The sequence below is a fragment of the Rhizobium sp. BG4 genome (genome assembly GCF_016864575.1).
GTDB lineage: Bacteria > Pseudomonadota > Alphaproteobacteria > Rhizobiales > Rhizobiaceae > Rhizobium.
In genome coordinates this window covers 171,255-226,658 of sequence record NZ_CP044127.1, presented here as the reverse complement: position 1 = coordinate 226,658, position 55,404 = coordinate 171,255, and the positions used below count along the sequence as shown (strand labels likewise).

Genomic DNA, 55,404 nt, shown 5'->3' with positions numbered 1-55,404 from the left:
GTTCCATCAGTTCCGTCATTCCGCTTACAAGATCAGCGACCTTGACCGGTTCAAGTTTGAGGTCCTGCTTGCGGGAGAATGCCAGCAGCCGCTTCGTGAGAGACGCGCCCCTTCGCGCGCCGACGATGGCGTTGTCAATCAAATCGAGGACGCCTTCCCCGGCCAGGGTTCGTTTGCGGGCGATCTCAAGGCTGCCAAGGATTGCCATCAGCAGATTGTTGAAGTCGTGCGCGACCCCGCCGGTCAGCTGACCGACCGCCTCCATCTTCTGCGCCTGAAATAGCTCCTGCTGTGCACGGACCAACGCTTCTTCGGCCTGCCGCTTCTCGGTAATATCGCGGGTGATCTTCGCAAAGCCGACAAGGCTGCCGTCATCGGCATGTATGGCATCTATTATGACATTTGCCCAGAAGCGGCTGCCGTCCTTTCTGATCCTCCAGCCTTCCTTCTCAAAACGGCCTTCGCGCGCGGCTGTTTCAAGGGCTATAGAAGGCAGACCCGCTGCCTTGTCCTCGTCGGTGTAAAAGCGTGAGAAATGCTGCCCGATGATTTCGTCGGGCAGAAAGCCCTTGATGCGCTGAGCGCCAGCGTTCCAGCTGGAAACCTGGCCATCGGGATCGAGCAGATATATCGCGTAATCCGTGACACCCTGAACGAGCATGCGGAACTGCTCTTCCTGACGCTTGAGAATCTGTTCGGCCTTCTTGCGCTCAGAAAGATCCCTGGTGATTTTGGCAAAGCCGAGGAGCAATCCGCGACTATCGCGGATCGCATCGATCACGACATGGGCTGGGAAACGCTCCCCGTTCTTTCTGAGCCTGAAGCCCTCTGCCTCGAAGCGGCCGGTTGTGGCTGCCGTCTCCAGTGCGGTTGCGGGAACGCCGGATGCCCGGTCTTCCGGCGTATAGAAGCGCGAAAAGTGTTCACCGAGGATTTCGTCCTCCTCGTATCCCTTAAGGCGCTTGGCGCCCATGCTCCAACTGTTTACCCGTCCTTGCGGGTCAAGCATATAGATGGCGTAGTCGGTGATAGCATCGACGAGCAGCCTATATCGGCCGTCCAGGTCGCTCCCCTCAAGATCTGTCATGCTGGCAGTCCCAAAATCACTTTGCGCTATGGAGGTTTGGATAACAGCTATGATTTAGTCCAACCCGTTCATCCGGCAAGGCTGTGTACGATTCCGGTCATAAGGACCATATCTACTAGTCGAAGCTGAAGTTGTCTGGAAGCGGCGTAGCAATGCTGCAACAGTTTTCGTCATCGGTACTTCGAGATTTGGGAATGTCCGGTCTGTGGGACGGTGCCTCGGCACCGACAGCGCCACGGCGCGCACTCTCGAAACTGAAGATCCATCAGCATGGGACTGGACGGGCTCGCCCGCTATCCGCACTTTGTAGACCACCCGGACCTGTCTCATCGTCGAGAGCTTAAAAGCCATCGAACTTTGCGAGAGAGAGGGCGTTCGATCTTATGCGAAGCGAAATCGGACCGATCTCCGCTTGAACAAAATCGGAAAATTATCGTTTGCTTTCTATCGCGCGGGAGCCAGCATGATTCTCCAAAAGGGAAGCTTCGCTGCAGACTATCTGACTGGCACGCACATACGGAAAAGCCAGCGAAGTGAAAGATAAGGCGATTTGTCGATGAACCAGCCTCGAACGGTAAGATTGACCCGCGCCGATGCCGAGAGCATTGGACAATTGATCCGGTTCTGCCGGGAGCTCGCCAGCATTGTCCGCGATGCAGATCTTGCCGAACTGGATCAAATTACGGCCGCCATTAATCAGGCGCAGGCGTTTCTTGAGCGCAATGAAGACATGATCGAGCCGGACAACGCCCCGGTTTAAGACTGCTGTTCAATTTCGGCCATCCCGTCGCCGCATGGCGCGCCGGATAAGACCCTTCTGCCGTCTTTGCTCGATAAGGTAGTCAGCATACCCAAGGGCAACGTACAATAATGTTCGTCCGGCAACAGCGGCAATCAGCAGCAGTGCTATCAAAATGATCCATGTCATTGGAACGCCTCGGTATCGGGATGATGCTTCAAACGTGGAAATACCAGCCTGGTTCCCAACATCCGGGCTGTCGTCCATGGAACTGCTGGCGGCCTCGGTAGTTCGACGAAGCGACATGGGATACAGCCACGCGATGGAACCCTTTCGATCGAAATATGAATGGCGCAGGACAGGCACCGGATCCCTGGATGGCTTCGACGGCAACGTCCGTTTTGGGCGGGTTATCTTTGAGGTGGGTGGCGGCCCGCGGCAATGGCGATGGGAAGGCGGGCTTGACCCACGGATCAAGATGATCATTAAACCGCACGTCGGGGCAGCTTAACGAGAATCGGATGCTGTTGCACTGGTCGAAGCCCACTACGAAAGCTGCCTCAGATTGAATGGGCTGACAAAAGGCCGGGCGATCCAGTTCTCGTGGAGCGACGTACAGGAAGGACAGTGACGCTGACGCGCGGAGGCGGTGCCTCGCTCGGCATGGAGGGTAATGTGGATCAGAAGCTTAGCCTGCTCACTGGGAAGAATATCCTGATCGTTGAAGACGAATATTTCGTCGCCGACGATGTGCGGCAGGCACTCGAGTGGGCGGGAGCGTGCGTGGTCGGCCCGGCGCCTTCTGTCGAAGCCGGCATGGTATTAATCGACACGCGTGCCATCGACGGCGCGATCCTGGACATCCGGCTTGACGGTGAGACGGTTTTTCCGATTGCCGAACGGCTTCAGACAATGGGAATACCGTTTGTGTTCGCGACCGCTTATATCCGCAGCCAGATTCCCGACCGCTACGTGGGATATCATCTTTGCGAAAAGCCGACGGAACTCGGCGCCATTGCTGTCGCGCTTTTCGGCACCGCGAGAGGTGACCATTAGGCACCGATCCCTAGGTACGGTTGCGTACCTTGCCCTTTTCACCCGGAACAAAGGTACCTTCTGAGCTTTGATGAGGCAGGGAGGTGCACAATGGCCCTTAAAATCAATCGACAGTCGAACATAGAGCACGAGCTGGTCCTTCTGTTGCCGGCTCTGCGCGCTTTTGCGAGGACTTTTCATCGCAATCCGACCGAGGCGGACGACCTCGTCCAGGAAACGGTGGTCAAGGCGCTATCACACATTGACCGCTTTCAAGAGGGCACAAGGCTGAAGTCGTGGCTCTTTACCATCATGCGAAACACTTTCTGCTCGAAGTTTCGTGTCGGGAAGCGGGAGATTCTTGGCGCCGAAGATTGCGCCTCCTCACGTGGCAGCGTCCCACCCGAGCAGGAGTGGCGCGTGCGAGGCCATGAACTCGAGCGTGCCTGCGGCCAACTGCCCGAACCCTATCGATCGGCATTCGAGTTCGTGTTCATCGAAGGCCACTCCTATGAAGCGGCCAGTGAGCACTTCGATTGTCCAACCGGAACGATCAAAAGCCGCGTCAACCGAGCAAGAGAGCGGATTGCGCAAGACCTTGGCGAGTTGAAGAGTGGGACGCCCTAGCTGGGAGCATTGGGGCGCAGCGTTGCGACAAGATCGCGATAGGCGCTTTCTGCCTGCCCGTAGCAGCCCTGGCAGAATTGTTCCAGTCCGCGGCGATCCCTCACCACGACGAGACTGCGTTCCGAATGGATCGATCGCCGGCCCTCAAGCACATGAAGCGCCGTCGTCACGCTTGGACGGCGAACAGCCAGCATGAGTGAGAGGAATTCGTGTGTGAGGGATACACGGTCGCCGTCGATGCGGTCGTGGCACATCAATATCCAGCGCGCCAGGCGCTCTTCGACGGAGCAGTTGGCGTTTGCCAAGGCCGTCGAAGCTGTCTGCACCAGGAAGCTCTGGGCATACCGGTACATGATCTCGCTTACTGCCGGGTGGACTAGCAGGACGGGCCGGAAATTCTTTGTGCGGGCCCGCAGGCCATATCCCTCGACTTGCATGACGGCATCGAACGGCGCGCTTTGCCCCGTGGGCAATCCAGCGATTGGCGCTGCCCCCTCCCGTCCGACAATGCCCACCTCGCAAGACCGGCCCTCCGACGTCGTCATGATGATCGAGGCTATACCACCCTCCAGAAAGTAACAGAATTCCGGAACCTTCCCACTGGTCGAGAGCATCGTATTCTTTGCAAGGACGACAGGTTCAAGAAGAGGCCGTAGCGCAGACATCGCGTCTTTTGCGATAACAGAAAGCAGGTCCGTTGCGTTCGACTGCCTCGGTGGATGTGTCCATTGGCCGATCTCCCTTTGCCTCCCGAACGTCGGCGCAAAGCGCGAGTTCCAGCGCGGCGAACTCACCAAGGCCGGAACTTTCTACCTTGGAAACTGTTCGGCAATTTTCCTGAAAGGAGTTCGGCAGATGAGCGAGACCGCGCTGACACCGGGTCTGGAAGTTGTGCCCTCGGATGATCCAAATGTCTTCAACCTCGCGCACGAGGGTACGTATATCGGGGTTCTGGCCTGCGACGGCAGCAACCTGACCAGCAAGGCTCCGTGGGGTTGGCGTCTGAGCGTTGGTCACGGCGTTGGCACCTTGCCGCCGACTGGGACCTCGGCCAGTATAGAGGAGGCGATCGCTCAGGCTGAACGCGCCCTTCGCCGGATTACGACACGGCGCTGACCCGACTGTCAGGAGGGCAATCGACCAGGACCGTTCGCCTTCCAGTGCCCGTCCGGCCGATCAATCGCAGCCTTTCGCGTGTTTGTCTTCTGGCAGACATTGACTCCTATAGCCTGCTATCAGAGAAATGAAATCTACCGTTCGGCGGGGATTGAATGCGAACCCAACGCGATTCCACGATAGTTGGAAAGGCAGCGGTCGGCGCGATTGCGGCGATGTTCTGCGGATTGGCGGTCGTCCTTTCCTTGTGGCTCCATTCGAGCTACTGGTCGGCCGTCACACGCGGTGAAGAACAGGTCACGGCGACAACCAAGATCGTCGCTGCAAACGCGATCTGGATCAATTCGCTCGCTCGCCAGACGCTCTATCGCATGGCCGATGCGGTGGGTGACGCTTCCCAGCCGCTCGACGCTACCGGCATCAAGCATCTCAACCAGGCGACAGCCGGATTGCCTGTCACCGCAACGGCATACGTCATTGCGCCCGACGGCCACGTGATTTACTCCAACGATCGCGAGAACAGCCCTTCCGACATCGCCGATCAGCTTTTCTTCAAGCGATTGTCGAATGGGGCGGAGGATTACACTTCCGCTTTGACAATGCTTCGAGGCACGAACCGTCATGTGTTCCTGTCGGCAACAAGGATCGAGCGTAACCGAATTTTCGCAGGAGTTGCCGTGCTTGCCTTCGATGCCGGGATGCTGAGGGCGATATGGGATGCCGCATCCCTCGGAAAAGGTTCAACGGTCAGTTTCATCCGACGTGACGGGAAGCTGATCGCCAGGCATCCCGAAGCAAAGGATCCGGTCGATCTCGGTAACTATGTGCTGTTTACAGACTATATGCGAAAGGCAACGGCGGGCACCTACATATCGGCATCGCCCGTCGACGGTGTCACCAGGCTCGTCGGCTACCGGATCGTCGAGCGCACGCCCTTCGTGGCAATCGCCTCGGCAGAAGTGTCAGCCATCATGTGGCCGTTCTGGCGTGACGTCCTGACAGCGGCGACCGTTCTTCTGCTTGCGCTTGCCGCAGCCACGACCGGCGCCTTGAAGATCCTCAGTCTCGCCAAGGCCGAAGCACAACGCACCACCGAGCTCGCACAGGCAGTGCGCACCAACAAGGTGCTGATGCGCGAGATTCACCACCGGGTGAAGAACAATCTCCAGACCGTGATGGCTTTGATCCGGCTTCAGGGCCTCAAGCAGGAGACAGTCCAACGGCTGCACGAGCGTATCATTGCCATGTCAGCTGTCCATGAGCAGATGTATGGCTTCGACCAGTTTCGAAGTGTCCAAGCACGCGATTTCATACCAAACCTCGTCAGAACCCTCGTTGACCTCCATGATCGCGACATAGCACTTAATTTCGAGATCGACGATATCGAGATCGATGCGGACAAGGCAACACCGTTCGCGCTTCTCCTTAACGAACTCCTGACCAATGCAATGAAGTATGCTTTCGACACGCGCCAAGATGGCCGCATCGAGGTTCGGCTTCAAAAACTGTCTACCGGGCGGGTCAGACTGGAGGTGAGCGATGACGGAATCGGCTATGTGCCGGCAGGCGCCAGGTCAGGGATGGGAACCCGGCTGATCAAGTCATTTGTTTCGCAGATGAGCGGGGAATATCGCTATGAGCAGGCCGGCGGAACGGTCTTTATCGCGGAAATCTCACTCGGATAGCGGCGACGCGCAGCGTCATCGTCAGGACTGTCGGTCGATCCCGAAATGGTCGAGGATGATGCGGGCGTTACGCCGGTGGGATTTGAAATAGACATCGAAGAAGTCGCCTGCAATCGGGATGGTGCCCGACGCCGCATCAAGCCCGAGATTGACAAGCATTTTGACGAGCTTTTCGCGCGGAAGGCCTAGCTGTCGCGCCTCGTTGATGATCACCAGCCCAACCAGCGATCCGGCAATATCGCCAATGCCCGGGATCAGACCGAGTATCGCATCGGCGCCGAACCTTATCCCAAGGCCAGGAATGCCAACAGCGGTGTCCATGAGGTTTGCGAGGCGCATTGCACGACGGATCCGCACTTCCTCTGCTGGCGTCGGCCCCGAGTTGCGCCTAAAACTCATCGGCTCAGGCTGCCATTGTGAGCCGCTGCGGTGCAGGAATGTCCTCACCTTGAGTTTTGGCACTGATATAGCGCAACACTGCGGCCACATCGTCGTTTCGAACGGGTTTGGCGAGTACACCAAGCGAGCCGCGAAATCCCTCAACAGCTTCGGGATTGCCGGTCAGAAACACGACATTCACGCCGAACTCGTCGATGAGGCGGCGGGCAATTTTGGGACCCTCTACCCCGTCACGCAGCCGAACATCGACGAAAGCGACATCCGCCTTTGGAGCGAGCGCGAGAGCATCATCATATGATGCAGCAAACCCGACGGAGCGATGTCCGGCATAGTGGACGTCGTCTTCGAGGTTCAAAGCAAGGATGATTTCGTCTTCGACGATCATAACGTTCATGAAAGTGCGCCCTTTTAAGATCGCACATTAACGTTAAGCCGGATACTTTAGTTCCAGCTCATGAGCGATTTCAGCGGTCGAAGGGGATGTCCGTTATATTGTTAATTGGTTGACGACGCCCGCAGATCCCGACCGTTAGCGGCACGAGGGCGGCAATGGCGCGCTTTTGGCCCCCACTCGGCATTCAACTGTGGGCTGGCGCTTGTCTGACGTAACCTTGAACTGTGATCTTCCAAGTCGCGGTTGGAACAAACAACGCTTTGCGAAGTTACGACCCCGTTAGTCATTCTTTCAGGAGGTTTTAAAATGGGTCGTGGACTATTGCTTTGGTTGCTTGGGATCCCCCTGCCAATCGTCATTCTTCTCGTACTGTTCATGCGATAGGAGCGGCTCATGGCTCTTGGCTCCGAAACCGGCACCGGGCTCGTTCCGGTCGAATCGGCAAAATCAGCGATCTCCTGGGGTCCAATTATCGGTGGGACGGTCGCGTCAATCGGCGTGACGCTGATGCTTCTTCTGCTCGGTACAGGGATGGGCCTGACCATGGTATCTCCGTGGTCGGGCGAGAGCAGCTCGGCCGCGACCGTTGGGATTTCCGCAGCGATCTGGCTGGTCGTCGTGCAGTGGCTCTCTTCGGCCCTTGGCGGATATCTAACGGGGCGCCTGCGTACGAAGTGGGCTGTGGTCCATACCGACGAGGTCTTCTTCCGCGATACAGCGCACGGCTTCCTCAGTTGGGCACTGGCGACGATCTTCGTTGCTGGATTCCTTGCTTCATCTCTCGCATCGCTTGCGGGCGCTGGCGCAAGCGCAGCCGGTTCTGTCGCGACCGGCGCCGGGATCGCGGCGGCCGCGCCTGCAGCATCCGCCGCATCCACCAGCGATCTGTCGACGGGTTATTTCACTGATGCCCTTCTTCGCCCGGCCGAGGCCGGTGCCAGGGCAAAAGAGGACAACGCGGCGGCGACAGCGGAAATCTCGCGCATCTTGATGCAGAGCGCCGCGAAGGGATCGGTTTCCGATAACGACAAGGCCTATATCGCAAGCCTCGTTGCCGCACGTACCGGCTTGTCCGAACAGGATGCGCGCAACCGGGTTGATACGGTGCTCAAAGAGATCGAAGATGCAAAGGTTGCCGCGCAGGCTGCCCTCGACAAAGCGCGAAAGAGCGCGGCAACAACCGCTCTTGTGGGAACGATTTCGCTGCTAGTCGGCGCCTTCATCGCATCGGCTGCCGCCGCACTTGGTGGCCGCCAGCGTGACGAAGAAGAGGATTTAGTGCGCACGACGCGCGGCCCTCTCGTCTGAGTGCGCATTGAAAAGCCGGCAGCGCTCACGCGCTGCCGGCTTTTTGTTATCAAACGTACAGACACCCTCCGTCGTCTCATCTTGGTGTAGCATAGGCGCATGCAAGGCGGAGTTGTCGTGCTATCATGCCACCGATAAAAAATGCCAGGCTTCTGATTCTATTGGAAGGATTGAACCAGACAGAGTACATCTCGCCGCCGAGTGGCGTTGGGCTGAAAACCGGCCTGCGAGCTGTCGAACTGGGCCTCGTCCAATGGAACGACGACGTTAAAGCTGCGCGGTTCAAGCTGACGAAAAAAGGGCTGGGCTACCGGTCGCGCTTTGCAAAAGCCATCTGATCATCATGTATCCCGTCTGGATGAAACTGCCTGCATCGTTGCGCGAAGTGCGGCATCCAAGACTGCGCGGCCAGGCAGCAATCGGGCCAAGCGGGGCTGTCGACATATTCGCGCCCCTGCCTCGCCGCCCTCGATCAAAGTCTGACGCAAGTCGTCGTCGCTCAATTGGTGCTCCCGCTTTCTGTAGAACCTGGATATAGGCCTTAGACCGCGAACGGTAAGCCCCAGACGCTCAGTCGTTGCGGAGAAGCTCTGTTGGAAACAGCGAGACCGAACTCATGATGCCGTTGCGCGTTATGACGTGACAGCATCTATAAGCCAGGAGCAAACAAAAATGAAAAATCACGTCCGGTTCGCGCTTCTGGCGAAAGCCGGCTATGCGGCACGGGGTCTCGTCTTCCTTCTCGTCGCGGGACTGGCGCTATTTTCGGGTCTCACCGGCGGCACTCCTGAGACGAAATCAGCACTCTCAACGCTGCTGCAGCAACCTTTTGGCCGCGTGTGGGTCGGCCTTATCGGGATTGGATTGCTGGGCTTTGTCGCATGGCGACTCGCACAATCCCTAGCCGATGCGGATCGGCATGGGCGCGACGCAAAGGCAATGATCATTCGCTCAGCCCTGTTTGGCAGTGCGATCACCTATATCGGTCTTGCTGCCTATGCACTCGGTCACGCCTTTGCGGTCGGCGGCACGAGTGGAGGTTCTGGAGAAAAGGGCTTAGCGGGATGGATCATGTCGCAGCCATTCGGCTCCTACCTAGCGATCGCCGTCGGCGTCGGTTTCATTGTTGGCGGGGGCATGACCGCGCTCAAGGGTGTCACCGGAAAGTTCAGACGTTACATCAGGCTGGACGAACGGTCTGCAGCTTCATGGATTTGTATCTATGGTCTGCTCGCACGTGGCGCAGTCTTTGCGGTCACAGGCATGCTGTTCGTTTTCGCTGGCATCCATGTTAATCCTGATGAAGCGGGGAGCATGGCCGACGCCCTTGAATGGGTCCGTCACCTCCCGTTCGGCGGCATCCTTTATGCGGCAGTCGCAATTGGTCTGGCCGCATTCGGCATCTACAATTTGATCGAGGCGCGCTACCGAATCGTGCGCAGCCCATCGCTTAAGGACGTGACGAAGTCGATCCCGAGCACTCGCTGAGCAAAAAAGGGTATGAGCTATAGCCCGTCATCTTCGATTAGACGCGCAAGCTCGGCCGGACTGCGAATGCCAAACTCATACCATCCGATGAGCTCTCGGGCCTTAAGGCTGCTCGCGTCATCGGTGATTGCCAAGCCACGGCGCGCGCACCAACCGCGCAGGACGCGATCGATACAGTCGACATCCTCCTCGACCAGAGGCGCCTTGGGCCAACAGGTGGTGTTCATGTTCCCCTCATCGGCGTCAGATCGCCAAGATCCACGATAGGCGAAAGTTCAAGGCGCACAAGCGGTTTGCGGCCAAAACTCACAGCTGGTTGAAATCGTACAAACCGTAGTCGACCGGCGGTCCGCAGTGCCTTCCCTCCGTACCTCCCTTCAAGACTGAAGCAGATCGGCCCTGCCCGGTCCTGCCGCATGGGGAAATGGAGTGTCTTTAAAATCCAGCGGGCGTGGGCTTGACGGTTTATCGCCGATTTTCCTGCCGGTTTGCAATGTCGAGCAACAACCGTGAGGGCAACAGCCTGAGCTTCGGCAACAACGTGAACCATCGAGTTGACTAAATTGGGTTGGATCTTCGCCTCGACGATAGGAGAAGACATCAAAGACAGGCTGAGAAAGTCGCTAAGAGCTTGAATGGAGCAGGATCAGGAAAACCTGACCGCATCTTTGAAGGGCACGACCCGCACGACAGCTCCCGTTTCGTCGGTGATCTCGAAGCTTTGTCCATCGACAAGCTTGCCGAGCCTTACAATTTCACTCAAGAGTTCGCGAGCGCCTGTTAAGGCTTCCTCGACCGCGGCGTCGAGATCTGCGAGCTCGGTGCCATCGGGATCGGCGATATAATCGTCACCGTTGCGGATGTTGAAGAAAAATCGGGGCATGTTCACCATTCTCGGGAGCTCGTTTCCATAACCGTCGGTGCGCGGGATTTGTTCCGGGAACGTCCCCTGGCGGCGCCAGTGACTTCAATTTGGCCCATCGAAGTGGGAACCCTCAGGAGATGGCGGAGTTAAGACAGGGGTCGAACGCGAGCTCGGTGATGAGGAACGTGTTTACTCAAGCCCCTAGCGGAGATACCCGCGATGATGAGCGGCCAGCGGCCAGTCAGCACGATAGGCAAAGGCCACCGGTTTGAGACAGCTCGCATCGCGGAGAACAACCATGTCCGGCCGCTGTACGTCTCAGTCCCGGATCGAGCGGTAGAAGGCTCCCGGGTTCCAAGGCAGATAAATTGAAAGGCGCTATCAATGACAGACCCAAAAAATCAAGGTTCGCTTGACGTCGACGGTGAGGGCGTCATCGACGGCAACACCGGAGGTCAGCCAGCCGACCGCGGCGATGACGGGTTCAAGTTCAAGGCCATGCGTGAGGCTGTGCGTCAGCGCTCCGACGGTCTCATCGTAACATCAGACCTCGAAGATCATGAGGAACGCGAGGCGGCGCCTGGAACGCGAGAGCAGGACTAGGGACTGTCATTAATCGGTTGTTGATCAGCGGCGCTGTATCAGGCGTTAGGAAAAGGCCGCTTGTCTGACCCGTCAGCATTTACGAGAGGCCAGATCATCACAAATGGGTCCTGTCCAGTCGTCTGGCGGGCCGGTGATGTCACCCTACACCTAGGTAGCTGATGGTCGCGGCGCTCCTTCACTGCGCCAACTCTGGACGGGTCCGACAACGCGGCGCTTGTGAATTTCAGATAATCTGGTCTGCGCCTCATATGCCCTTGCTGGGGCTGCGCCTTCCATTTTCATCGATGACAATGCCCGCCTGGTCCAGGTCACGCGGAACATGCTTTTGTTGCCAGCAGCCGCCTGAGTAACAGCCAGGACCACTCCCAGGATTAAGAACCGTCCGAGGTCAACGTCGCAGAAAACGCATTGCCCTGATGAGTGCCGAAAACCGCTTTCAGCCTGCCTCGATTTGCCATGGAACAAAGCCGACGCGATAAGGGTTCATTCAACGCAACTTAAGGAGATGCAACAATGGAGCATGCAAATCATGTCCGGCTGACCGCCGACGAGCTAACACCAGCTGTTCTTGAAGGCGCTACCGTTTATGGCGCCGACGATCACAAGATCGGCAAGGTTGATCATGTTCACGGAAGCGGCACGGCGACCAGCGTTGTCATCGATGTGGGTGGTTTCCTTGGAATAGGCGCCAAGCCGGTGTCGGTGCCGGTCGGTGATCTTGAATTCATGCGTGACGAGGACGGCGACGTGCACGCCCTCACCGCCTGGACGAAGGATCAGCTGAAAGAGATGCCTGAGCACCGAGATTGACGGGCGGACGCGCCGACATGCTGGCCGCAGGGTCGGCGCGGTAGCTGTGCAGCCGATGAGAGCCCTATGTGCTTGAAGGGAGTGCGACATGGCTTACAACGTGCTTATTGTCGAAGACCAGCCGCTGATTGCCCTCAATCTTCAGGATACGGTCGAAGAGCTTGGACACCGCACGATCGGCATCGCCAGCAACATGTACCAGGCACTGATGCTGTCTCATGATGCGGAGTTGGCGCTCGTCGATGTCAACCTGGAGGATGGCCCGACCGGACCAATTCTCGGAAAGACGCTCGTCGATGCGAACGTCACCGTCCTGTTCATGACAAGTGACCCCGGCGCGCTACGTGGCGGCGTGCCGGGCGCGATCGGTGTAATGCAAAAGCCGGTGCCCGACAGGGATCTCGGCGATGCGATCCGCTATGCTGCGGATCGTCGCAGCGGCAAGGTTAATACCTCCGTTCCCAGAGGCCTTGTTCGGTTCGACGCGTGATCCAAATCCAGTCATTTGCACCATCGCACCGCACCACAAATGGTTCATGACGCCTGCTAGGCCGCAACGGGACCGGAAACGGCGGCCTTTCTGAGGCTCGCAGAAATTCGCGCGTCGCTGAACGGCTTGGCAACGATATCGATACAGCCGGATAATCCGCTTCCCACTTCTTTAGGGCTGCCAGTCACGAAGATGACCTTGATATGAAAGCGGTCCATAAGCCGCCGCCCAAGAGCTGAGCCGCTGGCACCGTCCGCCAGGCCGAGATCGACAAGCGCCGCCTCGGCGCGCGGAGCGTGGGCGAGAGCCTGTTCCAGCGTGACAACCGACCCTATGACTTCGTGCCCGGCGTCGCGAACGATCCGCTCCAGCTCAAGAGCGATGATTGGCTCATCCTCGATAATCAAAACACGCATTGATCCCTCCTACGATTAGTCCAGCAACTAGGTCGGGTTTAGAAAATGACCACGAAACCACACGGTTTTTTGATTGAAAACAGGCGGTTGGTACGGTTTCGTACCGGATCGACGGTCTCGTCCGCATGGTCCGTCTGGAAGCGTGGAACCCAACTTGCACCATCTCGTTAGCTTTGAACTGTGATGGGTGGCGGCCATGCACGGTTGCGACAAGAAAGTGCCGAAAACGTCTTTGCACAGCTTGCACATCGAAAGCGAACAGCAACTGACATTCGCCGCGCTTGACCAGTACGCTGCGCGTGACATAGGCGCAACCAGCGCCCGGCTGACAGAAGGCGCCAGTCTATTCAATGGAGAAAAAAAATGTCCGAATCTTCGAAGCCCGCCGTGCGGGGAATGCTTCTTTATCTCGGCGCGCTTCTTTCACTGGGCCTGATAGCTGGCGTGATCTTTACCCTCTCTGGCAGGCCTTCGAATCCTTCCGTGCAGTCGGCGGGCGAAACCATTCCTGAAGCGACAGCACTACCACAGCAAGCGAAATAGGCAGTTTTCGTCTTCACCGAGTTCAGGCGATGAGCTTCAGCAACTCCAGTCCCGCCGTCGGCTTAGCGACAAAAGTCACGCCGGCCTCGACATCGTCGTGCGAAAGCTTCACGAGACCTGAGGTCACGATAACCCGGGTCGCTGGCCATTGCGACCGGACCCGCGCAACCAGGCCGAGGCCATCCATACTGCCGGGCATATCTATATCGGTGTAGAGGGTGTCGATCCGGTTGGTCTTGAGTAGCACCAGCGCCTCGTCGGCATTGGCAGCTTCAAGCGTCCGGTAACCGGCGCGGTCGAGGAAGTCGACAATATCGAAGCGCAGGCGGCTTTCGTCCTCGACAACCAGGATACTGCGCTCAGCCATGTCCTCGATCGCGGCAGGCGCGCGCACGCGATCAAGCACTTCGCGACCATCTGGCGATGCCTGGGTATGCTCAAGAAGCTCGCGTTCGAGCACCGCCTGGTGCCAATGGAGATCATCCTGCCCGAAAGGCCGGCCGGCCTGCTCCCATAGAGAATAGGCACGTGCGGCGATCCACTCACTTCGATTACCGGTCATTGATCGATCTCCCTCCGTCTGCGGCGGGCAACGAACGTATTGCGGGTGAACTTGGTTCCATAGCCGAGCATAAATTCTCCCGAACGGGCGCCTTCCGTACGGTTTCAGACCGGATCGATCGCTTCAACTGACAGGAAGCGACCATGCAAAAACGCTTTCGTCATTTCGTAAAGCCACCTTGCGCTTTCCTCGCGCCCAAGGTCGATGAGGCAATTGCGTTCGAAGGGCGCGGTGGCATGTGCCGCCCAGTTTCTGGCTTTGCTCGGATCGTCCCACTACTGGAACTCCCTTCTGATGCCAAGGGTTAATGCCACACTCGGCAAAGGCCGATCTATGAAGGAGACGATATCATGAAAAGCAAGGATCTCGGCGATACCAATCCCTGGAGCGAACGCAACTGGGTTGCTGTCGTCGCCGATGGCGACGAGGCTTTCCAGGCCATCACTCGCTTTGCGGAAGATAAGCGCATCGCAGGGGCGTCGTTGACCGCGATTGGAGCATTCAGTTCCGCCACCCTCGGTTTTTTCGATTTCACGACACGCAGGTACAAGGAGATTGTGGTCGACCGGCAGGCGGAAGTATTGAGCGCGATCGGCGACATCGCGATCGGAGACGACGGTCATGCAAGCCTGCATTTGCACGTCGTTCTTGGTTTCGAGGACGGGTCGACCAAAGGCGGTCATTTCATAAGCGGTATCGTTCATCCGACATTCGAAATCGTCATCCGCGAGAGCGCAACCGGTTTCCGCCGCCGCAAACACGACGACCTCGGGATCGCCTTGATCGACCTTTGAGTGACAAGTCCGCGGAGCGTGGCGGCGGGGTTTTTGATCCTGTCCTGCGTTGTCTACGACAAGGGTCACGCAGCCCATCTGAACAAACTGGCCGCTTCCGGCGCGTCGCGGATACTTCGATCCGAAGCGCTTAACCTATGCTCGAGCGGAGGAACATTGCTGCGCCGATGACGGCACGGCCGCTCCGGCATCGAAAGTTGCCGGCCGGCAAGCCTGAACTCTTACCGGTCGACGCCGTCACTCAAGATTGAAAGGCCGGACCGACAGGATAGTCTGGATGAAGCGCATGGAATGTCGTCATAAGGGCGAGAGCGCGTGTGACCACGTCTTTCGCGAGTTCAGGATCATTGACGGCAAGATCACTCGCGACTGAGGACAGTGCTTTGCCGACCGATGCCATAACCGTCTCGAGCCCATCGTCCCCCTCATCGGCTGCCCAGCGTGCATTTCGCTCCAATGTGATCGCCAGCCGCTCCAACAACGCCTGCTTTTCCGCCACCCCCAATGTCGCGAATGTCTCTTCCGTCACCAGCAAATTCGTAGTTCCTCTTATGGACGCGGGCGGTAAACGCACATCAGGAAAAAAAGATGCACTCAAGTGCGCGTCGGCAGAAGGGTTGCGGAACATCGCAGCCGCTTGCTTGTTAGTGCTGCGACACTTCTGTCACAACTCACAAAAGACGGAACTCAAACCATGACCCTTGCCGGGAAGAAAATCGCCATTCTCATTGCGCCGCGCGGGACGGAAGAGCCGGAATTTGTCAAGCCGAAGGGGGCCGTGGAGGCGGCAGGTGCGTCCGTAACGGTCATCGGCATCGAAACGGGAAAGGGCCAGACGAACAACAGCGATCGGGTCCCCGATGGCAGCTATCAGATCGACAGCGTCGTTGCGAAGATCGTCGAAGAATTTGCAGAGGGCCGCCATTCCGAACAGGCCCGCGGCGCCTGATAGGCGTTTAATTGCGCTGCCGGGAGCGACGGACGAGCGAGTTCGCCGCCTCGCGGCTGCGCGGTGGAAAGGAAGTTTTGAGATGACGGAAGACAGCAACAAGCGAGCAGAGCTGCCGGAAACAAGCCCTGGCTTGGAGCCACCGATCAGGGAATCAAGCGAGCAGCGCGGCATGGCGCCCCGGCCGGATGAGAAAGAAAAGCTCGTGCCAATCGGCAAGTCTGGCTTGAGTGCTGGCAAGCCCGGCCGATAAGGCCGACGGGAGCAAAAACCCGGTCCCAGTGGTACCTCCTGAGGCGGATACCCGCCCTGTCAAGATCGAACGGCGGGCTTCTTGACCCGGTTCCGATTGCTGACGAGTACTATGCAGCATCCCATCTTTCAGCATGGGGTCGGCGGTTGGCGCCTAAGTGTCCTCCTCGAACTCCGGGTGCGGATTCCCGCTGCGAGAATGAAGTCGCTCGATCTTGCGACAGGAAAAATTGTACTACGCGCGAGATCCAGGACATCCGACCAATACATCTACTGACCGTCATTGCTTGCTGCCGGACGGACGACTTCCACGTGCCGGAACGGGAACTGGACGGGCTCAATCGCCGGGCCCGTAAGATTATCTTTCATGACCGGATCCGAAAGTGGTCGAGGACATGCTTGACCGCTCCATTCTAAAGGAATGACGCGAGGAAGACCTGATAAACCAAGTCGAAAGACGGCGCGCCGCATATCGGGCGAAGCTGACCCTATCGCCGAGGAAAAAGGAGGCGACACCCGTCAGCCCGCCACTGATGGCGACGCGTCGAACTTGGATGGCTGACAAGAATGAATGCGCGCCGGCTTTCTGGCGTAAACCCAAGCAGATCGCACTCATCGCAGCTCCGGAGCTGCGCCAAGACGATCGCGGCAGGAAAATGGTGGAACCGGTACCTTCGATCGCCGTTGTCACACGAAAGGAGACCGGCATGCGCTACTTTTTCAACGTCAAATCAGAGGCTTTCGACGAGATCGACAAGGAAGGCAGCGACTTTCCGGATGTTGCCGCAGCTCACCAGGAGGCGGTTCGTTCTGCGCGCGAAATGGTGGCTGAACTGGTTCTTAACGACGACCGCATCGACGGCATGCGTTACGAGATCGCCGACGAAGCAAACGAAGTCGTTGCGACCGTGTGGTTTCGCGACGTCCTCAAACTGGACTAGCTTGCTTCACCAATCAGACGTTCGAATTCTTCTTCGGGGATACCGTAGGAGCCTGCTGCATAGGCTTCGAGGCCTTCACGATCAAGGACTTCGATTGCACCACGCGTTGATCTTATCAGGTGAAGTCCCTCCAGCAGGTGAAGACCGGTTGTGACGCCCGGCCTTCGCACGCCAAGCAGCAGCGCGATGTAGTCGTGCGTGATCTCCATGACGTCGGCGCGTAGCCGGTCGTGACACATGAGGATCCAGCGCGCCAGCCTCTGTTCCAGCCGAAACTTCGCATTGGCAAGCGAGGTGTAGGATACCTGCGTGGCAAACACATGCATGTACTTGATGAAAGGTATCTGCAAGGTCGAGCTTTGGAGAGTAGCCTTCCTCATGTGGTCGATGGGAATCCGGTAACCGGATCCGGCAACATGCATTTCGATCAGATAGGGGACCTCGTTATCGCCGATAATTGTCGCGGTCGGTACAAAGCCCTCGCGCCCGAACATCCCGGCTTCCGTCGCGGTTCCAGTGGCGGCCACGGCAAGCACCGAGCCAATGCCGCTCTCGGGAAAATAGACGTGCTCTAGCGTCTTGCGCGGTTCGGCAATCCGGAATGCACTCGTCAGCCTCACGGGTTCGAGATAAGGTTCAAGCAGACCGAAATCCTCCGCTGTCAGTGCCCTTAGCATTTTATTTTTCAGGTCGCTTTGCTTTACCATATCAGCCGGTCTCATTGTTGGCATCAGTTTGACGATGCCGATCCTGTCTATCATCCGGAGAAATTGGGGTTCTCCAGCCGAACGGCAAGGTGCGGAGAAGTCCCTCCAACCAAGGGCCCCGGAGGTAGTGGGCCAACGAAAACTTGCAGCTGCCCCCGGGGACCGCCGCATATGAAGCAGCGGCAGCATCAGATGGCCTCACCTGGGCGCCTCAAATCCAGGCAAGGAGCCTATAATTTGCGCGGCAAATCACGAGAATGAACGTACCCATCCAAACGGCAAAAAATTATCCTGATCAGGCACTTGATCATTTTCCGCACTGCAACATCTGCGCGAGAAACGCCTTTCTCTCCACCGTCGTCCGACGCGCTGAGGCAGGCCCCGAATTTTGCAGGAGTGTGCAGAATGGAATATGTCGAGCCGAAGAACGTAACCAGCGATGCTTTAACGCGGGTTTGGTCCGTCGCCGAATTTTGCGACCGGCATCGCATCGACGAGAGGGAGCGGCAGCGGCTGTTGGAACTGTTCGGATCTTTTGCAACTGCAAGCGAACTGCTCCACAACGCTCGGCGCGAACCCAAATTCAGATGATCGCACACTCGATCGACGGCTTTCAGGTCTGCGGTGTTGCTCACCTTATCATCGCCCTCCCAGGCATTTCGCCATTTTCACAGTTTCGTGTGCCAGGAACAACGTCTGGCGACGACCGTTCGCCTTTCGTTGACCTTTGAAGGATCCGAGAATGAAGACAATTGCAAAACCATTGCTCCTTGCTGCCCTCAGCGGCGCACTGACCCTGACGACGATGTTTCCCGCTGCGGCGATGCCGGTTCCGGTTGTGAAGCAGACACAGATCAGCAACCTAGAAGACGTCCAATTTCGCCGCCCCGTGAGGCGTGGATGGTATAATGGACATCGCGGTTATCGCTCGTACCACCGAGGCTATCGCCGCCACAGCGACGGTTTCTGGTACCCGCTTGCCGCTTTCGGTGCCGGCGCAATCATCGGCGGCGCTCTCGCGGCGCCCCGAGCCTATGCAGGTTCCAGCCGCCATGTGCAGTGGTGCTCGGAGCGCTACCGCACCTATCGTGCATCCGACAACACCTACGTGCCGCGCGCTGGTGTGCGCGCCGAATGCATTTCCCCGTACAACTAGTGCCAAGGGAGGCCGCCAGACACCAGGCGGCCTTTCTTGCCTCAGGGCCTGCAGGAGATCCTGAACCCTGAGCTCTCTGGCTACGTTTTCAACACACTGTCCAAGCGGACGACGTTGGCTGATTGAGCGATCCTTGATCGCTCGGCTGCCAGGGCTGCTGCCAGGTCTTCGGTCCGAAACGGTTTGGCGACGACCGGCCGCATCACTTCGGCTCCTGATTCCAGCTTGTCGCTGTAACCGGTCATCAACACGACAGGGAGGCGGGGATGGCTGCGTCCAATCGTTTCGGCAAGCTCGATCCCGGACATCTGCGGCATCATGATGTCGCTGACGATAGCCTCGACTTCTGGATGACGATCAAGGATTTCGAGCGCCTCAGCGCCTCGCCCGGCCGTGAAGATCGTCGCGACGAGACCTTCCAGCCCCAGACGGACCGACTCAAGCGATGCGGGCGTGTCGTCGACAATCAGGATGACTTTGGCGAGTTCTGCCGATGAAGGCTTGTTCTGTCTGGAGGTCTTTGGCGCATCGGATTTCGGCAGAAGGAGTGTGAAGGCGCTGCCATGTCCGAGCAGGCTGGAGACCTTGACCGCGCCTCCGGCTGCCAGGGCGAAACTATGAACCTGAGTGAGCCCGAGACCGGCCTGGCCGTTTTCCTTCGTCGAGAAGAAGGGCTCGAACACCCGCACCAGGTTTGCCGCGTCGACGCCCTTGCCTGCGTCTGTGACAGTCAGCGCCACGAAGGCGCCACGAAGCCGCGCATCTTCCAGGCCGGCCTCGGCGACATTCCTGGCCGAGATCGTCACCCTTCCTCCATCCCGCATCGCTTCCCTGGCATTGGTCAGGAGGTTGATAAGGGCAATCTCAAGCCCGGCCGGATCCACGTGAACGGGCCAGAGGTCATCATGGAGTTCAAAATCCAGCGTGACCGTGTCATTAAGAGCCTGGCGAAGAAGCGGTTTGATGGCAGCGAGTTTCTCGTCGAGTTCGACATGCGTCGCACCCTGGTTGGATCGCCTGGAAAATGACAAAAGGCGTTGGGTGATCGCCTTGCCTTTGGTGACGCCGTCGGCCATGTGGCCGAGCAAAAGCGTAACGCGCTGCTCGTCGCCTCTGCGCCGCTTGATGCCTTCGACCCCCGACTGGAAGACCATCAGGAGATTGTTAAAGTCATGAGCAGCCTGCCCCGTAAGCTTGCCGAGTGCGTCCATTCGCTGCCAGTTGGCGATGCTCTCGCGTTCGCGATTTCGCGCATCGATTTCCCGCAGCAGCAGGAATGCCCCAGCGCCTGACAGCAACAGCGTCACGCATGCGCCAGCAATCAGCAGCATCCAGGCCTTGTTGGCCAGTCGATCATATTCCTCGGCGGGGATGCCGACCCTCACGCGCCAGGGTGTCTCTGCAAGTGGTGCCTCGGCAGCCCTGAGGGTCCCCCCGGACGCCAACACTGCGTTGCTGAAGCTGGTGCCGGTAAAACTTGCGAATTCGTCGCCGGGCCTGCCTGAGAGTGCGGGCGCGCCGGTCGAGGCAACCAGCCGGTCTTGCCCATCGACGATCCATGCCGGCCAGGTGCCGGGAAGACCGGTCGCGGCCAGCAGCTCGGTAACGGTCTGCGGGCCGATCACCGCGGAAAGCACAGCCTGAAGCTTGCCTCTTCTTTCGATAGGGACGCGGATAGCGAAAGCCGCCCTGCCCTTCGGACCGACAACGACGTTCCCAATGACCGGCTCGCCCGTTTTGAGTAGCCTTTCGTAACTCTCGACATCAACAATACGCCGGCTTGCCGATGCATCCAAGGGGGGAAGCGAGAGAACGACATTACCGTCCTGGTCTGATACGCGGATCTGCTCCCATCCCGGCACCCGTTCACGCAGCCGGCGCGCCGTCTCTGCAAAGCTTGAGCGAGAAACCGGAAGATCGAACCTTGGCGAGTCGGCGATCACTGACAGGAGCTGTATCTGGGTATTGAGCTCGCGCTGGACCGTCGCGGCGATCGTGTCGGCCCGTAACCGAACGTCATCATCGAGCGACCGTCGTTGCTCGGTCACGAAGAACCACTCCATTCCCGCGGCCAGGATGATGACCGGTATGAGGGAGGCGCTGAGGAGAAGGAGCGCTGGCCGGACTTTGTTCAAGCGATTTCCCAGATGTTATTCGGCAACGGTTATGACATATGCGAGCAAGCCAAACTTGCAAGCGGGCCAGACTGCGGACTGCCGGCTGCATTGCCGGTTATTTTATCAGGCCTGACGCAGGAATTTCGAGTGAAATCGAAACGCCGTCGCCGGCCCATTTTCGCTCGATTGCCGCATTCAGACCTTTGAGCGCGGCTCTTTCGAGCGTCGTCCCGAAGCCTTCCCGATCCGTGGGACCAGTCATCTCGGGCGAGCCTTGCTCGACCCACCTGAGATGAAGGACACCCTCGGACATCGAAACGTCGATCGAAAGCTGTCCCGAGGGCGTGGAAAGCGCGCCATACTTGGCGGCATTCGTCGTCAGCTCATGGAGAAGGAGCGCGAGCGAGGTCAGCGCGTTACCGCGCAGCGGAGCGTCCGCTCCGCTGATCGCGATATTGGCTTTCTGCCTGTTTTCATGGGGAGCAACGATCGCTTCCAGGAGCGCCTTTACGGTTGTATCAGCCCAGCTGATCCCGTCGCCGCTTCCAAGTTCGGGCAGCGTCAGGTCATGAGCGCTGGCAAGTGCCTGTATGCGCGACCTGAGGTCGCTCTCGAGGTCGGCGGCGCTGGTGGCCGACCGGGCGCTGAGCGAGATCAGCCCGGCCGTGATGCTGAACAGGTTCTTGACCCGGTGATTGATCTCCCGCAACAGCACGTCCTTGTGCCCGGCTGCTTGCCTGAGAGCCTCGGCCTGAAGGGCGAGCTCGTCCCTTTGCGCTGCCAGCTGTTGTCGCTGACGATAGAGTTCGACGAAAACCTCGGCCTTGCTGCGCAGGATGTCTGGCTCGATGGGCTTCTGGATGAAGTCGACCGCTCCGGCCTCGTAGCCCCGAAACCGGCGCTGTCCGTCTGTCGTACCAGCAGTCACGAAGATAATCGGGATGCGCCGGGTCCTTTCGTTTCCACGCATCAGCTCGGCGAGCTCGAAGCCGTTAAGGCCCGGCATCTGCACGTCGACCAGCGCCAGCGCTACATCGTTTTGCAGCAGGATCTCCAGCGCCTGGTCGCCTGATCGGGCCTTGAGAAGCAGGAGGTCGTCGCGCCGCAGCAGCGCCTCCAGGGAAAGCAAATTTTCCTCAAGATCGTCGACGAGGAGAAATGGGACGGGCGCCAACAAGTGATCTAAACCTCTTTTAAAAATTCGCCGATCGCTGCAATCGACATGACATGCGCCGCGGGACACATTGCGATAGCTGCTTCAGGCATGGCGGATGCGAAAGCCGTAAGCGGGTCCTGGATGAGGGCGATCCCGCCGGCAGCGCCGACCGCCTGCAAACCCTTTGCGCCGTCATGGTTGGCGCCGGTCAGCACGATTGCAATAAGAGACGGCCCATAGGCATCGGCAGCGCTCTCGAACAGAACGTCGATGGACGGCCTGGAAAACAGGACCGGCTCATCGCTCGATAGTGACACGGTCTTATCGAATTCAACGAGGAGATGGTAGTCGGGCGGCGCAAAATAGATCGTGCCTGGCTCTATCGGCTGCTTGTCCTCGGCCTCCTCGACGCGCAGGCTGCATTTGGCGCGGAAGAGTTCGGCCATGACGCTGCGCTTGTCCGGCGGGAGGTGAACAACCACTAGGATCGGGATAGGGAAGCTGACAGGCAAGAGTGGCAGTATCGCCGAAAGCGCCTCAAGTGCACCTGCCGACGCTCCGATTACCACGGCTTGCGGCCTGATCGCGCTCATTCTCCCTGCCTTTGGTAGATTTTCTCCTCACGGACGAAGTCTCTGAAGGCGCCGGATTGAGGCGAGAAGCGCAGGCTCTCCTTGGCACCAAGCCCCAAAAAACCCTTGCGGGCGAGCGAATCCTTGAAGAGGCCAAGTGCCCTGTCCTGTAGGTTTCGATCGAAATAGATGAGGACGTTGCGGCAGGAGATGAGGTGCATCTCGGCAAAAACGGCATCGGTTACCAGACTATGGTCCGCGAATACGACATTGCGGCGCAATGTCCTGTCGAAGGTGACCCGGCCGTAGGCTGCCTGGTAATAATCCGAAAGCGAGGACTTTCCCCCGGACTTGCGGTGGTTTTCGGTAAAGAGGGGGACGCGGTCCAAGGGATAGACGCCTGCTTCCGCCGTTTTCAACGCGTCCTGGTTGATGTCGGTGGCGTAAAACAGCGTGCGCTCTTCCAGCCCCTCTTCCCTGAAAAGGATGACCATGGAGTAGAGCTCCTCACCGCCGCTGCAGCCGGCAACCCATAGCTTGATCGATGGATAGGTGCGCAGATGTGGAACGACCTTTTCCCGGATCGCCCTGAAATAGGAGGGATCGCGAAACATCTCGCTCACCTGTACCGTCAGGTAGCGCAAGAGTTGCCCGACCATTTCCGGATCATGAAGCAGGCTTTCCTGCATGGCTGAGAAAGTCGCCAGCCCGAGCTGCTCGCGCGCCTGCTTCAGGCGCCGCTTGATGGAGGCAAAGGCATAACTGCGGAAATCGTAGTGGTACTTCAGAAACAGGGCTTCGAGCAGCAACCTGATCTCGATGTCCTCGACCTTCTCGGGGATCGGTACAAGCGTCATTTCGGCATCCAGACCCGTACCAGCGACAGAAGCTTCTCGACGTCGAGCGGCTTTGCCATATAGTCATTTGCGCCCGCTTCGATGCAGCGCTCCTGGTCGTCCGGCATGGCCTTGGCCGTCAGCGTAATGATCGGCAGTTTCTTCCAAGCGGCATTCTTGCGGATCTCGCGGGTCGCCGTCAGGCCGTCCATGACCGGCATCATCACATCCATCAGCACCAGGTCGATGCCGCCATCGGCTTGCGCTGCGGATTTTTCCAGAGCTTCGAGCGCTTCCCGGCCGTTGCGTGCAATTTCGATTATCGCTCCCCGCGGTTCCAGGATATTGGTGAGAGCATAGACGTTGCGCACATCGTCCTCGACAACGAGGATCCGCCGGCCTTCAAGAAGCGCGTCCCTGTGCCTCGCCTGACGGATCATTTTTTGCCGTTCGGCCGGCAGTTCGGAGATCACCTGGTGCAGGAAGAGGCTCACTTCATCGAGCAGCCGCTCGGGGGATTTCGCACCCTTGATGATGATCGACTTGGAATAGCGCCTGAGCTTCTGCTCGTCGTCCGCGGACAACTCACGACCGGTATAAACGATGACCGGCGGGAATGCGTAGGCGCTCTCCTGGCTCAAGGTCTCCAGGAGGGAATATCCGGACGCATCGGGGAGCGTCAGATCCATGACCATGCAATCGAACGTCTCCTGCCTTAGCCGGTCGAGGCATTCGGCCGCCGTACTTGCTGTCACCGTCTCGACGTCGTGCGAGGCGAGCAGTCGCGCAACAGCCTCGCGCTGCACCGGATCATCCTCGACGATCAGGACGCGACGAACACCCTGGGACAACCGGGCTTCGAACTTCTGGAGCACATCGACAAGCTGATCACGATTGACGGGCTTGATCAAGTAACCGACCGCGCCGAGTGAATAGGCGGTTTCAAGATGGTCGCTGCCGGATACGACGTGGATCGGTATATGGCGTGTCTGAACGTCCTGCTTTAACCGGTCGAGCACCGCAAGCCCTGATTGATCCGGCAACCCGATGTCAAGGACGATGGCACTCGGCTTCAAGTCCTTTGCAAGCGTCACCGCTTCCTCGGCAGTTCCGGCAACGATGGTCTGGAAGCCCATTTCCCGCGACAGATCACGGACGATCGATGCAAAGGCATCATCGTCCTCGACGACCAGCAGGACACGCTTTGTCTCGTCGAGCGAATGGCGGTCGTCCTCGACGCGGCGGATCGGCCTTTGGGGCGCCGCGGGAGGCTCCCTGACAGCGGCAATGATCGGTTCAACGGCTGTGGCGGGACGCATATCGCGCGGTGTCACCTTGGCCGGATCGTATTGTTCGGGCAGGGTCACCGTGAACGTGCTCCCCTTTCCGAGCGTGCTCTCCAAATCGATCGCTCCGCCAAGAAGCCTGACAAGCTGACGCGAGATCGACAGCCCAAGCCCGGTGCCGCCAAACCGGCGGCTGATCGTGCCGTCGGCCTGGTGAAAGGCATCGAAGACTGTATGCTGCTGCTCGCTGGCGATCCCGATCCCCGTATCGGAAACGGAAAACGTCACCTGCCCGCCCGCCGCGCGGCGGATTGACAGCGATACCTGCCCTTCCTCGGTGAACTTTATCGCATTTGAAAGCAGGTTCTTGAGCACCTGTTCAAGGCGTTGCGGATCGGTCTCGATGACGGCAGGGCAGGCGCTGTCGACCTCGATGGCGAAGGCAAGCGCCTTGTCTGCAGCCAACGGCTGGAAGACCTGCCGGAGGTTGCCGGCCAGCCGTTCAAGCGTGACCGTCTCGGGCCTGATCTCGACATGTCCGGCCTCGATCTTCGAAAGGTCAAGGATGTCGTTGATCAGGTTCAACAGGTCGTTGCCAGAGGACTGGATCGTGCGTGCGTACTTGACCTGCTCGTCGGTCAGATTGTCTTGCGGATTGTCGGCAAGAAGCTTCGCCAGAATGAGCGAGGAGTTGAGTGGGGTGCGCAGTTCATGCGACATGTTTGCAAGGAAGTCAGACTTGTACTGGCTCGCCTGCTCAAGTTCGCGCGCTTTCAGACCGACGGCGACATTGGCGCGTTCCAGCGCGTCGCGCTGGGTTTCCAGTTGCTGGGCCTGCTCTTCGAGCTGGGAATTCGTCTGTTCGAGCTCGACCTGTTGCTGCTCCAGCCGCGACTGCTGTTCCTTCAGCGCCCGGCTTTGCTCCTCCAGTTCCTCGTTCGAAACCCGCAGTTCCTCGCTTTGGGTCTGAAGCTCTTCGGACTGGCGCTGTGTCTCTTCAAGGAGATCCTGCAATTCGCTGCGGTATGTGGCCGACCTGACGGCAATGGAAACGGCTTCGGATGCCCGTTCCAGGAGGGCGACGATCCGTTCGTCGACCGGGTGCAGGAAGCCGAGTTCGATCACGGAATTGACGGCGCCAGCGACGCTTCCTGGCAGAATTACCAGGTGCTTTGGTTTGTGTGCACCGAGAGCGGAACTGAAGGTGAGGTAGCCGTCCGGGACATCATCGACAACGATTGCCCTGTTTTCGGCAGCCGCCTGACCGAGCAGCCCCTCTCTCAACCTGAATTGCGAGCGAACGCTGGCGGCGTCACCCACGCCGTAGAGCGCCTGTCTGTGGAAGGTGTCGCCGCCGCCAGAAAAGATGGCGCCGGCCACTGCGCCGGAGTAGCGGGCAAGATAATCCAGGATGCTGTTGCCCAGTTTGGCGATCTCCTGATCGCCCATCATCGCACTGGCAAGCCCGACCTCACCGGACTGCAGCCACTGGTCCCGGCGTCGCGCAAGCGTGGCCCTGCGAACCAGAAAGCCGATCGTCGCTGTCAGGACCAGGCCGAGAGCAACGGCAAAAACCGTGCTCAACAAAGCGCGTTGCTGTGCCTGTTTCATTTCCACGAAGCGCTTCAGGCGTATGTCAGCTTCTGCGCCTGATATGGCAGCGATCTGAGCGCGGATCGCGTCCATCTCCTGCTTGCCGCTGTCGGCGTTGACAACCGCAAGCGCTGCTTCGAGACCTTGAGAACGGCGCAGATCGATCGTCTGGGCAAGTTCGGAAAGCTTCGCATCGACATGCTGTTTCAACGTCGCCAGTCTCTGGCTCTGCCCGGGATTGCCTCCCGTGAGTTCGCCGATCCTATCGAGCTGCCGCGGGATCGCGCGCAGCGCCTCATTGTAAGGTGCGAGGTAGGTCTCAGTGTTTGTCAGGAGGAAGCCGCGCTGGCCGGTCTCTGCATCCTGTATCTGCGATAGCAACTCGTCGAGCGCAACGATGGCCACATGCGTCTGGACAACCCGTTCGTTCCCATCCTCCAGTGCCTGCAGATTGAAGAACGATACGAACCCGTTGAGAAGGAAGAAGAGCACTGCGCCTGCCAGACCAAGAGCGACAGCAGGGTCGAGACCGAGCGTTGGTTTCGATCGATCCGGCATACGCGCGTCAGTCATTCTAACCTCATTGGCATTCGCGGGGCATTCTTGTCATGACGGGAGGCACCCGGAAGACCCCTCGCCCGGACACGCGACGAAATCTAACGGCAGATCTCGTCTGTGGAAGATGCACGCGCAAATATTTCTTGCCAGGCACACAGATTTTTTCAATCCGTAGGTGCGTTGGCGCACACTCTGCGCCGCAGCCCGGGCTACGCGCCACCAGGGGCCGATAATCTCATGAAACGAAAGGCCGTCTGGGGCCTTGCATCCGGTAACAGGGTGGACCGCGACGCGAGCGACTAGGCGACGACTGGCAGACCGGCGATCAACTTGTCGAGGGTGATCGGATACTGCCTGACGCGGATGCCTGTCGCGTTAAAGATTGCATTGGCGACGGCCGCCGATACACCGCATAAGCCGAGTTCTCCGACGCCCTTGGCCTTCATCGGTGATGACATCGGATCTGTCTCGTCCATGAAAATGACGTCCTGATGAGGAATGTCGGCGTGAACCGGCACTTCGTAGCTCGCCAGATCATGATTGACGAAAAAGCCGCGACGTGTGTCGACTGCGAGCTCCTCGGTCAATGCAGCACCGGCCCCCATGGTCATTGCGCCGATGACCTGGCTTCGGGCTGTGATAGGGTTGAGGATCCGCCCGGCGGCACAAACGGCAAGCATACGACGGATCCGCGTCTCCCCGGTAAAGGCATCGACCCCAAGCTCGACGAAATGAGCCCCAAAGGTCGATTGCTGATGCGTCTTGGCGAGGTCACCCCATTCCATCGTATCTTCGCCAACCAAACCGTCTCCCGCTGCCTCCGCGAGCGCCACCGTGCGATTGCCGGACCGGACCTGGCCGTTCTCGAACACCACGTCATCGGAGTTGAAACCGAGTTTGCTCGCCACCGCCTCGCGCAACTTCACGCAGGCCGCATAGACGCCTGACGTCGATGAGTTGGCGCCGAACTGCCCCCGGATCCGGCGGACACCGGGAACTGTGAGTCTCCCAATCGGACTCTGACCCTGTCGATCCCGACACCCATCATTTCCGCGGCCGTCTGCGCTATGATCGTATAGCTTCCGGTGCCGATATCAGTCATGTCGGTCTCGACCGTCACGATGCCGTCGCTATCCAGTTTCACCCGCGCGCCCGAAGGCATGACGAGATTGTTGCGGAAGGCAGCTGCGACGCCCATCCCGACAAGCCAGTTTCCCTCCCGGCGCGAAGCTGTCGCGGGGCGCCTGTGCCACCCGAAGCGCTCGGCTCCCAGGGCCAGGCAGCCGATCAGATTGCGATGAGAGAACGGTCTATCGGGATGTTCCGGATCGACCTGGGTATCGTTGACCATGCGAAATTGGACTGGGTCCATTGCGAGCTTCACGGCCATTTCGTCGATTGCAATCTCCAAGGCCATGAGGCCTGGCGCTTCACCGGGAGCGCGCATGGCATTGCCTTCTGGCAGATCGAGCGCGGCAAGCCGCATGGCAGTCATGCGGTTGGCTCCAGCGTAGAGCAGCCTTGTCTGATTGACCGCAGTTTCGGGGCCGCCGCCTTTGAGATCGCCGGACCAGCTCTCGTGGGCGATCGCGGTAATCTTACCGTCGCGCTCGGCGCCGATGCGGATCCGCTGGATGGTTGCCGGCCGGTGGGTCGTATTGTTGGGCATCAACGGGCGTGGGAGAGCAACCTTTACCGGGCGACCAACCTCTTTTGCCGCGAAGGCGGCGAGGACGGCGTCAGCGCGCAGGAACAGCTTGCCACCAAAACCGCCACCGACGAAGGTTGACATAAGGTGAACCTTTTCCTTGTCCACGCCGAGCGTCGTTGCGAGGTCGCTCCGCCACCAGTCGATCATTTGGCTCGACGTCCAGACGGTGAGCTGGTCTCCATCCCATGAGGCGACCGACGCATGTGGCTCCATCATCGAATGGGACTGGTCTGGTGTGGTATAGGTTTCATTGAGGCTGACGGGTGCCGATCGGAACGCCCGTTCGAAGTCGCCAACTGCGGTATCCGGTTCAGTGGACTCGTCGGGCTTTTGTGCCGACGCCATAGCAGCCCGCAGGTCAAAGGTACCGGCCTCCGCTTCATAGTCGATTTTCAGGTCAGTGGCAGCCGCGCGCGCCTGTTCAAATGTCTCGGCGACCACCACGGCGACAGCCTGATGATAATGTTGAATCTCGGCGCCGCCAAAGAGCGTGGCGGTGTTGTATTTGCCCTTGTCGAGGTCACCCACATCGAGCGTCGTGACGATGCCGAGCACACCGGGCGCCTTGCGTGCGTCGCTGGCGTCGATCGCCCGGACCTTACCCTTGGCGATCGCTGCGCCAACGGGGTATCCATACGCGTAAGGCGCGTTCGGCTCGTTCCACTCATAGGCATAAATCGCCTTACCCGTGGTCTTCAGCTCGCCGTCAATCCTTATGGTCGGCTTGCCCACCACCTTGAGCTGGTCGATCGGATTGGTGGTTGCCGGCTTGTCGAACTGCATGATTATCCCCTTGCCTGCGCAATGACGGCTGCGAGCGCTCGCTCTACCAGCTCGAGCTTGAAGCGGTTCTGTTCGGTCGGGCGGGCATCTGCCATCAAGGCGGCGGCAGCGGCTTTGGCTCCGTTTTTAAGTTCCTTGTCCCCGTCCTCGACACGCCATGGCTTGTGGGCGACGCCACCGGCGGCGACGCGACCGCTGCCATCGGGCTGAATGACGGCACCGATCGAAACAAGCGCAAATGCGTAGGATGCACGGTCTCTGACCTTCCTGTAGATGTGGCTGCCGCCGGCTGGAGCCGGCAGGACAACGCTTGTGATCAACTCGCCGGGCTCGAGAACGGTTTCGATGTGGGGCGTCTCGCCCGGAAGCCTATAAAATTCACCGATTGGTATTGCGCGAACCGCGCCGTCTGCCTTGACAGTCTCGACGACAGCGTCGAGCGCGCGCATGGCGATCGCCATGTCGCTCGGATGCGTGGCAATGCAGGCATTGCTGATGCCAACGACTGCATGCTGGCGGGTGAAGCCGCCTATCGCCGAACAGCCGCTGCCGGGCTGGCGCTTGTTGCAGGGTTGGTGCGGATCGTAGAAATAGGGACAGCGCGTGCGCTGCAAGAGGTTGCCTGCGGTGGTTGCCTTATTTCGAAGCTGACCGGATGCTCCTGCCAACAGCGCTCGCGACAGAAGAGCGTAATCGCGACGCACGACCTCGTGTGAGGCTAGTGCGGTGTTGCGTACCAGCGCTCCGATCCGAAGACCGCCTGCCTGCGTCGGTTGAATCTCATCAAGCCCAAGTCCGTTGACGTCAATCAGATGGGCGGGACGTTCAATCTGAAGCTTCATCAAATCGAGCAGATTGGTCCCGCCGGCAATGAATTTCGCCTCGGGATTTTCCGCAGCCGCCCTTGCAGCGGACGATGCAGAGCTAGCGCGCTCATAGGTGAACGGTCTCATGGGTTGATCCCTCCGACCTCTTCGATCGCTTCCAGGATGTTGGAATAGGCACCGCAGCGGCAGATGTTGCCACTCATGCGCTCGCGAATCTCCGCATCAGTAAGGCCGGGTGGTCTCGTCAGCTCTTCGGTGACGTGGCTTGGGATGCCGGCCCGGATCTCTTCAAGTACGGCGACGGCCGAGCAGATCTGGCCAGGCGTGCAATACCCACATTGAAAGCCATCATGTTTGAGGAATGCGGCCTGCATCGGATGGAGTTGACCGGGTCTCCCCAGTCCCTCGATTGTCGTGATATCGTCGCCTTCGTGCATCACGGCGAGCGTAAGACAGGCATTGATACGCTGGCCACCGACATGCACGGTGCAGGCGCCGCACTGCCCATGATCGCAACCCTTTTTTGTCCCGGTGAGGTGCAGGTGTTCGCGCAGGAGGTCGAGAAGCGTCGTCCGGTTGTCAACGTCAAGCTCATGCCGCTCGCCATTGATGGTGAGTGACACAGGGGTCGAATATGTCATCGTGTCTCCTGCAGATTGGGCCAACGCACCTCTTTTGGCAGTGCCGGTGGCCATGACAGTGTCTTTGGAAGAGATAAGAAGCGCCACGCGACAAAGTTCCAGTGTGATCGACGCGTCAGGAATGACTGGCAGTGGGCCAATCGTGCGCGGAGCGAGAGGTGCACTTGAGCCGGCAGCTTGGTCATGGGTGTCGCTTGCGCTTGCACCGGCTGGCGATGATCAGTGCAGAGGGTTCACCGCCTCGCGGTCCACGATGTCCCTGACATCTTTCGCGGGTACAAGAGCCCCGCGATAGCGAATGACGGGATTTTTCCGCGGCGAGGGTTTCAACGCATGTGCTGGCGGTCGAGCTGGCGACCGATAGACATCCCGTGCTGCGCCGTATTCTGAAGCGCTATTCCTGTATCGGTCATGCTGCCCTCCTGAGAACGATTGGTGCATCCAAGGGCCGTGATCAAGATTAGTGATAAGACAACAAGTATCTTCATGAGATGTCTCGATGGTTGGGGCGCCGGCCGATGGCCGCGCCTAACTATATCCATCCCTTAACCCGCGCCGCGACCGATGGTTCCGCTTCCGCGGCAGGGTCGCGCGAGCATAAGTCAGTCTCGCGTTTCGATAAGCGCGGCCGACAATTTCTGACCTCGATATGAAATATCGACCGATCTTGACCGGGATCTTGTGGTGCAGGAACAATAGGGTTAGGTGCTTTTCACCATAGCGCACCTAACAAGTCCTATATTCTCGTAGTATAGAGCCTTTTCCAACGACCACACGGAGGCAGAAATGCGAAAGACCTGGACCGTCAGCCGCGGCCCGATCGCCGCCACGCCGGCCGATGTCGAAAAGGCGAGCGCGATCAACGCCATGCTTTGCGAGCCGATTGGCATACTGCCGAAGGCTCCGGGCGATCCAATCCGTCCCTTTTCCCTTGGCCTGTTCAATCACATCAAGACGCGCTTGAAACCCGAGTTCGGCGTAAGCGCCTTGCGGCGCGCCACCGCCTTCTACATTTTCTCAAAACGCTATTATTTCGCGAGCGCGCAGCCAGATTCGATGCGGCACGACATCGACGGCAAGCCTGTAGCGCCACTGACCGCGGCTGACCGGGCGGCTGCACAGAAATCCTTTATCGAGGTGAAGAGAAGCCTTGAGGAGCGTCGCGACGGTGCGGTAGGTCGAACGCGGCCCAAGGAGGATGGCGATGGGCGGCGACCAAAGGCGGGTGACCTTGCGCGTCGGCTATAGCTTTCAGGAATGGCCGCCCTAACTCGTTTTGATGTGAAGCGAGGGGAATGCTGCGATGAACACGCACATATTCGATAAAGTCATAGCGGAACTGGAAGGGTTGCAGGCTCAGATCGCGGCCATTAATGCGCGCCCATTCATGCCCGATGCGCCGTCGCCGATTGCAATGCACACAAGACATTCGAAGAAAACCCGATCTGGCGATACAGGGGCTGCGGCGCGCGTCCAAGACGCCGCAAAGAGGCTAACGAAACAGGGTTGATCTCTCCTGATATGTCGCGCAGCAGGAAAACCGATCGTCAGGATTCCGGCCCCCTGCTTTGAAGTGCCTTCGACGACGCCGCTAGGTCATCGTCTCCGGGACAACCGGGGATATGATGAAAGCCGGTGCAGTGTCGCAGATGCCAAAACCGATGCGGCAAGCGAGAGTAGCTTCTGCGCACTTCAAGCTTCGCGGCGCTATGCCGGAATCAGGGCGCTAGACACTCTTCGCAGATGCCGCAGCCGTCTTCGTCGAGAATGGACTTCGAACGACCGCAGCAGATGCAGGTGTGCTCGATGTCACTAAATATGGCTTCCGGCGGCAGGATCTCGATCTCCGATGCGGCAGTCAAGTCTACGGTCTCGTCTTCCATCTCGAGTTCTCCAGGTTCGAGGTTTCATCTGAGATGGGGAGCCGATCCGTTGAAACAAGATGCCCACACAGCTGGCCAGCGACTTCGAGCAGCCGATGCGATGGCCAAGCAATCATGGCTACCAAACTGCGCAATCAAGTCTAACTTCCACCAGCACTCACATCATCCAGGACCATGGCCTCTGGAGCAGGTCGCAGTGCCCCTTTGCTTCCACATGAGCAGCCGAAGCCCGGTCGACCCCCGGCGCTCGGTACGCAACCGTACCGCGCAGCGCCTTAAGGTAATGTTTGCAGTCCTGGCCTAGATTGTGCTGAGAGTTTCCACGAGCCATCGTCTCATGCCGCTACCAAAGTTCCCAAAACCGATCCTTTTGACGAAGGCCGCCCTAGGCACGCTCGCCTTCGTCTCCGCCCTCGTCATCTTGTCCCTCCTCCTCACGATTGCCTTCAGCGAAATGAGACGCGACGCCAACTGGATTGACGACGCGCGAGCCGGTCAAGCTGCAAGAGCGGCGATCAAGTCCTTCCAATCACGGCTTGAAGCGACCGTACGCGACAATGCGATCTGGGACGACGCCTACTTACAGATGCAGTCGCCCGCCGGTGCGGCCTGGGCCTACGAAAACTGGGGGAAAGTCAGCGCCGATTACCCACTATACGACGTCGCGGTCGTCTTAACGCCCACCCTCGGCGTCTTGAGCGCCTATAAGAAGGGCATCGCGTTCGACCCGATGAAAGACTTCGGGGCAGGTCTGCTCCGCCTGGTGGCAAATTCTGCGGGAACCGAACCGGCTGCGTCCACCGCTTTCATTCCCACGCAAGAGGGCCTTTATGTCGTCGCTGCCGATCGTATCCAGCCTTACGACAGCAGTCCAGAGGTCTTGACACTGCATACTCTGGTCTATGCGAGGTTTTCACCCCCGACGTGGTCGGCCAGCTCGAAACGACCTTCGACATAACGGATCTTCGACTGGCGCCTGCGCTGGCGACCGAAGCAGGGCCGGTAAGTCCCGAGGTGTTCATCCCGCTTGCCGAACGTTCCGGTCTCATCGATGATCTCGGCAAACTGATGCTCAGACAGGCGCTCGGTGCGGCGATGCCGTGGAATGGCATTTACGTGTCGGTCAACGTCTCCCCGAGCCAGCTTAAAAATCCGCGCTTCGCTGAAGACGTCATCACCATCGTTTACGAAACTGGTTTTGATCCTCGGCGACTGAGCTCGAGGTCACCGAAGGTGTGCTGATTGCCAATCCAGAACAAGCCAAAAGGAGCATGGAAGCCCTCAGGAAGCTCGGCATAAAATTCGCCCTCGACGACTTCGGATCCGGCTATGCAAGCATCGGTGCCCTTCGGGAGTTCGGTTTCGATCGGATGAAAATCGATCGATCTCTGGTCGTGGAACTGGACGATCCCAAGGGATTGAAGATCTTGAATGCGACGGTCGCGCTTGCCGATGCTCTAGGAATATCGGTCACGGCGGAAGGCGTCGAGACCGAAAAACAAGCCGAAGCCCTCTTCTGCGCCGGTTGCGACCAGGTTCAGGGATACCTCGTTGGGCGACCGATGGACGTCCTGCAGTTCAACACTTTCGTCGCCAATCGTCTAGCAACGGCATAGACGTCGCTTGCGGCCTGCGGCACATGCATCGATCAAGCAGCTGTCGATTCGGACCATTTACGACCAAACGTTCCCGCCGTAAGCCGTGTACCGGCCAGCATAGCCGCAATTGCTGCGATCGTTAAAGGCAGGCAACGATCGGCCCGGGGCAAGTCGGCAATTTCCGAACATCGCACATTCGGATTTTCCGCGAATGGCTGTGCGCGCCGAGGTGCGACACGCAACACTCCCTGATTCAGCACGATCGTGTCGATTGCAGCCGCCGGCGACCTGCACGTGCTTTTGCGCAAATGCTGGAAGGCAGCATGAAGCTGCCTTCCGCAAGGTCAGTTGATGACCTGGATTACCTTTCGCGACGACGGCTCGACGATAACCCGCTCGTCGTTGACGATAGCGTAGGAGTATTTCGGATTTTCTGGCACGGGTGTGACGACAACTGTTTCAGGAAGCGGCTGGCCGACGACCACCTTTTCCTTAACAACAACCTTGGCCGAGGGAGCAGGCGCTTCGCGGACATAGGTTACAACCTTTTCGGGGGGCGGATCGATCGCGGTGCCGACGACGGCGCCTGCGACACCTCCCACAGCCGCTCCAACCGGTCCGCCGACGATTGCGCCGGTGACCGCGCCGCCGGCTGCACCGTTAACGGTCGACGACTGGGCAAAGGCACCGCCGGCAATCACACTTGCGGCTGTCACAGCGCCCAAGAAAAGCTTCGTAATCATGATTTTGTCCTCCTTTCCTATCCGCGGTCTTGCAACCGCTCAACAGAAACGGCGATCACAAAACCCGGTTCCGCACCCCGGACCTCAGTCCCATTCCGATTACGACCATGGTCCGGGGATCTCGCTGAAAGCCTGTGCTAGAGTCTTTCAATGAAGAGGAGTTGGAAGAATGCATCGTCGTGAACTCGGAAGGCGACGGCTAGCCATGCGTCTGCCGAAAGTGCGCAGCAGGATCATGCACGCTGCCCACCCTTGGCAGCTTGAGCTCTTCGAGGCTTATGAACTGGCTGTCGAATATCGTGAGCTCATGCGGATAAACCCTTCCGAGGCCGGTCTGTTCGAAGAATACTGCGAAACATGTCTCGACATAGAGCGTGACGTCACCCGGGCGATGTCCGGCGCACCCTCTTCTTGAATCGGGAGCCGTTCGCTACGACGCTCCTGGAGGACATCTTGAATTCAATCAGCATTGCCATCGTCGATGACCACCCGCTCTTTCGGGAAGGCGTCTCGAGCGCACTGTCACGCTATGACGATCTCATCATCGTCGCGCATGGTGAAAGTGCGGCGGACGCCTTGGTGCTCGCAGCAACATACCGGCCCGCGATCCTTCTGCTTGACATAACCATCCCTGGCGGCGGAGCTATAGAGGCGATCCAGGGCATTATCGCGGCCAGTCCCGAGACCAAGGTGGTGATGTTGACCGCAAGTGAAGAGATTGAAACACTTGCGTCGTCTTTTCGCCATGGCGCTTCCGGTTACGTCGTCAAGGGCGTCGGCCTGCGCGAGCTTGCACAGGCGCTTCGTCAAGTCGCTAACGGCGCGCGCTACATCTCCCCGCTCATGTCCTCGCGGCTGGCTGCGATATCGGCAGGCGGACCGCGACTGCAGAACCGGCTGACGAAACGGGAACGGGATATCATCTGGCTTGTCGTTGAAGGGCTGATCAACAAGCAAATAGCACTTCGCTTGAACCTCCAGGAGAAGACGATAAAGCATCACATGACCAACATCCTGAAGAAACTGGGCGTGACAAACAGAACTGAGGCTGCGCTGCGCTGGCGAACTTTGGCCGGCCCAACCGATATCAAAGACGCGTTGTCCGCGGGCACTGGCAAATCCGCAATCTGAGCGTCTTGTGAAGGCCAGGGCGGAGGAACCGTCGGAAAGCCGTTCCGGCAGCCGCTTTAATCGGGTCACTCGTTTTTTGGCTTCCACTCGTTGCAAAACAGCCCTTAATGTAATCAAAGTGACGTTTCGATGCAGGAGCGTCCTTGGTGGCAGAACAATTCACATCAGACATAGCTGCGGTTCAGTCGATCGCCGCCGTGCCAAGCATCCTCGACGTCGTGTGCAGGACAACGGGAATGGGATTTGCCGCCGTTGCAAGGGTAACGGAGGATCGCTGGATCGCCTGCCAGGTACTGGACCACGTGAACTTCGGCTTGCCGGCCGGGGGCCAACTCAAGATCGAAACCACCATCTGCAACGAAATACGCGACCATCGCCAGGTCGTGGCGATCGACAACGTCGCCGAGGACGAGACATATTGCGACCATCACACCCCGCGGATGTACGGTCTCCTGAGCTACATATCCGTGCCTATCGTTTTGTCGAACGACACATTTTTCGGTACGCTCTGTGCCATCGACAGCGCGCCGGCCAAGGTGAACAACCCGCAGGTTATCGGCACATTTAAGCTTTTCGCCGAGCTTATCGCCCATCATCTTGAAGCCAACGAACAGCTCAGGGCAGCCAAGGACGACCTCGTTGACGAGCGCGCGCTCTCGGAATTGCGTGAGCAGTTCATCGCGGTCCTTGGCCACGACTTGCGAAACCCGATGGCTGCACTTGATGCCGGTATAAACCGCCTTCTGCGGAAGGGATGGGACGACAAGTCCCCCGACATGTTGCGCCTGATGAAGGCAAGCATTGTGCGTATGGCAGGGCTGGTCGACAACGTCATGGATCTGGCGCGCGCTAGGCTGGGTGACGGCATCACCCTCAATATGGATTTGGACAGGGATCTCTCCGAGACACTCGACCAGGTCATCGGCGAGTTCAAAACCGCTCAGCCCGACCAGGTGATCGAGACGACCGTCATCCTGCCGCGCATCGGACTGCCAGTCGACCACGCACGTATCGCCCAAATGTTTTCGAACCTTCTTGGCAATGCGCTGACCCACGGATCCCGGACCGACCCTGTCAGGATTATCGCAGGCATCAGCGGCGAAACCCTGTGGCTCGACGTCATCAATCGCGGCGACGCTATCCCGTCCGAAAGGATTGCGACACTGTTTCGGCCATTCCATCGTGGAAACGACACGAGCCGTGAGGGTCTCGGCCTTGGGCTCTACATCGCCTCGGAGATTGCTAAAGCGCATGGTGGCACGCTGACGGTGACTTCAGATCCCGAAGCAACACTTTTCAGGTTCGAGATGCCCGTCACCGGATGACCATTTGTGCCGCCTTTGCGGCTGCCCAATGGTCCTCCAACACAGCGCAGGAGGATGCAAAACCGAGGCGCGGAGCGCCATGACGTGAAGGCTAGGTCCCGCGCGGCAAGTCCTCTCGTAGCTGCGCTGCCCAATGTTTAGCTGCTATCGTGCTGCCCGCGACGTGAGACTCGCCACCTTTCACTGACACAATCGCAAGCGATGCTTGAATGTGCACTGCTGACACTCGTTTTGGCAAAGGAAACGCCCGGAACCATGTAGAGCCCTCCTCGTTGCTTTCGCGTAAGGCAGGCCATGCGCGATGACGGCTCTTCAGGGCGCGACGTTTCAAATGGGCTGATCCTGCCACACAGCGACAAAAAAGCAGCCCGACCGCCGGGTGGACGGAGTTACGAGGCCGAAATGACAGCGACGTCCTTGCCTGCCCTGTCCGCCGCGTTCCTCATGAGCATGTATTTCAGAAGCTACTTCGGCGTGGTCGGTCCGGCCCTCACCGCTGAACTGGGCCTGTCGCCGCAACAGTACGGCTGGCTCGCATCGGCGTTTTTCGCATCTTTCTCGATCCTGCAGATCCCGGTCGGAATGTCGTTTGACAGGTGGGGCGTGCGCTTTCCGATGGCAGCGATGATGGCCTGCGGAGCCGCAGGGGCTGCGCTGATAGCATTAACGCCCGGGTACCAGGCGGCGATCATGGGCCAAATTTTGATTGGCTTCGGTTGCGCGCCGATCTTCATGGGTGTCCTGTTTTATGTCGGACGGACAAATTCACCGGCGAAGGCGGGACAGCTTGCTGCAACCGTCAGCGGAATCGGTTCGATGGGCGCGCTGATCTCGGCCTCGCCACTATCTTGGTTCGTTGAGGTATTCGGCTGGCGATCTGCATGCTGGGCGGCCGCATCAGCAATGGCGGCGAGCGCAATTGCTGTTTGCGTCGCGCTCGGCAAGACGCCCTCAGCCGCGAGCGAAGCGCCGGCCGCTGAGCACCGCAGATCGATTGTGCCACTGCTTTACCTCGTTCCCATCTGCATGACGCTCTCCCTTGGCGGAACGTTTCGCAATGCTTGGGCTGCGCCATATGTCACGTCCGTCTTCGGCACACATACGGCAATAGGTGAGATCCTCACAGCGATCAGCATTGTTGGCATCGTCACAAGCGTCGTCCTTCCCGCAGTCCTCGCCCGTGTTGAGGGACGCAGGATTGTGATCTTCGCCTATGTCGCGGGCGTCATCTGTGCCGTCATGCTGTCCGCAGGGCCGGATGGCAGTTTCCCTGCAGCCTGTGCCGGGCTGTCCCTCCTTTATGCTATGGGGAACGTGCACCCGCTCATCATGACAGAAGCCCAGGCCCGCATCCCTTCGCACATGCGCGGCATTGCGCTTGGAGTGCTGAACACGCTGGTCTTCTTGGGCGTGTCGGTAGCCTCGGTGGTGTTCGGGCAGATCGCAGGACTGTCGCTGGCGCCAACAACAACCTATCGCCTGATCTTCGCCGCGACCGGCCTGGCGCTCGCCATCGCTTTGTTGTCATATGTCATCGTCCCGCGATCGGATCGAACCCCGCGCGCCCACACCGACAATTCGCGTCAAGACGCTGCGACCCAGGCGAACAGTGTGACCGGCAGCGACTGAAAGCGAAAAACGCGGCTAGCGGTTCGACAGGCCTGATCGGCAAGCTCAGCGGATTGACTTTGGCAATCGCGTCTCCCCGGGTAACAGGGCTTCGGATCGACTTAGTACTTTGTGCGATATCGTTCGACACCCCGACGAAAGAGGAGGGTGTTCTGGAGCCTTTTCCGCTTTTGCCACTCCTCCGGGTCCTCGCCGGATCCCCGCGTCGCAGAGGCTGCTCGGCTGAAGTCAATCAGCCGAGAATAATTTCGCATGCATGCTGTCCATAGGGCAGGATGCGCGCTAGGTTCGCCAAATGGATGATACGAAACAATATCTTGAAGGCCACGCATTCGTTGGTGGTGGTGAAGCCGGCGATGCCATCCGGCAGATGGATTGGGGACTGACGCCGCTCGGACCAATCCGAGCATGGTCAGCGGAATTGAAGGCTAATGTCCAGACCGTGCTAGCGTCACCGGTTCCGATGGTGGTTCTGTGGGGACCGGAAGGCATTCTCATCTATAATGACGGTTATGCAGCTGTATGCGGCCCTCGTCACCCCGCAGCTCTTGGCGGAAAACTTCTTGAGGTCTGGCCTGAGGCTGCAGACTTCAACGCTCATGTGATAGCAGCTGGATTGCGGGGTGAGACGCTTAGCTTCCATGGCCAAGAGCTCGAACTCTGGCGACATGGCAGAGCTGAGCAGGTGTGGATGGACCTGGAATATCTGCCGATACGAGATGCCGCGGGCAAGCCGATCGGCTCCCTGGCGATGGTGTTTGATATCACCCACCGCGTGCTCGCCGAGCGTCGCCTGGCGCAGAGTGAAGAGTTATACCGCTTCCTGGACGAACTTGGTCAGGCAGTTGCGGGCCTGCATGATGCAGATGAAGTTCTCGCCGTCACGACGCGCCTAATAGGCGCACATTTGAGCCTCTCAAACTGCGCCTATGCCGATATGGATCCTGATGAGGATGGCTTCACCATCCGTGGTAACTGGCACGCACCTGGGTCTCCCTCGATCGTCGGGCACTATAGTCTTTCCGATTTCGGAACTCTAGCGGTGCAGGAGCTGGCCGCCGGCCGGCCGCTGATCATCAATGACAATCTTGCCGAGATCGCGCCCGAGGAGGCAAAAACCTTCCAGGATATCGGGATCACTGCAACGATCTGCATGCCGCTGGTGAAAAACGGTCGGTTGACCGCTTTGATGGCAATCCATGACAAGGCACCGCATCGATGGTCCGACTACGAATTGACGGTCATCCGCGAGGTCACGGAGCGATCGTGGGCCCATGTCGAGCGTGTGGGTTCTGAAGCAAACCTTCGCGCGAGTGAAGAACAGCTTCGCCTGGCCGTCGATGCAGCTGAAATCGGCCTTTGGGATGTGGACGTGGTTGCCGACACCTTGTTCTGGCCGCCCAGGGTCAAAGCGATGTTTGGCATCTCGCCCGACGTCCCCGTTTCGATGCAAGATTACTACAGCGGCCTTCATCCTGAGGACCTCGAACGAACTTCGGCTGCTTACGCGGCAGCGGCAGATCCCGCCGTGCGCGCCGTCTACGACGTGGAGTATCGGACGATTGGCAAGGAAGATTCAGTCGTCCGCTGGGTCGCGGCGAAAGGGCGTGGCGTATTTGAAGGGGAGCGCTGTCTACGAGTGATCGGAACCGCGATTGACATTACCGAGCGCAAGAAGACTGAGCTTGCCCTACGCGACCTCAACGAGACGCTGGAAGCGCGGGTGGCCGAGGGGCTGGCCGAACGCAAGCTTCTGGCTGATGTCGTTGAGAACACGACAGCAATCATTTTCGTGGCGGACCAGGACTTCCGTTGGCTGGCGATGAACAGGGCGGCAAGCACCGCGTTCGAGCAGGTCTATGGCGTGCGCCCGGTGATCGGAGCATCTATGCTAGAGGCGCTCGATCACCTCCCCGAGCATCGCGAGCATGTGCGCCGGACCTGGTCGAGGGCGCTCGCCGGCGAGGAGTTCACGCTGGTAGACGAGTTCGGAGATACCGCATATTCCAAGCGTTGGTTCGAACTCAATTTCAACGTGCTGCGAAACACTGCGGGTCGCCGGATCGGTGCCTACCAGATTGTGTATGACATCACAGGGCGCTTGGCGGAGCAAAGGCGCCTGGCGGAGGCGGAAGATCAACTTCGACAGGCGCAGAAGGTCGAAGCGCTCGGTCAGTTGACCGGCGGCGTCGCTCATGACTTCAACAACTTGCTGACCCCGATCATCGGCTCTCTCGACATGCTGGTGCGCAGGCAAATTGGGACCGATCGCGAGCGCAAGCTGATTGGTGGCGCATTACAGTCGGCCGAGCGCGCCAGAATACTCGTCCAGCGACTTTTGGCGTTTGCTCGGCGCCAGCCGCTGCAGCCGCTACCGATCGACGTGACGACGCTTGTCGCCGGGATGGGAGAGTTAATCCGAAGCACGACTGGCCCTCAGATCCAGGTTGTCATTGACGCAAGCCAGGACCTTCCGGCGGCCCGAGCCGACCAAAATCAGGTCGAGATGGCCCTTTTGAACCTCACCGTGAACGCCAGGGACGCCATGCCGACAGGCGGCACGCTGCGCATCAGCGCGAGCGCTCGCGAAATCCATCCGCAGAAGCCTGAAGATCTGAAGCCTGGCCGCTACGTCGTTATCTCTGTTGCCGATACCGGCGAGGGAATGAGTGATGAGGTCCGAGCGCGTGCAATCGAGCCATTCTTCTCGACCAAAGGCTTAGGACAAGGAACCGGACTGGGCCTTTCAATGGTGCACGGCCTTGCACAGCAACTTGGCGGCGGCATCCGCATCTTTAGCCGGGTGGGTGTTGGCACGAATATTGAGCTCTGGTTACCAGAGGCCGGTGACGCCCCTGTCAGTCTTGCGACCAATGACCCCGGCGGCACGACGTCGATCGGCCATCGAGGGACGGTGCTGCTCGTCGACGATGAAGATTTTGTTCGCATTAGCGCGGCCGATATGCTTGAGGAGATCGGCTTTGATGTCGTTGAAGCCTCCAATGGCGAGGCTGCGTTGGCATCGCTCGACAGCATCGCAGATTTAAAGCTCGTCGTGACGGATCACTTGATGCCGGGCCTGGATGGGGTCGAACTTGTGAGGCGTGTTCAGCTGCTGCGGCCTAATCTGCCTTGCCTGATCGTCTCTGGATATGCCGACGTCGAGGGGATCGCACCGGATCTACCCAGGCTGACGAAGCCGTTCAAGGTTGAAGACCTTAGAGAAGCTCTTATTGCGTCGGGATTTGGAGCAAATTGAGTTCTGGCCAACTGCACATCCTCGACCAAGCTCCCCGGCTTCAGTTGCTGGCGACCTGAGCTGTGGAAGGTGCAGGTATCACCACTCCGGCATAGTGGACGGGATTGTCGGTTTTGTCTCGAAAGCAACGCCCGAAGGCGCGCACGGCATTGTACTTTCCCAGCAAGCCGAGCGTGCGGTAAAATTGCTCCGTGGGATGCTCCGCGATGATTGCATCGCTGATCTGCTTCGCCGATGACGCCCGGTCGTCAGGGTGCACACGCTCAAGGTAGGTTCTGATAGGAAGCCCCCTCTCCGTCATGGACGGGTCTAGCCCGAAAAGCGACGCAACGGCGCTGTCGGCATAGACAAGATCGCTAGAAAGGTCCCAGGTGAAGAGGCCCGGGTCAGGCATGCGCTCGGTCGTAATCGACGTCGAAAATTCGAAGCTGTCCGTCATCCCCACCACCAAAATTTCCAGGTGAGAATGCCATCTCGCATAACAACTTCAAGGCGGCGAATCGCGAAGATCCGGACTTTTTGTGCACCTTATTCTGACATGGGTGCGGCATAGATGTCCTTCAACGACCGCAAGAGCTTCAACACACCCGGGTGGCCAGTTGAGTAAAAGATGCTCTGCGCCTCACGGCGGGTGACGACAAGCCCGCCCTCCCGCAGGATCGACAAATGTTGTGATAAGGCTGACTGGTTGATTTCAAGTCGCTCACCCAGTTCACTTACTCGGATTTCCTCGTTGGAAATGATCGAAAGAATTTTCAGGCGGACCGGGTTGGCCATGGCAGAGAGAAGTTTCGACTTTTCAATCAGATCTGGATGCATGATGGACATTTTTGTTGTTGGGCGTGCAGTTGCGGCGCAAAGCATCAGTCAACGTCCGACTTCTTCAGCGCTTCGTGTCTATAGGCGCTTTGCAGAAAGCCTTGCAACCGCTTATTGATTTGCTGCATCCGATCAGACGGCCATCAGACAAGCTCGGCACGTGACGCGGCGTAAGTGGCGGAAGCTAGCAGGATTGAGCGCCCGGCACTTTCGGTAGCGCTGTTGCAGATCAATCTTTTTGGGAAGGTCATCGGTCGTTTCCGCTGGGGCGGGCTGTCCAGAAAGACCGCGAGGAAGATGATGAACATGGCCCCGCTCTTTGAGGAGAAGGCGGATGCAGATGTGCTGCACGACATGATCAGCTTTGCGAGCAAGCAAAAACTGCTTTATCGCCCGAGACGCGAATTCGGACTTTTTCGAAGGGAAACCCAACCGCACGCGTTCGGCTCTGCCTCGCCTCGACAACCCGTCGGCAGTGTCTAGCAAAGTCCGCGCGCCGGCCTCGCGCGGGCTTTTCCTTTAGGCCTGCGGAACCAACAGACGTTCGGTGTGTCTGGTCATCGGCATCTGATTGTTGGTGACACGATCGGGTGTCAGGCTCTTTCAGTCGATGCAAGAGCGTGCCCACGTCTTTGACCTGGGCAGGGCAGCGGCGTCCAAGTTAGTATTCAGCGCTGACCTTTTTGCATGCACCCAGATCGGCTCAAAGAAACCTGTGCGATTTGGCAATCGCAAAACCGCCATTGCGGGCAGCAGGTTTCCCAGTGTCGCTCGAGGCCCCCGCTCCGCATGCAAGATGGCGTTTGCGTGAAGCAGTCTTGGAGATGCCGCTGAGGCGCAATTAACATGGTTGCAAATGTAAGTGCTCTGTCACACCTAAAGGAGATTGGCCCACGGATGGGGCTGGGTTGAAGCCTGGGGTTTGCAGGGCGATCTCAGTGGCAATTGGATTCAAACCACTTGCCGGAGAGCAACGTACACCTTCTGCGGGTGATGTCGAGAGTTCGCTACCGTACCAACATGCCGGCCGTCCATCCGTGCCAGCGCCATGAGCGTCACGCGCGCAGCAGGGTGTTGCAACAAAGCACGCAGGCTTATCGCAGTACGGGATTAATAGCCTTCGTTGTCACCGACCGCCTCCAACCAAGATCCCATCGCCCCAGAGCCCACTGTTCGTCAACGGTATCAAAATCGCGAACACATCAGGAGAGCGCGCTGCAATTAGATCTCGACCGTCTCGTTGAAACCTGCTCGGCTCGCTACAGACACCGGCGCTCGGAAGTCCTCGACGTTACCGCCGGCTTATCATGTATACAAAAAGGCCACCGCGAGGAATGCGCCGATCGCGGTGGCCCAAGTAGCACTTCATGAAAAAGAACCGCTTCACGAACCACGGAAAAGCGGTGCTCGATTATCTACCAAAGGCTTCAATCCCAATCAAGCGATTGCTGGTAAACCAGATCTTGAAGGATCCCGTCAGCCTCTCGACCGAAAAGCCGGCGCAGCTTGACGCAGCAACAAGGCGCTCCCGTTTGACGAGCGCCAACAGGTTTTGGCAGAACCAATATCCACCATTTGAAGACTCGCCGGCCGTAGAGTCACAAGCAGGTGGAGAAGTGGGGCTCCTATCCGTCGTGACGTCATTGTAACAGGCTGCCATGGTGTGCCCGCACCTTGACCGCAGAATAATCATGCGCCCAGCTTAACGCGGGACGCGTCCTCTATTCGCCAGCCAAAGAACCATGCCTCTGCCCGGAAGAGCCAGCTCTCCTTCTCGATTTGCGATCCGGCGTTTTCGAGATAAGGGAGAACAGGATTATCGCGTTCGGAGCGCCCCAATATCCTCGCATTAATGCCCCGCTGTTGCCAGTCGAGTATCGCGTCAACGTCAAAGCCCATCCGGATCTCCATGCTGCACGTTACGCTCGAGCGTTGCAGCCGGGCAACTTCTGTGGCGCGAGGCTTGCGTGAAACTTGCATATTGCCTTTAAAACGTCAAAAGCCGGGATATGGTCCGCTAGCGTACCGGCTTGGAGCGTACCAGTGCTCTTCCCAAGCGTGGTCGGGCCGTGTGTCGCCTGGTAAACATCCATGTCAATATTAGCCCAGACGCTCCAACACCGTTTTCTGTTCGTTCTTAACTCTTCGAGAAGAACCCAGGCATGCAAAGCCACAGGCGCGTGAATGAGCGTGCCGTCGGACTGGTGTCTTCAAAGCCCTCCTGCCTATCGGAAGAGTTGCGTTGTTCGGAGCCAAGCTGCCATCATCCGATACCGATAATCTTGCCGGGGCAAATTCGAAATTGGGGATGACCGCTCGGAAGTGCGGCGTTGCGCGTGCTCGATCCGAGGACGCGCTCAGTGGGCTTCAACGGTCGCACAACCGCAACACAATTCGGGTCGCGGCACCGTTTCGGAGCAAATCGCGACGCGACGGCACGGTCAGGTCTGGCTTCTTTTGTCTGCGGAGATACCAGATATGGCTGGCTGGTCAGCGATAGAGGCGTCTTCAGCTAGCGGCCGCACACCGACGGCGAAGGAAGCCTAGTCCCTCCTGGGTTCGTTCAGCCGATCACTGATCGCCTTGCCTGGGCGAAATAACGGCACCCACTTTTCTTCGACGAAGACCGCATTGCCGTTGCTCGGGTCGCGGCCAGCGCGTGACGGTCGATATCGAACCTGGAAAGCACCAAACCCCCGAATCTCTACGCGTTCTCCTCTTTCGAGCGCCTCGACAATACTCTCGAGGATTGTTTCGACGATCTTCTCTGCGTCCTGACGATACAGGTGAGGATTACGAGCCGCAACAGCCTCAATCAGTTCGGATTTGATCATTTGGAAAACCTCGTCCAATCCCCGTGGCCCATAACTCTTTACTTCATTTCAGGTCATCCACTTCGCTATATATGACTTGCCTTGCGGAGAAAATCCGGGATTTCATCCTGGACCCGAACCAGGACATGACTGTGCGGTTCCCTGCGAGGAAAGACGACAGGACAGGGCTATTGGACGGCCAGTAGAGCTAGAGCAGATCCACATTCAAGATTCCAGGGACCCGCAATTACCGAAGCGGCCGAGATCATCTGCCAGCGGGGAAAGAAACTTAGCCACGGCGTCGCCGCCCACCTGAGGCATGTCGGAATTCAGGCCGAGGTAACTTTGAAGGCGGCTTCGAGGCTTGGAGAAGGACAGAGGGCAACCTGGTGCCGGATAACAAGTTGCCCCCGCGCGACCCGCAGGGTCGAACGGTCTGGGTTACGCGCTCTCGTTGAAAGATCGACCGCACCGCCTGACCCTGGCTAATTCGTCGCTTCGTTGATCCTTCTGCCGTATTCACCGTCGTTCCGGCTTCCAAGGTTGCGCTTGTCGGCGAACGCTTCGGCGCAACGCCCTTCGACGTCGAGGATCGCTGGAACGCTCTTCGTGCTGCCGGGCGCGATCGCGATCATGGACCTGAGCTGGATCTACGCGCTCTACGAAAACGTCGGCGCAGTCCAGGCGCTGTTCTTCGGACCAAACGCCGCGGTCCTTGCGATCGTGCTCGGTGAGGTCGGTTGTATCGGCAGCAGGTCTCTGAAGAACAACGTCATGATCGGACTCGCCGCCGCGTTGAGGAGACAAGTTTCGACATTCGCTTTCAAGGAAATGGTGGAAAGCGAAATTTGCTCTCTGAGTCCGCGAACCTCGTCGATACAGGACGATCGCTGGCCAGATCTCGGAAGCCACGGGTAGCCGCCTACAGCCCCGTTAGGGTGCCTGAGTGATCGCAGAAGTCGGGCGAGGGTCGACGAGGTTCCGTCCGAATGGGTTTAAGGCGACGAGCGCGACTAGGATCACGAGGAGCGATGCTGTGAACCGCACCGGGTTTGCCGGAGGCCATTTCGTTTAAGTTATGCGGCCACGGCCGGTGCGTCCAGCATGGCGTAATATCGTTCTTCGGCTTCGGCTGGCGGTATGTTGCCGATGGGCTCCAGAAGGCGACGGTTGTTGAACCAATCTACCCATTCCAGCGTGGCGAACTCCACGGCTTCGAAGTTTCGCCACGGTCCTCGCCGATGGATGACCTCGGCCTTGTAAAGACCATTGACCGTTTCAGCGAGAGCGTTGTCATAGGAATCTCCAACACTCCCGACCGACGGCTCGATGCCCGCTTCCGCCAGCCGTTCGGAATAGCGAATGGACACATATTGCGATCCGCGGTCGGAATGGTGAATCAGTCCTCCACGGTGGACGGGTCGCCGATCATGAAGTGCCTGGTCGAGGGCATCGAGCACAAAGCCCGCGTGGGCAGTCCGGCTTGCCCGCCAACCGACGATCCGGCGGGCGAAGGCATCAATGACGAAGGCCACGTAAACGAAGCCCTGCCAAGTCGCGACATAGGTGAAATCGGATAACCACAGCATGTTCGGCGCGGGAGCGTAGAACTGCCGGTTCACCCGATCGAGTGGACATGGCGCGGTCTTGTCACTGACCGTCGTGCGGATCGGTTTGCCGCGAATTATGCCCTGCAGCCCCATTGCCCTCATAAGCCGAGCGACTGTGCAGCGAGCGATGTCGAAGCCCTCCCGCTGCAATTGCCGCCAGACCTTGCGCACGCCATAGACCTGGAAGTTCTCGTTGAACACCCGGCGTATCTCGACCTTCATGGCAATGTCGCGTCGAGCGCGGGCCGACAGACGGTCTACGTCCGTGCGCTTGGCGATGACCTCATAATAGGTGGACGGGGCAATCGGCAAAAGCCTGCAGATCGGCTCGACCCCGAACACGCCACGGTGTTCGTCAATGAACGAGATCATCGTTTGAAGGGGCGGTCGAGCTCCGCCATCGCGAAATAAGCAGACGCCTTGCGCAAAATCTCGTTGGCCTGACGAAGCTCGCGGTTCTCCCGCTCAAGAGCCTTCATCTTCTCGGCCGCGTCGCTCGGCAAGCCTGCTCGTTTGCCGCTGTCGACCTCGGTCTTCTTCACCCATTCATGCAGCGTGGCTGGCGAGCAACCGATCTTGCCCGCAATAGATGAAACGGCAGCCCACCGCGACGGGTGGTCAGCCTCGTGATCAAGCACCATACGGATGGCGCGTTGGCGGACTTCAGGTGAAAACTTGTTCGTTGTCTTGCTCATATCGGCTCCACTCTCTCAGAAGTTGGAGCCTCCGGCAAACCCGGTGCGGTTCACTGTGAGTATTCCGCGCGACTTTGCCATGTTTCGAAGCCTTGCGTTGAGTCCTATCACGAGCCGTCAATAGCGGATGAAAAGTCCGCTGCATTGGCGAGCAGCGGACCATATCAGCATTATTTGGTCTGGGTAATTCGTCAAGATATCTCACCTTCTCGACGAACCCAGAGTGCCGAAGCAAGATTGAAAAATTCTTAATTGCACGCTTCCTGGATAGAGTCGTCGCGCGTCATTACCGGCTGGGCGAGTATAGATAGTCGGCTTCTTCAACGGTCTTGGGAGCTTGATGGCCCAATTCACGCTCGACGACGCGATATGGCGTCGGCGCCGAACAACCTTCAACTTTGGTTACGATCTGAGCGCCCGAGAGACATAGCGTCCGTGAGACTGCGCATAACCCCGTTTCATTCCTATGGGCACGATCATTGATACGGCCGGTCTTTATAAGTCTTGCCCAGGACTTAGGTGTCTGCCGGAGGTTGACGTATCGAGCGGCTCGGTGCCTCGTGGTGACGCTTAAAATATGCCGGTCGGGACCTCAAACTCCCTCCCATCAAATGCGAGAGCGGCTGAGCGGCATCGCAGATGACCTGCTGCTTGAATTTGGCGATCCGAGCATGCCGAGCCGTCGCTACCATCAGGCTCCGCGGCCAGACGCGCTGACTGACCTACAAGCTCTTTATGCTGGATCCGCCACTATGCCGAAGCGGGAGCCGAAGGCCATTGATGGCTATAGGCTTGGCCAACTCGGAGTTGGGCCTTGCTGGTGGTTCTGAAAGCGTCAACCCGTACAACGCCCAACGGTGCGCAGGCCGGAGCAAACGATATCGTTGACATGCCTGGAACCAAAACCGAGGTGCAAGCGTTTCGGAGGTGCCGGTCAGCTCGCCTTGTTAGCACACTCACTTCCTCGGATTCGCTCCAGGCGGACGCTGAGACTTTTTGTGACCAGTCAGTAGGTACGACCGATTGCCCACACCATGAAGACGAACGAAAGTGTTGCGGCAAATGCTGCGATGGCGAGATTAGTGTCCATAGCTACCCTCTTGTGAAATTGTGCGCACTGAACGCGCAAGAGAAGGTTTTGGTTCCCCGATGCCGGCGAGGGGGAAATCGGTTTTCGAAGTATGCTTGTCTGCAACCGTACTGATAATTTGAAGGGACTCTTGTCATCCGATGTGATTAGGTCAGCGATGTAATGTGCGACCTGGCGGACCTCTGTGTCGCAGGGAGGGGCTCGCCTATGTATTGAGTAGCGAGCCCTTCCCCTTCGCGCCTGATCACATCCTCACGTTCACCCACCTTGACGGTCATCGCCAAACCCCTTACCGACTGCGCGTCGCGGTCTTTTGAGTCATGGGGCGGTATAGAGATTTCCCGATCTGACAAGGATGTTCGGGCCTTTGCCAGTCCTGGGACTATTTCACAAGAGCACACAGGAAGCAGCGGGGAGATTTTGACGAAATTGCGGAAGGGCGACACACCGGCAACGGTTGATGACATAGCGGGCCTGTTTCAGCACATAAACCTCATGCAGCGGACTTTGCTCAGCATCGGCGCGATAGCATTGCGAAGCGCCCAATCGCCGAAGGAAATCGAACAAATCGACGCGCAGGTTCAAGCGATGGTCGACGACTTTACGAACAGGGTCACCGCTCTCGCTAAGCGACTTGATATCGATGTCGTAGATAACTGACGAGTTGGTCGGATCTGGTCTCGAATGATAAGGATCGCAAGCCCTTCAATCGAGCAGTCGGCGCGCAAGGCCCTGTACCTGGCCGCTTCCCGTTGCTCGTGAAAGGACAGGAACCTCAACCGCATTCGAGAAGCTCGAGGTCGCGGCGACGTTGATGAAGGCAAGGATACTAACAGTGGATCTAGGTCTTCATGTCGATAATCTGGACAGTGTTATTGATCGTCAATTTTATTTCGGACGTATTTGCCAGAAGAACCGGCCGGTGTCGGAAGCACGAAACGCCTTCGACGATACAGACGTACATTCCTCGGTTCGGGCCCGCAGCGGATCGAGCCCCCTCACACAGAAAGCGCTTCTTAATGTCCAAAAGGGGTGCACGACGTGTATTCCAGCAGTGACTCTTCCTCATTCTGAAAGCTTCGCGGCATTCCGCTAATGGAGCATCACATGCTGCAGGACTTCTTCGTCCCGCCGCATGTGCACCATGGCGAGAACGAGACTTTCCATGGGCTTGACAGAAATGTCCACTTTATAGTCGATGACGAATCCGGCACCGGCGGTCCCTTCGCGTTCAGGCCGCGGGCGTTCAAGATCATCTCACCGCTGGATCCGTTCCTGACCAGCACCAACGGCACTTCGGAGAAACGGTGCGCGCGCCGTCAATGCCTTCTTGAGGAACCGAAGATTCCACAGTGGTTTTTGTCACTGGGGAAAAGCTGCCTTGAAAGTGCGTCGAGGCGCTCGGGCACCGAACGGTCAAGGCCTCCGTGCGGGCCGGGTCGCCGCCTCCGATAACAACTTGTTCGCTGTTAGCGCGGCGGCTCCAGATAAGATCAATTGGAGGCTGATAAAGCGATCGGCAGGGCGACATGACGATGCACGAGGATACAGCCGTGACGGTTCGCGCCTTACGCAGGCGGCCGTCAGTGAACCGAGTAGCTGAGCATCCTATACGGATGGCTCGCGCCGAAATGTTTGATAAGTTCGTTCGCCTGCCTGAGCACGTTCTCCGCATGACGAATGTCGTCGCGAGCAAGTTCGTCGGCGTTGAGAAGGATGGCCTCGGCCATCGTCTTCGATAAGACACCGAATTTGCGATTACCCTCGACCATGGATTCGAGAGCAGCGCCGTCCAGCAGACGGCCCACCGCGATAAAGAGCTGCTCGCGCTCCTCGACGGACAACTGTGCAATGTCTGAAGAATGATGCATGGAAGGATTTCTTACTTGCGGAAGGCGGGGCGCCCGCCACCGGGTCCCGTATACGGACACCCGGCGGTCTGCCGCGGCCTCTAAATCAGGGATTACGCTGCGTGCTGATCGGCCTCGATCCGCAAAACGGTCTCCTGGCTGCCCGGACCGATTGCGATCTTTCGCGGTTTCAGGGCCTCCGGGATCTCTCTACGAAGCGATACCGTCAGAAGGCCGTTGGCGAGCGAAGCGTCTTCGATCCGTACATGATCGGCAAGTTCAAATCGACGCTCGAAGCTCCGTGCTGCGATGCCCCGGTGTAGATATTCACCTTGCTGGTCCTCGGCCTTGCCTCCCTTGACGACCAAGAGGTTGCGGTCCTGGGTAATGTCGAGGTCGCCCCGGCCGAATCCAGCAACCGCCATCGTTATGCGATACTCGTCCTCGCCTGCCTTGATGATGTCGTAGTGAGGCCAGGTGTCGTTTGCCTGCAGGCGCTGCGTATTGTTGAGCAGATTGAAGACGCGGTCGAAGCCGATGCTGGACCGGTACAGCGGTGAAAAATCAAGTTCAGTTCTCATACCAAAACCTCCGTAAAGCGAGTTGGAAGGAGACGCAAATTCACGCCTCCGGTTTTTGGCCCCCATTGGGCGACCGCGCCGACGATTTGGGATCGCGGTTTTCGAGCGTCAAGAGATCTGACGAAAAAATTTTAGAGCACATTCCGCTCGGTCTTGACGTTGATGTCAATCGCGCCGATCTTCCTAGTCGCCTGAGGATTTTCATCCGTTTTCTAGGAGACGCATCATGAGCATCCAGGGATTAGCACCGTTTCGTGACTCGAAACGTTCTTCATCGAAGGTGGAGGGGCTGCCATGAGACGGTCGGCTGTCACCTCGCCCGACGGGCGACGCAAGGGCTTGGCAACCACACCCGCAGACCTCGCCGTCCGTTACGCTGAAAACCTTCGCCGCCTTGCACGCGAAGCAGGAAAGATGGACCGCCCCCTGCTCGCTAACAGCCTTCTTTCCGTCGCCCACCAGATGAAGACATGGCCGACGCCAACGCAACCGACGAGCTTGGTCTAAGCTTGCTGCGGCGGGTTTGCCGCCTGATTGGTCGCGTCGAGCGCATGCTCGACCACCAGGCAAAGGCGTCGATCTTGCACTGACACTTTAGTCGCGGCCATTGCCCTTCGGGCTGCCCCTTTCGTCACGAGACTTGAAGGGCTAACCAGGTCCGAGCGTAGCTTTGACAAGTCGGTCTCATCCACCGACGCACAGGCGCGTCGTGAAGCGCCCATCAGCACATATACCTGCACCGGGAGCCTTCACATCAATCAGCGTAATCGCTTTCAACCTCGGTGACCGCTCGCAGCCCGTTTAAAGCCGGGCCGGGATCCATGCGCATATCTACGCCGTCGACAGGTTTATGAAATAAGGCATGACTTCGACCGCTCCTCGGTAAATCATGTCAAGCGCTACGTAGAGGATGACGGCAAGGCCGATATAGGCTATCCAGCGATGACTGTTGAGCTGGCGGGCAATGAAGTTCGCGGCCAACCCCATCAATGCAATCGACAGCATCAATCCAAGTATAAGAACGCTCGGATGCTCGCGCGCCGCACCGGCGACTGCGAGCACGTTGTCTAGCGACATGGACACATCGGCGACGATGATCTGCGTTGCAGCCTGAAGGAATGTCGTTCGGGGAGTGTTCGTCTCGTCTGGGACCTCCTCGCGGCGGTGGCCTGACCACAATTCGCGCCACATCTTCCAGCACACCCACAGCAGTAAAAGTCCACCCGCGAGGAGAAGACCGACGATCGCAAGAAGATAGACTGCGACGCTGGCGAAAACTATCCGAACTGCAGTAGCGGCGAGATACCGACAAGGATGGCTTTGCCCCGTTGCGAGCGCTCAAGACCAGCAGCCGCGAGACCTATGACTACAGCGTTGTCGCCAGCTAGCACAAGATCAATCGTAATCACCTGCAGCATTGCGGTCAGACCGGCCGGCGTGAAAATCTCCATCATGGGTGGACCCTACCCTCCGACGTTTCTCAATTGCAAACTCGCCTCGAAGCGAAATGCCCATTCGCATACTCAGTTCCGTGTCACGGTTGCGAGAGAACTCGAGATTGTCCGGAGGTCGATCGGCGCGACGACAGAAGCCCTATGATCTGTGACAATGACCCTGAGGCGTGAGTGACATCGTCTGCAATAGCAGTGGAAGAAGCTCGGCGGGAGCAGAAGTCTCGTCAGTTCACGGAAGACACGAAGGCTGCCGTCTACAAGAGTGTCGCCGGTCTTCTGCCCGACGTGATCGGGAGGCCTTGCAAAGACACCACGGTCATTTTCCACGATCCGGAATCTAGGAATATGGGACAAGGCCGGACTGACGCTTCGCGGCTGCCGTTGGTCAAGAAATGATCGTGATTTTTGGCGGGCCGCGCCGCTGTCCGTGAAGCGCGACAATCGTTCTAAACGATCCACTTAACGCGTTCGGTCGCGAAACCACGCACGTCGGCACCCACTTCCAAGCATTTCAAACAGGCACAAGTCCGGCATCGTTCCGCACATGTCAGAGAACATGTTTTGTTCACTGGATCTGCTCGACACGAGGAGGGGAGAGATTGACCGATGTCGTCAACCTTTACGATTGCGCACGCCCTGGTGAATGAGACACCGTCGCTGACAACTCGCCCATCCCATCAGCTTCTTAAAGACGTTTACTGAGCCCGCTCTGGTAATTGTTATCGGCCGACGCTCGTCAGCGTCGGCGATATTGGAGCAGTGGGAGGTACGACGGTCAAAATTCTTCCCAGTTCTGATCAGGAGCGACCACCGTTGCAGTTCGACCGCCCCCAAACGATCGGGTCACTCTTTCCGTCATCGCTCGTATTGGCGAGGCAACAGCTCGGACGCTTGGTTCCGTGATGACCCTTGCGGCTTGGGCCATGCTGACCGTTGCCGCAGGGGCGTCGGATAAGCGGAACTGTCCTACCAAAGACTTCAGTTTCGCGGATTCTGCGGCAAGTGTAGCACCTGCGGCATTTGCCTCTTCGACCATAGCTGCATTCTGCTGTGTCACCTGGTCCATTTGATTGACAGCGGTGTTCACCTCAGCCAGGCCGACCGATTGCTCACGGGCGGAAGTAGCAATGGCATCCATGTGGGTGTTCATGCTGACGATATAGGCTTGGATATTCTGGAGCGCCTCACCAGCTGCACTGACGAGCTGGACACCGTCCTGAACATCGTCACCGGATGCACGGATGAGCTCCTTGATCTCCTTTGCGGCCTTGGCAGAGCGCTGCGCCAGTTCTCGGACTTCCTGCGCGACAACCGCAAAGCCTTTCCCCGCTTCGCCCGCACGGGCAGCTTCCACGCCAGCGTTGAGCGCGAGGAGATTCGTCTGGAACGCAATCTCATCGATGACGCCGATGATGTTGGAAATTTCACTCGACGATTTCTCAATTTCGCTCATCGCCTGGACCGCATTACGGACAACATCGCCCGACTGGCTGGCGCTGCTGTTTGCCTGGATTGCGATCGAGCGCGCCTCATCCGCCCGCTTCGACGAGTTCGCCACATTAACCGTAATCTCGTCCAGCGCTGCGGCCGTTTCTTCAAGCGAAGCTGCCTGCTGCTCTGTCCGTCTCGAGAGATCGTCGGCGCTCTGGCTGATTTCCCGCGAGCCACTTTCGATGGAGCTCGTGGATGTTGCGACCGCCGCCAACGTCGAGCGCAGCTGCTCGACCGCGCGATTGAAGTCGACACGAAGGCTTTCGAACTCGTTGGCAAATCGATCAACAAGACGTACGTTGAGATCGCCCGAAGCAAGTTTCTCCAGGCCGCGTGCCAGACCTTCGGTCGCTTGAGCCATGGCTTCCGCCCGTAATTGGTCGC

55 protein-coding genes, 6 pseudogenes and 1 other annotated feature (2 of these 62 running past the window's edge) are annotated in these 55,404 nt (G+C 58.5%); of the genes and pseudogenes, 33 read left to right on the top strand and 28 right to left on the bottom strand.

Annotated elements, in window-relative coordinates:
- On the bottom strand, window positions 1-1,087 hold the 5' portion of the coding sequence (locus tag F2982_RS28745; protein WP_203431528.1) for a PAS domain-containing sensor histidine kinase. It extends 857 nt beyond the left edge of the window; 1,087 of the gene's 1,944 nt are visible here — the first part of the coding sequence; the start codon lies at window positions 1,085-1,087; its stop codon lies beyond the left edge, outside the window.
- Window positions 1,088-1,643: 556 nt separating this feature from the next.
- Here F2982_RS28745 and F2982_RS28740 point away from each other — a divergent pair.
- The 4 genes from F2982_RS28740 to F2982_RS28725 all read left to right on the top strand — a co-directional run bounded on the left by F2982_RS28740 (window position 1,644) and on the right by F2982_RS28725 (window position 3,488).
- The gene (locus F2982_RS28740) at window positions 1,644-1,847 is read left to right on the top strand and encodes a hypothetical protein (RefSeq protein ID WP_203431527.1); all 204 of its coding nucleotides are present in this window, start codon (window positions 1,644-1,646) and stop codon (window positions 1,845-1,847) included.
- A 244-nt stretch (window positions 1,848-2,091) separates the two neighbouring features.
- Complete coding sequence (locus tag F2982_RS28735) at window positions 2,092-2,337, top strand: hypothetical protein (protein ID WP_130284381.1); 246 nt, start codon at window positions 2,092-2,094, stop codon at window positions 2,335-2,337.
- Window positions 2,338-2,453: 116 nt separating this feature from the next.
- Window positions 2,454-2,882 carry a response regulator gene (locus F2982_RS28730; RefSeq protein ID WP_348652544.1) on the top strand — a complete coding sequence of 143 codons (429 nt, stop codon included), beginning with the start codon at window positions 2,454-2,456 and terminating at the stop codon, window positions 2,880-2,882.
- Window positions 2,883-2,972: 90 nt separating this feature from the next.
- Window positions 2,973-3,488 (top strand): sigma-70 family RNA polymerase sigma factor, encoded by a 516-nt coding sequence (locus F2982_RS28725; protein ID WP_112720362.1) that lies wholly within the window; start codon window positions 2,973-2,975, stop codon window positions 3,486-3,488.
- On the opposite strand, the gene F2982_RS28720 is transcribed toward F2982_RS28725, so the two are convergent.
- Entirely contained in the window at window positions 3,485-4,102 is a 618-nt protein-coding gene (locus F2982_RS28720) for a Crp/Fnr family transcriptional regulator (RefSeq protein ID WP_203431526.1), read from the bottom strand. The two genes, F2982_RS28725 and F2982_RS28720, sit on opposite strands and share 4 nt — an antisense overlap.
- Before the next feature lie 241 nt (window positions 4,103-4,343).
- On the opposite strand from F2982_RS28720, the gene F2982_RS28715 reads away from it, so the two are divergent.
- Together F2982_RS28715 and F2982_RS28710 are read left to right on the top strand one after the other, a co-directional pair.
- Window positions 4,344-4,604 carry a hypothetical protein gene (locus F2982_RS28715; RefSeq protein ID WP_203431525.1) on the top strand — a complete coding sequence of 87 codons (261 nt, stop codon included), beginning with the start codon at window positions 4,344-4,346 and terminating at the stop codon, window positions 4,602-4,604.
- 155 nt (window positions 4,605-4,759) lie between these two features.
- Window positions 4,760-6,289, top strand: a complete 1,530-nt coding sequence (locus F2982_RS28710; RefSeq protein WP_203431524.1) for a histidine kinase dimerization/phosphoacceptor domain -containing protein — start codon at window positions 4,760-4,762, stop codon at window positions 6,287-6,289.
- 21 nt (window positions 6,290-6,310) lie between these two features.
- Here F2982_RS28710 and F2982_RS28705 read toward each other — a convergent pair whose 3' ends face one another.
- Window positions 6,311-6,688: a DUF4112 domain-containing protein gene (locus tag F2982_RS28705; protein ID WP_148194912.1), complete on the bottom strand. Its 378-nt coding sequence runs from the start codon at window positions 6,686-6,688 to the stop codon at window positions 6,311-6,313.
- A 4-nt stretch (window positions 6,689-6,692) separates the two neighbouring features.
- On the bottom strand, window positions 6,693-7,082 hold the full coding sequence (locus F2982_RS28700; protein WP_203431523.1) for a response regulator: 390 nt from the start codon (window positions 7,080-7,082) through the stop codon (window positions 6,693-6,695).
- Between the two features lie 393 nt (window positions 7,083-7,475).
- On the opposite strand from F2982_RS28700, the gene F2982_RS28695 reads away from it, so the two are divergent.
- The 3 genes from F2982_RS28695 (at window position 7,476) to F2982_RS28685 (ending at window position 9,878) form a co-directional block, all read left to right on the top strand.
- Window positions 7,476-8,390: a hypothetical protein gene (locus F2982_RS28695; RefSeq protein ID WP_203431522.1), complete on the top strand. Its 915-nt coding sequence runs from the start codon at window positions 7,476-7,478 to the stop codon at window positions 8,388-8,390.
- Window positions 8,391-8,515: 125 nt separating this feature from the next.
- Window positions 8,516-8,728 (top strand): hypothetical protein, encoded by a 213-nt coding sequence (locus tag F2982_RS28690; protein WP_112720355.1) that lies wholly within the window; start codon window positions 8,516-8,518, stop codon window positions 8,726-8,728.
- 334 nt (window positions 8,729-9,062) lie between these two features.
- Window positions 9,063-9,878: a DUF1206 domain-containing protein gene (locus F2982_RS28685; RefSeq protein ID WP_203431521.1), complete on the top strand. Its 816-nt coding sequence runs from the start codon at window positions 9,063-9,065 to the stop codon at window positions 9,876-9,878.
- Between the two features lie 646 nt (window positions 9,879-10,524).
- Here the strand turns inward: F2982_RS28685 and F2982_RS28680 are convergent.
- Window positions 10,525-10,761 (bottom strand): hypothetical protein, encoded by a 237-nt coding sequence (locus F2982_RS28680; RefSeq protein WP_112720399.1) that lies wholly within the window; start codon window positions 10,759-10,761, stop codon window positions 10,525-10,527.
- A 366-nt stretch (window positions 10,762-11,127) separates the two neighbouring features.
- On the opposite strand from F2982_RS28680, the gene F2982_RS28675 reads away from it, so the two are divergent.
- From F2982_RS28675 to F2982_RS28665, 3 genes are all read left to right on the top strand, one after another.
- Entirely contained in the window at window positions 11,128-11,346 is a 219-nt protein-coding gene (locus tag F2982_RS28675) for a hypothetical protein (protein ID WP_203431520.1), read from the top strand.
- A gap of 516 nt (window positions 11,347-11,862) precedes the next feature.
- The gene (locus F2982_RS28670; protein WP_203431519.1) at window positions 11,863-12,159 is read left to right on the top strand and encodes a PRC-barrel domain-containing protein; all 297 of its coding nucleotides are present in this window, start codon (window positions 11,863-11,865) and stop codon (window positions 12,157-12,159) included.
- An 88-nt stretch (window positions 12,160-12,247) separates the two neighbouring features.
- Complete coding sequence (locus F2982_RS28665; RefSeq protein WP_203431518.1) at window positions 12,248-12,649, top strand: response regulator; 402 nt, start codon at window positions 12,248-12,250, stop codon at window positions 12,647-12,649.
- Between the two features lie 56 nt (window positions 12,650-12,705).
- On the opposite strand, the gene F2982_RS28660 is transcribed toward F2982_RS28665, so the two are convergent.
- Window positions 12,706-13,065, bottom strand: a complete 360-nt coding sequence (locus F2982_RS28660; RefSeq protein ID WP_112720349.1) for a response regulator — start codon at window positions 13,063-13,065, stop codon at window positions 12,706-12,708.
- A 363-nt stretch (window positions 13,066-13,428) separates the two neighbouring features.
- Here F2982_RS28660 and F2982_RS28655 point away from each other — a divergent pair, with 363 nt between their 5' ends.
- Window positions 13,429-13,608 carry a hypothetical protein gene (locus F2982_RS28655; protein WP_112720348.1) on the top strand — a complete coding sequence of 60 codons (180 nt, stop codon included), beginning with the start codon at window positions 13,429-13,431 and terminating at the stop codon, window positions 13,606-13,608.
- 22 nt (window positions 13,609-13,630) lie between these two features.
- Here F2982_RS28655 and F2982_RS28650 read toward each other — a convergent pair whose 3' ends face one another.
- On the bottom strand, window positions 13,631-14,170 hold the full coding sequence (locus F2982_RS28650) for a response regulator (protein WP_203431517.1): 540 nt from the start codon (window positions 14,168-14,170) through the stop codon (window positions 13,631-13,633).
- A gap of 350 nt (window positions 14,171-14,520) precedes the next feature.
- On the opposite strand from F2982_RS28650, the gene F2982_RS28645 reads away from it, so the two are divergent.
- Window positions 14,521-14,964, top strand: coding sequence for a PPC domain-containing DNA-binding protein (locus F2982_RS28645; RefSeq protein ID WP_148194894.1), 444 nt, complete (start codon window positions 14,521-14,523; stop codon window positions 14,962-14,964).
- 241 nt (window positions 14,965-15,205) lie between these two features.
- Here the strand turns inward: F2982_RS28645 and F2982_RS28640 are convergent, their stop codons facing one another.
- Complete coding sequence (locus F2982_RS28640) at window positions 15,206-15,592, bottom strand: hypothetical protein (RefSeq protein ID WP_246777734.1); 387 nt, start codon at window positions 15,590-15,592, stop codon at window positions 15,206-15,208.
- A gap of 66 nt (window positions 15,593-15,658) precedes the next feature.
- Between F2982_RS28640 and F2982_RS28635 the strand changes: the two are divergent.
- The 3 genes and pseudogenes from F2982_RS28635 to F2982_RS31770 all read left to right on the top strand — a co-directional run.
- Window positions 15,659-15,844: pseudogene (locus F2982_RS28635) on the top strand (protease); the annotation flags it as partial.
- Window positions 15,845-15,995: 151 nt separating this feature from the next.
- Window positions 15,996-16,166: a hypothetical protein gene (locus F2982_RS28630; RefSeq protein WP_203431516.1), complete on the top strand. Its 171-nt coding sequence runs from the start codon at window positions 15,996-15,998 to the stop codon at window positions 16,164-16,166.
- A gap of 553 nt (window positions 16,167-16,719) precedes the next feature.
- Window positions 16,720-17,106: a hypothetical protein gene (locus tag F2982_RS31770; RefSeq protein WP_246777733.1), complete on the top strand. Its 387-nt coding sequence runs from the start codon at window positions 16,720-16,722 to the stop codon at window positions 17,104-17,106.
- On the opposite strand, the gene F2982_RS28620 is transcribed toward F2982_RS31770, so the two are convergent.
- Complete coding sequence (locus tag F2982_RS28620; RefSeq protein WP_203431515.1) at window positions 17,103-17,813, bottom strand: Crp/Fnr family transcriptional regulator; 711 nt, start codon at window positions 17,811-17,813, stop codon at window positions 17,103-17,105. The genes F2982_RS31770 and F2982_RS28620 overlap by 4 nt on opposite strands.
- A 405-nt stretch (window positions 17,814-18,218) precedes the next feature.
- Between F2982_RS28620 and F2982_RS28615 the strand changes: the two genes are divergently transcribed.
- On the top strand, window positions 18,219-18,404 hold the full coding sequence (locus tag F2982_RS28615; RefSeq protein WP_203431514.1) for a hypothetical protein: 186 nt from the start codon (window positions 18,219-18,221) through the stop codon (window positions 18,402-18,404).
- A gap of 232 nt (window positions 18,405-18,636) precedes the next feature.
- Window positions 18,637-18,969 (top strand): BA14K family protein, encoded by a 333-nt coding sequence (locus F2982_RS28610; RefSeq protein ID WP_246777759.1) that lies wholly within the window; start codon window positions 18,637-18,639, stop codon window positions 18,967-18,969.
- Window positions 18,970-19,049: 80 nt separating this feature from the next.
- On the opposite strand, the gene F2982_RS28605 is transcribed toward F2982_RS28610, so the two are convergent.
- The 8 genes and pseudogenes from F2982_RS28605 to paoA all read right to left on the bottom strand — a co-directional run bounded on the left by F2982_RS28605 (window position 19,050) and on the right by paoA (window position 31,181).
- Window positions 19,050-21,104, bottom strand: a complete 2,055-nt coding sequence (locus F2982_RS28605; protein ID WP_246777732.1) for a cache domain-containing protein — start codon at window positions 21,102-21,104, stop codon at window positions 19,050-19,052.
- 97 nt (window positions 21,105-21,201) lie between these two features.
- Window positions 21,202-22,263 (bottom strand): response regulator, encoded by a 1,062-nt coding sequence (locus tag F2982_RS28600; RefSeq protein WP_246777731.1) that lies wholly within the window; start codon window positions 22,261-22,263, stop codon window positions 21,202-21,204.
- Window positions 22,264-22,268: 5 nt separating this feature from the next.
- Complete coding sequence (locus F2982_RS28595) at window positions 22,269-22,835, bottom strand: chemotaxis protein CheB (RefSeq protein ID WP_112720343.1); 567 nt, start codon at window positions 22,833-22,835, stop codon at window positions 22,269-22,271.
- Entirely contained in the window at window positions 22,832-23,671 is an 840-nt protein-coding gene (locus tag F2982_RS28590) for a CheR family methyltransferase (protein WP_112720342.1), read from the bottom strand. Before F2982_RS28590 ends, F2982_RS28595 begins: the two co-directional genes overlap by 4 nt.
- Window positions 23,668-27,102 (bottom strand): response regulator, encoded by a 3,435-nt coding sequence (locus F2982_RS28585; RefSeq protein WP_203431512.1) that lies wholly within the window; start codon window positions 27,100-27,102, stop codon window positions 23,668-23,670. The genes F2982_RS28590 and F2982_RS28585 overlap by 4 nt, the downstream gene beginning before the upstream one ends.
- Before the next feature lie 284 nt (window positions 27,103-27,386).
- Window positions 27,387-29,581, bottom strand: a pseudogene (gene paoC, locus F2982_RS28580) (aldehyde oxidoreductase molybdenum-binding subunit PaoC).
- Window positions 29,582-29,583: 2 nt separating this feature from the next.
- A complete protein-coding gene (locus F2982_RS28575) occupies window positions 29,584-30,534 on the bottom strand; it encodes a xanthine dehydrogenase family protein subunit M (RefSeq protein ID WP_203431511.1) in 951 nt (316 codons plus the stop codon).
- Complete coding sequence (gene paoA, locus F2982_RS28570) at window positions 30,531-31,181, bottom strand: aldehyde dehydrogenase iron-sulfur subunit PaoA (RefSeq protein WP_203431618.1); 651 nt, start codon at window positions 31,179-31,181, stop codon at window positions 30,531-30,533. Before paoA ends, F2982_RS28575 begins: the two co-directional genes overlap by 4 nt.
- 654 nt (window positions 31,182-31,835) lie before the next feature.
- On the opposite strand from paoA, the gene F2982_RS28565 reads away from it, so the two are divergent.
- Entirely contained in the window at window positions 31,836-32,297 is a 462-nt protein-coding gene (locus tag F2982_RS28565) for a ProQ/FINO family protein (protein ID WP_112720337.1), read from the top strand.
- A 470-nt stretch (window positions 32,298-32,767) separates the two neighbouring features.
- Here the strand turns inward: F2982_RS28565 and F2982_RS28560 are convergent, their stop codons facing one another.
- The gene (locus tag F2982_RS28560; RefSeq protein WP_203431510.1) at window positions 32,768-32,932 is read right to left on the bottom strand and encodes a hypothetical protein; all 165 of its coding nucleotides are present in this window, start codon (window positions 32,930-32,932) and stop codon (window positions 32,768-32,770) included.
- Between the two features lie 337 nt (window positions 32,933-33,269).
- Here F2982_RS28560 and F2982_RS31765 point away from each other — a divergent pair, with 337 nt between their 5' ends.
- Both F2982_RS31765 and F2982_RS31760 read left to right on the top strand, forming a co-directional pair.
- On the top strand, window positions 33,270-33,890 hold the full coding sequence (locus tag F2982_RS31765) for a CHASE4 domain-containing protein (protein WP_246777730.1): 621 nt from the start codon (window positions 33,270-33,272) through the stop codon (window positions 33,888-33,890).
- Window positions 33,857-34,548: pseudogene (locus F2982_RS31760) on the top strand (EAL domain-containing protein). Before F2982_RS31765 ends, F2982_RS31760 begins: the two are co-directional and overlap by 34 nt.
- A gap of 326 nt (window positions 34,549-34,874) precedes the next feature.
- On the opposite strand, the gene F2982_RS28550 reads toward F2982_RS31760, so the two are convergent.
- Entirely contained in the window at window positions 34,875-35,273 is a 399-nt protein-coding gene (locus F2982_RS28550) for a DUF1236 domain-containing protein (RefSeq protein WP_203431509.1), read from the bottom strand.
- A 169-nt stretch (window positions 35,274-35,442) separates the two neighbouring features.
- On the opposite strand from F2982_RS28550, the gene F2982_RS28545 reads away from it, so the two are divergent.
- From F2982_RS28545 to F2982_RS28525, 5 genes are all read left to right on the top strand, one after another.
- Window positions 35,443-35,688: a hypothetical protein gene (locus F2982_RS28545; RefSeq protein WP_203431508.1), complete on the top strand. Its 246-nt coding sequence runs from the start codon at window positions 35,443-35,445 to the stop codon at window positions 35,686-35,688.
- A gap of 38 nt (window positions 35,689-35,726) precedes the next feature.
- Entirely contained in the window at window positions 35,727-36,404 is a 678-nt protein-coding gene (locus tag F2982_RS28540) for a response regulator transcription factor (RefSeq protein ID WP_203431507.1), read from the top strand.
- A gap of 146 nt (window positions 36,405-36,550) precedes the next feature.
- Entirely contained in the window at window positions 36,551-37,729 is a 1,179-nt protein-coding gene (locus F2982_RS28535) for a GAF domain-containing sensor histidine kinase (protein WP_246777729.1), read from the top strand.
- Between the two features lie 294 nt (window positions 37,730-38,023).
- The gene (locus tag F2982_RS28530; protein ID WP_203431506.1) at window positions 38,024-39,358 is read left to right on the top strand and encodes an MFS transporter; all 1,335 of its coding nucleotides are present in this window, start codon (window positions 38,024-38,026) and stop codon (window positions 39,356-39,358) included.
- Between the two features lie 295 nt (window positions 39,359-39,653).
- Window positions 39,654-42,617 carry a PAS domain S-box protein gene (locus F2982_RS28525; protein WP_203431505.1) on the top strand — a complete coding sequence of 988 codons (2,964 nt, stop codon included), beginning with the start codon at window positions 39,654-39,656 and terminating at the stop codon, window positions 42,615-42,617.
- A gap of 40 nt (window positions 42,618-42,657) precedes the next feature.
- Here F2982_RS28525 and F2982_RS28520 read toward each other — a convergent pair whose 3' ends face one another.
- Together F2982_RS28520 and F2982_RS28515 are read right to left on the bottom strand one after the other, a co-directional pair.
- Window positions 42,658-43,056 carry a PAS domain-containing protein gene (locus F2982_RS28520; protein ID WP_203431504.1) on the bottom strand — a complete coding sequence of 133 codons (399 nt, stop codon included), beginning with the start codon at window positions 43,054-43,056 and terminating at the stop codon, window positions 42,658-42,660.
- 89 nt (window positions 43,057-43,145) lie between these two features.
- The gene (locus F2982_RS28515) at window positions 43,146-43,481 is read right to left on the bottom strand and encodes a metalloregulator ArsR/SmtB family transcription factor (RefSeq protein WP_246777728.1); all 336 of its coding nucleotides are present in this window, start codon (window positions 43,479-43,481) and stop codon (window positions 43,146-43,148) included.
- 177 nt (window positions 43,482-43,658) lie between these two features.
- Here F2982_RS28515 and F2982_RS28510 point away from each other — a divergent pair, with 177 nt between their 5' ends.
- Together F2982_RS28510 and F2982_RS28505 are read left to right on the top strand one after the other, a co-directional pair.
- On the top strand, window positions 43,659-43,919 hold the full coding sequence (locus F2982_RS28510) for a hypothetical protein (protein ID WP_203431503.1): 261 nt from the start codon (window positions 43,659-43,661) through the stop codon (window positions 43,917-43,919).
- Between the two features lie 884 nt (window positions 43,920-44,803).
- Window positions 44,804-45,085, top strand: coding sequence for a hypothetical protein (locus F2982_RS28505; protein ID WP_148194907.1), 282 nt, complete (start codon window positions 44,804-44,806; stop codon window positions 45,083-45,085).
- A 40-nt stretch (window positions 45,086-45,125) separates the two neighbouring features.
- Here the strand turns inward: F2982_RS28505 and F2982_RS28500 are convergent, their stop codons facing one another.
- A complete protein-coding gene (locus F2982_RS28500; RefSeq protein WP_199630043.1) occupies window positions 45,126-45,335 on the bottom strand; it encodes a CrpP-related protein in 210 nt (69 codons plus the stop codon).
- A gap of 644 nt (window positions 45,336-45,979) precedes the next feature.
- A complete protein-coding gene (locus F2982_RS28495; RefSeq protein ID WP_203431502.1) occupies window positions 45,980-46,270 on the bottom strand; it encodes an integration host factor subunit beta in 291 nt (96 codons plus the stop codon).
- Window positions 46,271-46,513: 243 nt separating this feature from the next.
- Here F2982_RS28495 and F2982_RS31755 point away from each other — a divergent pair.
- Both F2982_RS31755 and F2982_RS31750 read left to right on the top strand, forming a co-directional pair.
- Window positions 46,514-46,842: pseudogene (locus tag F2982_RS31755) on the top strand (chromate resistance protein ChrB domain-containing protein); the annotation flags it as partial.
- Window positions 46,793-47,041: pseudogene (locus F2982_RS31750) on the top strand (hypothetical protein); the annotation flags it as partial. The pseudogenes F2982_RS31755 and F2982_RS31750, both read left to right, overlap by 50 nt.
- 284 nt (window positions 47,042-47,325) lie before the next feature.
- Here F2982_RS31750 and F2982_RS28485 read toward each other — a convergent pair.
- Window positions 47,326-48,554, bottom strand: a protein-coding gene (locus F2982_RS28485) for an IS3 family transposase (RefSeq protein ID WP_203431501.1) whose coding sequence is annotated in 2 segments (ribosomal slippage) — window positions 47,326-48,260 and window positions 48,260-48,554 — 1,230 coding nt in all. Because the reading frame shifts where the segments join, the coding sequence is not laid out codon by codon here.
- Window positions 48,157-48,273 (bottom strand) — a sequence feature (AL1L pseudoknot). (Overlaps the previous gene by 117 nt.)
- Before the next feature lie 1,357 nt (window positions 48,555-49,911).
- Here F2982_RS28485 and F2982_RS28480 point away from each other — a divergent pair.
- A complete protein-coding gene (locus F2982_RS28480) occupies window positions 49,912-50,304 on the top strand; it encodes a hypothetical protein (protein WP_203431500.1) in 393 nt (130 codons plus the stop codon).
- Between the two features lie 923 nt (window positions 50,305-51,227).
- Here the strand turns inward: F2982_RS28480 and F2982_RS28475 are convergent.
- The 3 genes and pseudogenes from F2982_RS28475 to F2982_RS28465 form a co-directional block, all read right to left on the bottom strand.
- Window positions 51,228-51,515 carry a hypothetical protein gene (locus tag F2982_RS28475; protein ID WP_203431499.1) on the bottom strand — a complete coding sequence of 96 codons (288 nt, stop codon included), beginning with the start codon at window positions 51,513-51,515 and terminating at the stop codon, window positions 51,228-51,230.
- 92 nt (window positions 51,516-51,607) lie between these two features.
- Entirely contained in the window at window positions 51,608-52,075 is a 468-nt protein-coding gene (locus F2982_RS28470; RefSeq protein WP_203431615.1) for an Hsp20 family protein, read from the bottom strand.
- A gap of 831 nt (window positions 52,076-52,906) precedes the next feature.
- Window positions 52,907-53,526, bottom strand: a pseudogene (locus F2982_RS28465) (TerC family protein).
- A gap of 174 nt (window positions 53,527-53,700) precedes the next feature.
- Between F2982_RS28465 and F2982_RS32225 the strand changes: the two are divergent.
- Entirely contained in the window at window positions 53,701-53,925 is a 225-nt protein-coding gene (locus F2982_RS32225; RefSeq protein WP_348652542.1) for a tautomerase family protein, read from the top strand.
- A gap of 379 nt (window positions 53,926-54,304) precedes the next feature.
- On the opposite strand, the gene F2982_RS28455 is transcribed toward F2982_RS32225, so the two are convergent.
- Window positions 54,305-55,404 carry the final stretch of a methyl-accepting chemotaxis protein gene (locus tag F2982_RS28455; RefSeq protein WP_203431498.1) on the bottom strand. 1,144 nt of this gene lie beyond the right edge of the window, so the window shows 1,100 of its 2,244 coding nt (coding positions 1,145-2,244); its start codon lies off the right edge, out of view — the gene reads right to left on this strand; the stop codon is at window positions 54,305-54,307.

What these genes read in the sequence shown, in the direction of transcription:
- F2982_RS28710 (WP_203431524.1), top strand. Translation starts at nt 4,760, where the DNA reads ATGCGAACCCAACGCGATTCCACGATAGTTGGAAAGGCAGCGGTCGGC.
- F2982_RS28505 (WP_148194907.1), top strand. Translation starts at nt 44,804, where the DNA reads ATGAAAAAGAACCGCTTCACGAACCACGGAAAAGCGGTGCTCGATTAT.
- F2982_RS28610 (WP_246777759.1), top strand. Translation starts at nt 18,637, where the DNA reads ATGCCGGTTCCGGTTGTGAAGCAGACACAGATCAGCAACCTAGAAGAC.
- F2982_RS28495 (WP_203431502.1), bottom strand. Translation starts at nt 46,270, where the DNA reads ATGATCAAATCCGAACTGATTGAGGCTGTTGCGGCTCGTAATCCTCAC.
- F2982_RS28590 (WP_112720342.1), bottom strand. Translation starts at nt 23,671, where the DNA reads ATGACGCTTGTACCGATCCCCGAGAAGGTCGAGGACATCGAGATCAGG.
- F2982_RS28645 (WP_148194894.1), top strand. Translation starts at nt 14,521, where the DNA reads ATGAAAAGCAAGGATCTCGGCGATACCAATCCCTGGAGCGAACGCAAC.
- F2982_RS28695 (WP_203431522.1), top strand. Translation starts at nt 7,476, where the DNA reads ATGGCTCTTGGCTCCGAAACCGGCACCGGGCTCGTTCCGGTCGAATCG.
- F2982_RS28735 (WP_130284381.1), top strand. Translation starts at nt 2,092, where the DNA reads ATGGAACTGCTGGCGGCCTCGGTAGTTCGACGAAGCGACATGGGATAC.
- F2982_RS28680 (WP_112720399.1), bottom strand. Translation starts at nt 10,761, where the DNA reads ATGCCCCGATTTTTCTTCAACATCCGCAACGGTGACGATTATATCGCC.
- F2982_RS28515 (WP_246777728.1), bottom strand. Translation starts at nt 43,481, where the DNA reads ATGCTTTGCGCCGCAACTGCACGCCCAACAACAAAAATGTCCATCATG.
- F2982_RS28595 (WP_112720343.1), bottom strand. Translation starts at nt 22,835, where the DNA reads ATGAGCGCGATCAGGCCGCAAGCCGTGGTAATCGGAGCGTCGGCAGGT.
- F2982_RS28700 (WP_203431523.1), bottom strand. Translation starts at nt 7,082, where the DNA reads ATGAACGTTATGATCGTCGAAGACGAAATCATCCTTGCTTTGAACCTC.
- F2982_RS28525 (WP_203431505.1), top strand. Translation starts at nt 39,654, where the DNA reads ATGGATGATACGAAACAATATCTTGAAGGCCACGCATTCGTTGGTGGT.
- F2982_RS28470 (WP_203431615.1), bottom strand. Translation starts at nt 52,075, where the DNA reads ATGAGAACTGAACTTGATTTTTCACCGCTGTACCGGTCCAGCATCGGC.
- F2982_RS28740 (WP_203431527.1), top strand. Translation starts at nt 1,644, where the DNA reads ATGAACCAGCCTCGAACGGTAAGATTGACCCGCGCCGATGCCGAGAGC.
- F2982_RS28650 (WP_203431517.1), bottom strand. Translation starts at nt 14,170, where the DNA reads ATGACCGGTAATCGAAGTGAGTGGATCGCCGCACGTGCCTATTCTCTA.
- F2982_RS28560 (WP_203431510.1), bottom strand. Translation starts at nt 32,932, where the DNA reads ATGGAAGACGAGACCGTAGACTTGACTGCCGCATCGGAGATCGAGATC.
- F2982_RS28655 (WP_112720348.1), top strand. Translation starts at nt 13,429, where the DNA reads ATGTCCGAATCTTCGAAGCCCGCCGTGCGGGGAATGCTTCTTTATCTC.
- F2982_RS28530 (WP_203431506.1), top strand. Translation starts at nt 38,024, where the DNA reads ATGCGCGATGACGGCTCTTCAGGGCGCGACGTTTCAAATGGGCTGATC.
- F2982_RS28690 (WP_112720355.1), top strand. Translation starts at nt 8,516, where the DNA reads ATGCCACCGATAAAAAATGCCAGGCTTCTGATTCTATTGGAAGGATTG.
- F2982_RS28545 (WP_203431508.1), top strand. Translation starts at nt 35,443, where the DNA reads ATGCATCGTCGTGAACTCGGAAGGCGACGGCTAGCCATGCGTCTGCCG.
- F2982_RS28475 (WP_203431499.1), bottom strand. Translation starts at nt 51,515, where the DNA reads ATGCATCATTCTTCAGACATTGCACAGTTGTCCGTCGAGGAGCGCGAG.
- F2982_RS28565 (WP_112720337.1), top strand. Translation starts at nt 31,836, where the DNA reads ATGCGAAAGACCTGGACCGTCAGCCGCGGCCCGATCGCCGCCACGCCG.
- F2982_RS28705 (WP_148194912.1), bottom strand. Translation starts at nt 6,688, where the DNA reads ATGAGTTTTAGGCGCAACTCGGGGCCGACGCCAGCAGAGGAAGTGCGG.
- F2982_RS28720 (WP_203431526.1), bottom strand. Translation starts at nt 4,102, where the DNA reads ATGCTCTCGACCAGTGGGAAGGTTCCGGAATTCTGTTACTTTCTGGAG.
- F2982_RS28665 (WP_203431518.1), top strand. Translation starts at nt 12,248, where the DNA reads ATGGCTTACAACGTGCTTATTGTCGAAGACCAGCCGCTGATTGCCCTC.
- F2982_RS28685 (WP_203431521.1), top strand. Translation starts at nt 9,063, where the DNA reads ATGAAAAATCACGTCCGGTTCGCGCTTCTGGCGAAAGCCGGCTATGCG.
- F2982_RS28660 (WP_112720349.1), bottom strand. Translation starts at nt 13,065, where the DNA reads ATGCGTGTTTTGATTATCGAGGATGAGCCAATCATCGCTCTTGAGCTG.
- F2982_RS28620 (WP_203431515.1), bottom strand. Translation starts at nt 17,813, where the DNA reads ATGGTAAAGCAAAGCGACCTGAAAAATAAAATGCTAAGGGCACTGACA.
- F2982_RS28575 (WP_203431511.1), bottom strand. Translation starts at nt 30,534, where the DNA reads ATGAGACCGTTCACCTATGAGCGCGCTAGCTCTGCATCGTCCGCTGCA.
- F2982_RS28640 (WP_246777734.1), bottom strand. Translation starts at nt 15,592, where the DNA reads ATGTTCCGCAACCCTTCTGCCGACGCGCACTTGAGTGCATCTTTTTTT.
- F2982_RS28670 (WP_203431519.1), top strand. Translation starts at nt 11,863, where the DNA reads ATGGAGCATGCAAATCATGTCCGGCTGACCGCCGACGAGCTAACACCA.
- F2982_RS28715 (WP_203431525.1), top strand. Translation starts at nt 4,344, where the DNA reads ATGAGCGAGACCGCGCTGACACCGGGTCTGGAAGTTGTGCCCTCGGAT.
- F2982_RS28585 (WP_203431512.1), bottom strand. Translation starts at nt 27,102, where the DNA reads ATGACTGACGCGCGTATGCCGGATCGATCGAAACCAACGCTCGGTCTC.
- F2982_RS28630 (WP_203431516.1), top strand. Translation starts at nt 15,996, where the DNA reads ATGACGGAAGACAGCAACAAGCGAGCAGAGCTGCCGGAAACAAGCCCT.
- F2982_RS28725 (WP_112720362.1), top strand. Translation starts at nt 2,973, where the DNA reads ATGGCCCTTAAAATCAATCGACAGTCGAACATAGAGCACGAGCTGGTC.
- F2982_RS28500 (WP_199630043.1), bottom strand. Translation starts at nt 45,335, where the DNA reads ATGGGCTTTGACGTTGACGCGATACTCGACTGGCAACAGCGGGGCATT.
- F2982_RS31770 (WP_246777733.1), top strand. Translation starts at nt 16,720, where the DNA reads ATGGCTGACAAGAATGAATGCGCGCCGGCTTTCTGGCGTAAACCCAAG.
- F2982_RS28550 (WP_203431509.1), bottom strand. Translation starts at nt 35,273, where the DNA reads ATGATTACGAAGCTTTTCTTGGGCGCTGTGACAGCCGCAAGTGTGATT.
- F2982_RS28675 (WP_203431520.1), top strand. Translation starts at nt 11,128, where the DNA reads ATGACAGACCCAAAAAATCAAGGTTCGCTTGACGTCGACGGTGAGGGC.
- F2982_RS31765 (WP_246777730.1), top strand. Translation starts at nt 33,270, where the DNA reads ATGCCGCTACCAAAGTTCCCAAAACCGATCCTTTTGACGAAGGCCGCC.
- F2982_RS28520 (WP_203431504.1), bottom strand. Translation starts at nt 43,056, where the DNA reads ATGACGGACAGCTTCGAATTTTCGACGTCGATTACGACCGAGCGCATG.
- F2982_RS28615 (WP_203431514.1), top strand. Translation starts at nt 18,219, where the DNA reads ATGGAATATGTCGAGCCGAAGAACGTAACCAGCGATGCTTTAACGCGG.